Source organism: Mycobacterium sp. ABE4_509 (assembly GCF_056160785.1).
This window is the reverse complement of the sequence record NZ_JBSWXU010000007.1, coordinates 1-57,671: the sequence shown is the minus strand read 5'-3', so window position 1 is coordinate 57,671 and position 57,671 is coordinate 1. Positions and strand designations below refer to the sequence as shown.

52 protein-coding genes and 1 pseudogene (1 of these 53 running past the window's edge) are annotated in these 57,671 nt (G+C 63.5%); 31 read left to right on the top strand and 22 right to left on the bottom strand.

Annotated features, from left to right (window positions below; translation table 11 throughout):
• From ACXAID_RS02940 to ACXAID_RS02930, 3 genes are all read left to right on the top strand, one after another.
• Window positions 1–1,068 carry the 3' portion of a lipase family protein gene (locus ACXAID_RS02940; RefSeq protein ID WP_475020679.1) on the top strand. The gene continues 192 nt to the left of window position 1, outside the view, so the window shows 1,068 of its 1,260 coding nt (coding positions 193–1,260); its start codon lies beyond the left edge, outside the window; its stop codon occupies window positions 1,066–1,068.
• Window positions 1,069–1,112: 44 nt separating this feature from the next.
• Window positions 1,113–2,312: a lipase family protein gene (locus ACXAID_RS02935; protein ID WP_475020678.1), complete on the top strand. Its 1,200-nt coding sequence runs from the start codon at window positions 1,113–1,115 to the stop codon at window positions 2,310–2,312.
• Window positions 2,313–2,498: 186 nt separating this feature from the next.
• Complete coding sequence (locus tag ACXAID_RS02930) at window positions 2,499–3,692, top strand: lipase family protein (RefSeq protein WP_475020677.1); 1,194 nt, start codon at window positions 2,499–2,501, stop codon at window positions 3,690–3,692.
• A gap of 4 nt (window positions 3,693–3,696) precedes the next feature.
• On the opposite strand, the gene ACXAID_RS02925 is transcribed toward ACXAID_RS02930, so the two are convergent.
• Window positions 3,697–4,302 (bottom strand): acyltransferase, encoded by a 606-nt coding sequence (locus tag ACXAID_RS02925; protein ID WP_475020676.1) that lies wholly within the window; start codon window positions 4,300–4,302, stop codon window positions 3,697–3,699.
• Window positions 4,303–4,743: 441 nt separating this feature from the next.
• On the opposite strand from ACXAID_RS02925, the gene ACXAID_RS02920 reads away from it, so the two are divergent.
• A complete protein-coding gene (locus tag ACXAID_RS02920; RefSeq protein WP_475020675.1) occupies window positions 4,744–5,802 on the top strand; it encodes a glycosyltransferase in 1,059 nt (352 codons plus the stop codon).
• Window position 5,803: 1 nt separating this feature from the next.
• On the opposite strand, the gene ACXAID_RS02915 is transcribed toward ACXAID_RS02920, so the two are convergent.
• The 5 genes from ACXAID_RS02915 to ACXAID_RS02895 all read right to left on the bottom strand — a co-directional run bounded on the left by ACXAID_RS02915 (window position 5,804) and on the right by ACXAID_RS02895 (window position 11,037).
• Window positions 5,804–6,433, bottom strand: a complete 630-nt coding sequence (locus ACXAID_RS02915; RefSeq protein WP_475020674.1) for a Maf family protein — start codon at window positions 6,431–6,433, stop codon at window positions 5,804–5,806.
• 16 nt (window positions 6,434–6,449) lie between these two features.
• A complete protein-coding gene (locus ACXAID_RS02910) occupies window positions 6,450–6,728 on the bottom strand; it encodes an acyl-CoA carboxylase subunit epsilon (RefSeq protein ID WP_475020673.1) in 279 nt (92 codons plus the stop codon).
• 49 nt (window positions 6,729–6,777) lie between these two features.
• Window positions 6,778–8,403, bottom strand: coding sequence for an acyl-CoA carboxylase subunit beta (locus ACXAID_RS02905; RefSeq protein ID WP_475020672.1), 1,626 nt, complete (start codon window positions 8,401–8,403; stop codon window positions 6,778–6,780).
• Window positions 8,404–8,502: 99 nt separating this feature from the next.
• On the bottom strand, window positions 8,503–9,714 hold the full coding sequence (locus tag ACXAID_RS02900; RefSeq protein ID WP_475020671.1) for a DUF1501 domain-containing protein: 1,212 nt from the start codon (window positions 9,712–9,714) through the stop codon (window positions 8,503–8,505).
• Window positions 9,715–9,726: 12 nt separating this feature from the next.
• The gene (locus ACXAID_RS02895) at window positions 9,727–11,037 is read right to left on the bottom strand and encodes a DUF1800 domain-containing protein (RefSeq protein WP_475020670.1); all 1,311 of its coding nucleotides are present in this window, start codon (window positions 11,035–11,037) and stop codon (window positions 9,727–9,729) included.
• A 901-nt stretch (window positions 11,038–11,938) separates the two neighbouring features.
• Between ACXAID_RS02895 and ACXAID_RS02890 the strand changes: the two genes are divergently transcribed.
• The 3 genes from ACXAID_RS02890 to ACXAID_RS02880 all read left to right on the top strand — a co-directional run bounded on the left by ACXAID_RS02890 (window position 11,939) and on the right by ACXAID_RS02880 (window position 15,907).
• Window positions 11,939–12,358, top strand: a complete 420-nt coding sequence (locus ACXAID_RS02890) for a hypothetical protein (protein WP_475020669.1) — start codon at window positions 11,939–11,941, stop codon at window positions 12,356–12,358.
• Window positions 12,359–12,513: 155 nt separating this feature from the next.
• On the top strand, window positions 12,514–14,283 hold the full coding sequence (locus tag ACXAID_RS02885) for a DUF4012 domain-containing protein (RefSeq protein WP_475020697.1): 1,770 nt from the start codon (window positions 12,514–12,516) through the stop codon (window positions 14,281–14,283).
• 124 nt (window positions 14,284–14,407) lie between these two features.
• Window positions 14,408–15,907 carry a tyrosine-protein kinase domain-containing protein gene (locus ACXAID_RS02880; RefSeq protein ID WP_475020668.1) on the top strand — a complete coding sequence of 500 codons (1,500 nt, stop codon included), beginning with the start codon at window positions 14,408–14,410 and terminating at the stop codon, window positions 15,905–15,907.
• A gap of 182 nt (window positions 15,908–16,089) precedes the next feature.
• Here the strand turns inward: ACXAID_RS02880 and ACXAID_RS02875 are convergent, their stop codons facing one another.
• On the bottom strand, window positions 16,090–16,851 hold the full coding sequence (locus ACXAID_RS02875) for a class I SAM-dependent methyltransferase (protein ID WP_475020667.1): 762 nt from the start codon (window positions 16,849–16,851) through the stop codon (window positions 16,090–16,092).
• A gap of 861 nt (window positions 16,852–17,712) precedes the next feature.
• Between ACXAID_RS02875 and gmd the strand changes: the two genes are divergently transcribed.
• On the top strand, window positions 17,713–18,768 hold the full coding sequence (gene gmd / locus ACXAID_RS02870) for a GDP-mannose 4,6-dehydratase (RefSeq protein WP_475020666.1): 1,056 nt from the start codon (window positions 17,713–17,715) through the stop codon (window positions 18,766–18,768).
• Window positions 18,765–19,739, top strand: a complete 975-nt coding sequence (locus tag ACXAID_RS02865) for a GDP-L-fucose synthase family protein (protein WP_475020665.1) — start codon at window positions 18,765–18,767, stop codon at window positions 19,737–19,739. Before gmd ends, ACXAID_RS02865 begins: the two co-directional genes overlap by 4 nt.
• Window positions 19,740–19,845: 106 nt before the next feature.
• Here ACXAID_RS02865 and ACXAID_RS02860 read toward each other — a convergent pair whose 3' ends face one another.
• The gene (locus ACXAID_RS02860) at window positions 19,846–20,694 is read right to left on the bottom strand and encodes a sulfotransferase domain-containing protein (RefSeq protein ID WP_475020664.1); all 849 of its coding nucleotides are present in this window, start codon (window positions 20,692–20,694) and stop codon (window positions 19,846–19,848) included.
• A gap of 703 nt (window positions 20,695–21,397) precedes the next feature.
• On the opposite strand from ACXAID_RS02860, the gene ACXAID_RS02855 reads away from it, so the two are divergent.
• From ACXAID_RS02855 to ACXAID_RS02845, 3 genes are all read left to right on the top strand, one after another.
• A complete protein-coding gene (locus tag ACXAID_RS02855) occupies window positions 21,398–22,066 on the top strand; it encodes an FkbM family methyltransferase (protein ID WP_475020663.1) in 669 nt (222 codons plus the stop codon).
• A 238-nt stretch (window positions 22,067–22,304) separates the two neighbouring features.
• Window positions 22,305–23,195, top strand: coding sequence for a glycosyltransferase family 2 protein (locus tag ACXAID_RS02850; RefSeq protein ID WP_475020662.1), 891 nt, complete (start codon window positions 22,305–22,307; stop codon window positions 23,193–23,195).
• 125 nt (window positions 23,196–23,320) lie between these two features.
• On the top strand, window positions 23,321–24,265 hold the full coding sequence (locus ACXAID_RS02845) for a hypothetical protein (RefSeq protein ID WP_475020661.1): 945 nt from the start codon (window positions 23,321–23,323) through the stop codon (window positions 24,263–24,265).
• A 47-nt stretch (window positions 24,266–24,312) separates the two neighbouring features.
• On the opposite strand, the gene ACXAID_RS02840 is transcribed toward ACXAID_RS02845, so the two are convergent.
• Window positions 24,313–24,549: a hypothetical protein gene (locus ACXAID_RS02840; protein ID WP_475020699.1), complete on the bottom strand. Its 237-nt coding sequence runs from the start codon at window positions 24,547–24,549 to the stop codon at window positions 24,313–24,315.
• On the opposite strand from ACXAID_RS02840, the gene ACXAID_RS02835 reads away from it, so the two are divergent.
• A complete protein-coding gene (locus ACXAID_RS02835; RefSeq protein ID WP_475020696.1) occupies window positions 24,490–24,786 on the top strand; it encodes an acyltransferase in 297 nt (98 codons plus the stop codon). The two genes, ACXAID_RS02840 and ACXAID_RS02835, sit on opposite strands and share 60 nt — an antisense overlap.
• Before the next feature lie 62 nt (window positions 24,787–24,848).
• Here ACXAID_RS02835 and ACXAID_RS02830 read toward each other — a convergent pair whose 3' ends face one another.
• Window positions 24,849–25,703: a hypothetical protein gene (locus ACXAID_RS02830; protein ID WP_475020660.1), complete on the bottom strand. Its 855-nt coding sequence runs from the start codon at window positions 25,701–25,703 to the stop codon at window positions 24,849–24,851.
• A 546-nt stretch (window positions 25,704–26,249) separates the two neighbouring features.
• On the opposite strand from ACXAID_RS02830, the gene ACXAID_RS02825 reads away from it, so the two are divergent.
• Window positions 26,250–27,644 carry an O-antigen ligase family protein gene (locus ACXAID_RS02825; RefSeq protein WP_475020659.1) on the top strand — a complete coding sequence of 465 codons (1,395 nt, stop codon included), beginning with the start codon at window positions 26,250–26,252 and terminating at the stop codon, window positions 27,642–27,644.
• A gap of 418 nt (window positions 27,645–28,062) precedes the next feature.
• Here ACXAID_RS02825 and ACXAID_RS02820 read toward each other — a convergent pair whose 3' ends face one another.
• The 4 genes and pseudogenes from ACXAID_RS02820 to ACXAID_RS02805 form a co-directional block, all read right to left on the bottom strand.
• Entirely contained in the window at window positions 28,063–29,016 is a 954-nt protein-coding gene (locus ACXAID_RS02820; RefSeq protein ID WP_475020658.1) for a hypothetical protein, read from the bottom strand.
• Window positions 29,013–29,498 (bottom strand): hypothetical protein, encoded by a 486-nt coding sequence (locus ACXAID_RS02815; protein ID WP_475020657.1) that lies wholly within the window; start codon window positions 29,496–29,498, stop codon window positions 29,013–29,015. Before ACXAID_RS02815 ends, ACXAID_RS02820 begins: the two co-directional genes overlap by 4 nt.
• 461 nt (window positions 29,499–29,959) lie before the next feature.
• Window positions 29,960–31,209: pseudogene (locus ACXAID_RS02810) on the bottom strand (ISNCY family transposase); the annotation flags it as partial.
• 93 nt (window positions 31,210–31,302) lie between these two features.
• Window positions 31,303–32,088 (bottom strand): hypothetical protein, encoded by a 786-nt coding sequence (locus ACXAID_RS02805; protein WP_475020656.1) that lies wholly within the window; start codon window positions 32,086–32,088, stop codon window positions 31,303–31,305.
• Window positions 32,089–32,430: 342 nt separating this feature from the next.
• On the opposite strand from ACXAID_RS02805, the gene ACXAID_RS02800 reads away from it, so the two are divergent.
• The 3 genes from ACXAID_RS02800 (at window position 32,431) to ACXAID_RS02790 (ending at window position 36,283) form a co-directional block, all read left to right on the top strand.
• Window positions 32,431–32,973 carry an arsenate reductase/protein-tyrosine-phosphatase family protein gene (locus ACXAID_RS02800; protein ID WP_475020695.1) on the top strand — a complete coding sequence of 181 codons (543 nt, stop codon included), beginning with the start codon at window positions 32,431–32,433 and terminating at the stop codon, window positions 32,971–32,973.
• 191 nt (window positions 32,974–33,164) lie between these two features.
• Window positions 33,165–34,655: a sugar transferase gene (locus ACXAID_RS02795; RefSeq protein WP_475020655.1), complete on the top strand. Its 1,491-nt coding sequence runs from the start codon at window positions 33,165–33,167 to the stop codon at window positions 34,653–34,655.
• A 206-nt stretch (window positions 34,656–34,861) separates the two neighbouring features.
• Window positions 34,862–36,283, top strand: a complete 1,422-nt coding sequence (locus ACXAID_RS02790; protein ID WP_475020654.1) for an SGNH/GDSL hydrolase family protein — start codon at window positions 34,862–34,864, stop codon at window positions 36,281–36,283.
• Window positions 36,284–36,332: 49 nt separating this feature from the next.
• On the opposite strand, the gene ACXAID_RS02785 is transcribed toward ACXAID_RS02790, so the two are convergent.
• Both ACXAID_RS02785 and ACXAID_RS02780 read right to left on the bottom strand, forming a co-directional pair.
• The gene (locus ACXAID_RS02785; protein WP_475020653.1) at window positions 36,333–37,085 is read right to left on the bottom strand and encodes a hypothetical protein; all 753 of its coding nucleotides are present in this window, start codon (window positions 37,083–37,085) and stop codon (window positions 36,333–36,335) included.
• Between the two features lie 372 nt (window positions 37,086–37,457).
• A complete protein-coding gene (locus tag ACXAID_RS02780) occupies window positions 37,458–38,942 on the bottom strand; it encodes a lipopolysaccharide biosynthesis protein (protein ID WP_475020652.1) in 1,485 nt (494 codons plus the stop codon).
• Window positions 38,943–39,753: 811 nt separating this feature from the next.
• Here ACXAID_RS02780 and ACXAID_RS02775 point away from each other — a divergent pair.
• From ACXAID_RS02775 to ACXAID_RS02750, 6 genes are all read left to right on the top strand, one after another.
• Window positions 39,754–40,272 carry a PH domain-containing protein gene (locus ACXAID_RS02775; protein ID WP_475020651.1) on the top strand — a complete coding sequence of 173 codons (519 nt, stop codon included), beginning with the start codon at window positions 39,754–39,756 and terminating at the stop codon, window positions 40,270–40,272.
• Window positions 40,273–40,428: 156 nt separating this feature from the next.
• Window positions 40,429–41,106 (top strand): GAF domain-containing protein, encoded by a 678-nt coding sequence (locus ACXAID_RS02770; RefSeq protein ID WP_475020650.1) that lies wholly within the window; start codon window positions 40,429–40,431, stop codon window positions 41,104–41,106.
• 136 nt (window positions 41,107–41,242) lie between these two features.
• Window positions 41,243–42,766 (top strand): sugar transferase, encoded by a 1,524-nt coding sequence (locus ACXAID_RS02765; protein WP_475020649.1) that lies wholly within the window; start codon window positions 41,243–41,245, stop codon window positions 42,764–42,766.
• Window positions 42,767–42,785: 19 nt separating this feature from the next.
• Window positions 42,786–43,439 carry an undecaprenyl diphosphate synthase family protein gene (locus tag ACXAID_RS02760; protein WP_475020648.1) on the top strand — a complete coding sequence of 218 codons (654 nt, stop codon included), beginning with the start codon at window positions 42,786–42,788 and terminating at the stop codon, window positions 43,437–43,439.
• 7 nt (window positions 43,440–43,446) lie between these two features.
• Window positions 43,447–44,844, top strand: coding sequence for an FAD-dependent oxidoreductase (locus tag ACXAID_RS02755; RefSeq protein ID WP_475020647.1), 1,398 nt, complete (start codon window positions 43,447–43,449; stop codon window positions 44,842–44,844).
• 45 nt (window positions 44,845–44,889) lie between these two features.
• Complete coding sequence (locus tag ACXAID_RS02750) at window positions 44,890–45,450, top strand: YdcF family protein (RefSeq protein WP_475020646.1); 561 nt, start codon at window positions 44,890–44,892, stop codon at window positions 45,448–45,450.
• Between the two features lie 7 nt (window positions 45,451–45,457).
• Here the strand turns inward: ACXAID_RS02750 and ACXAID_RS02745 are convergent, their stop codons facing one another.
• Window positions 45,458–46,123, bottom strand: coding sequence for a GtrA family protein (locus ACXAID_RS02745; RefSeq protein ID WP_475020645.1), 666 nt, complete (start codon window positions 46,121–46,123; stop codon window positions 45,458–45,460).
• 93 nt (window positions 46,124–46,216) lie between these two features.
• Between ACXAID_RS02745 and ACXAID_RS02740 the strand changes: the two genes are divergently transcribed.
• The 5 genes from ACXAID_RS02740 (at window position 46,217) to ACXAID_RS02720 (ending at window position 49,965) form a co-directional block, all read left to right on the top strand.
• Entirely contained in the window at window positions 46,217–47,422 is a 1,206-nt protein-coding gene (locus tag ACXAID_RS02740; protein ID WP_475020644.1) for a 5-(carboxyamino)imidazole ribonucleotide synthase, read from the top strand.
• A gap of 22 nt (window positions 47,423–47,444) precedes the next feature.
• Window positions 47,445–47,948: a 5-(carboxyamino)imidazole ribonucleotide mutase gene (gene purE, locus ACXAID_RS02735; RefSeq protein WP_475020643.1), complete on the top strand. Its 504-nt coding sequence runs from the start codon at window positions 47,445–47,447 to the stop codon at window positions 47,946–47,948.
• A gap of 178 nt (window positions 47,949–48,126) precedes the next feature.
• Entirely contained in the window at window positions 48,127–48,318 is a 192-nt protein-coding gene (locus ACXAID_RS02730) for a hypothetical protein (protein WP_475020642.1), read from the top strand.
• A gap of 65 nt (window positions 48,319–48,383) precedes the next feature.
• Window positions 48,384–49,553 carry an acyl-CoA dehydrogenase family protein gene (locus ACXAID_RS02725; protein ID WP_475020641.1) on the top strand — a complete coding sequence of 390 codons (1,170 nt, stop codon included), beginning with the start codon at window positions 48,384–48,386 and terminating at the stop codon, window positions 49,551–49,553.
• Window positions 49,554–49,608: 55 nt separating this feature from the next.
• Complete coding sequence (locus ACXAID_RS02720; protein ID WP_475020640.1) at window positions 49,609–49,965, top strand: hypothetical protein; 357 nt, start codon at window positions 49,609–49,611, stop codon at window positions 49,963–49,965.
• Window positions 49,966–49,972: 7 nt separating this feature from the next.
• Here ACXAID_RS02720 and ACXAID_RS02715 read toward each other — a convergent pair whose 3' ends face one another.
• From ACXAID_RS02715 to ACXAID_RS02695, 5 genes are all read right to left on the bottom strand, one after another.
• Window positions 49,973–50,758 (bottom strand): biotin--[acetyl-CoA-carboxylase] ligase, encoded by a 786-nt coding sequence (locus ACXAID_RS02715; protein ID WP_475020639.1) that lies wholly within the window; start codon window positions 50,756–50,758, stop codon window positions 49,973–49,975.
• Window positions 50,759–50,842: 84 nt separating this feature from the next.
• Complete coding sequence (locus ACXAID_RS02710; RefSeq protein WP_475020638.1) at window positions 50,843–52,129, bottom strand: glycosyltransferase; 1,287 nt, start codon at window positions 52,127–52,129, stop codon at window positions 50,843–50,845.
• A gap of 184 nt (window positions 52,130–52,313) precedes the next feature.
• Window positions 52,314–52,646 carry a hypothetical protein gene (locus ACXAID_RS02705; protein ID WP_475020637.1) on the bottom strand — a complete coding sequence of 111 codons (333 nt, stop codon included), beginning with the start codon at window positions 52,644–52,646 and terminating at the stop codon, window positions 52,314–52,316.
• Window positions 52,647–52,745: 99 nt separating this feature from the next.
• The gene (locus ACXAID_RS02700) at window positions 52,746–53,465 is read right to left on the bottom strand and encodes a TIGR03089 family protein (RefSeq protein ID WP_475020636.1); all 720 of its coding nucleotides are present in this window, start codon (window positions 53,463–53,465) and stop codon (window positions 52,746–52,748) included.
• A gap of 1 nt (window position 53,466) precedes the next feature.
• A complete protein-coding gene (locus ACXAID_RS02695) occupies window positions 53,467–54,948 on the bottom strand; it encodes an LCP family protein (RefSeq protein WP_475020635.1) in 1,482 nt (493 codons plus the stop codon).
• A 66-nt stretch (window positions 54,949–55,014) separates the two neighbouring features.
• Between ACXAID_RS02695 and rfbD the strand changes: the two genes are divergently transcribed.
• The 3 genes from rfbD to manB all read left to right on the top strand — a co-directional run.
• Window positions 55,015–55,890 (top strand): dTDP-4-dehydrorhamnose reductase, encoded by an 876-nt coding sequence (gene rfbD, locus ACXAID_RS02690; RefSeq protein WP_475020634.1) that lies wholly within the window; start codon window positions 55,015–55,017, stop codon window positions 55,888–55,890.
• Window positions 55,891–55,956: 66 nt separating this feature from the next.
• Window positions 55,957–56,850: a glycosyltransferase family 2 protein gene (locus ACXAID_RS02685; protein ID WP_475020633.1), complete on the top strand. Its 894-nt coding sequence runs from the start codon at window positions 55,957–55,959 to the stop codon at window positions 56,848–56,850.
• Window positions 56,850–57,671: mannose-1-phosphate guanylyltransferase (gene manB / locus ACXAID_RS02680; RefSeq protein WP_475020632.1), on the top strand; the 822-nt coding region annotated here is incomplete at its 3' end. The genes ACXAID_RS02685 and manB, both read left to right, overlap by 1 nt.

Below are 57,671 nucleotides of genomic sequence, written 5' to 3'. Positions count from 1 at the left end.
GACAGCTTCGACCTGATCGACCCGCGTATCACGGTCAGCGGCGCCGCCGCCTGGCGTATCCGGTACCTGTCGACCTCCGCGATCGATGACAAGCCGGTCGAAGTCACCGGCGTCGTCCTCGTTCCCGGGGGTGACCCGCCCGATCGGGGGTGGGAGGTCATCGCCTTCAACCACGGCAACACCGGAATCGACAAGGACTGCGGACCGTCGTTGTACGACGACCTCCTCAGTCAGTGGCTGCCGATATCGGTGCTGCTGCTGCACGGGTACGTCGTGGTGGCGTCGGACTACGAAGGCCTCGGCGGCGTCGGCCCGCACGCCTTTCTCAATTCGGCGGCGCTGGGGCGCAACGTGATCGACGCCGTCCGCGCGGCCCGCAAGATACGGCCCGACATCGGTAGGCGGTGGGCCGCCTTCGGTGGCTCGCTGGGTGGTTTGGCGACGTGGGCGGCCAACGAACAGGCCTCGACCTACGGAACGGACCTCGAGCTGGTCGGAGCCGCGTCCTGGGTTCCGGTCGTCGACGTCTCAGATCTGCCCGCCAAAGCGTCCGCAGGCACCCTCACCCGCGATCAACAGCATCTGTATTTTCTGGCGATCATGGGGTTGAAGCGCACGACCCATCCTGACCTCGATCTCCAGCGATTCATGCGTGGCCCGTTCTACGCGAACCGCGACGTGCTGATGGTCTGCAACGGCCCAGGTGTGCAGGACGCCATCGACATTCTGGAGTCCGCGGACCCCGCCGACCTGAAGCCGGCGGACGCGGCCGCGGCACGGGAGATGACCGCACTGCTCGAGGGGCTGGCTGTGCCCCGGCAGCGGATGGCCGCGCCGATGCTGGTGCTCTACGGTTCGGTCGACCAGCTGGTGGACCAGCCCTGGGTCGAGCGGGCCATCCGGGAGGGGTGCGCGATGGGCGACACGATCCAGTGGGTGCTGCGGGCCGGTGCCGGCCATGACACCATCGACGCGTCCATGGCCTTCCCCTGGATTCGCGAACGATTCGACGGTCAGGCGCCGATCAATCGGTGCGAGACGCCCCCGGCGCAGCCGGGTGGCTCCTGATGGAGGGTTTCGAGTAGATGCGTCTGTGGGGCAGGGGAAGTCGGGTGTCGACCGTGTTGGCGGCCGGCATGACCATCCTGTCGGTGCTCGCGGGCGCCGGCTGTGCGCAACTTCCCGGAACCCAGATCCATGCCGACGTCGATGACCAGCTCGCAACCCCGAAGCCGGACCCCGAGGGTCCCGGGTCGCTGGTGGAGACCAGGCCGTTCCGGGATGTCGACGAGTCCGTCAAGAGGCTGGGCGCCACCGCGGTGAAGGCGCGCTACCGGTCGACGTCCGGAGTCGACGGAACACCCACGGAGGTGTCCGGATCGCTGTTCGTTCCTGCCGGCAAGCCTCCGGTCGGCGGTTGGCCGGTCATCGCGCTGGCGCACGGCACGACGGGCATCAGTGAGGAGTGCGCGCCGTCTCTGTCTCCGGATCTGCTCGGCTCGATCGGACTGGTCGCCGGCTACCTGCAGTTGGGTTATGCGGTGACGGTGGCCGACTACCAGGGGCTCGGAGCTCCCGGTGCGCATCCCTACCTGGACGCCAAGACCGCGGCGATGAACGTGATCGATTCGGTGCGTGCGCTGCGCAAGGTGTCGAAGAACGTGTCGACGAGGTGGGCGGTGATGGGAGGCTCGCAGGGCGGTGGGGCGTCCTGGGCGGTCAATGAGCAGGCATCGACCTACGGGGACGACCTCGATCTGGTGGGTGCCGTGGTACTCGGCCCGATGGTGGACATGACCGGTATGGCCTATGCCGCGGCCACCCAGACGCTGACCCGGGACCAGATGGGCGTCTATATCTGGATGTTGATGGGCGTCGAGGACACCCGGCCGGGTTTTCCCATCGACGAATACCGGCACGGGGTCGCCGAGCAGAAGTGGGACGTACTGCGTGGCTGTTCGCGCGACGCGTCCCGAGAGCGGGTTCTCACCCTGTTCGAACTGCAGCCGCAGGATCTGGTCCCGTCGTCGCCGGCCAGCACGGAGCGCCTCGCTGAGATCTTCGGGGAGATGGCGTTGCCGCAGCAGCCCGGCGCGGCCCCCATGCTGGTGATCTACGGGGGTTCCGACACCTATGTGAACCCCGAGTGGACCCGAGAGGCCATTGCCCGGGCATGCGCGATGGGAACGAAGGTGGCGACGGTCCTGCAGCCCGAAAAGGGGCACCTGGACCTCGATGTCGACGACTTCGCCGGTTGGCTGATGGCCCGGATGGAGGGGCTGCCGGCACCGGACACCTGCTCGGACACCTAGCGCTGTGGGGGAGTGACCAGTGTGTTCGGCAACGAGGACTCACGTTCATGGGAGGTAAGCAAATCGGATCTCAGCAGTGGCTGTCGGCCGGTGTCCGAAAACCGCCGCTACCCTGGCGTCGTCATGTCTGACCGACTGCCGGAGGCTCGATTCTGCCGGCCTCCCGCCCCCGGCCGGTGGCGGGGGATGACCAGACGCGCTCTGGTCGCCGTCGTCATGGTCGCCCTGTTCGCCGCGGGATGCGCCGACCTGTCGGGTGAGGTCGAACATGTCCCGCCGACCGATGTCGCTTCCGCCGATCTGTCCGGAACAGGGCCCGGTTCGGTCATCGAGGCGAAGAGCATGCCGAACCTCGATCGCAGCATTCGCACGTCGGGAGCCAGGGCAGCTCGTGTCGTGTACCGGTCGACCTCGGGTGTCGACGGCCTTCCCACCGAGGTGAGCGGGGCGGTCTTCGCGCCGGTGGGCAAGCCGCCGGCGGGTGGCTGGCCGGTGATCGCGTTCGCGCACGGCACGAGCGGCATCAATCCCGACTGCGGCCCTTCGCTGTCGCCTGATCTGTTCGGTGCCGCGGAGCTGATCTCCAAGTACCTCGATCTCGGATTCGCCGTGGCTGCGGCCGATTATCAGGGGCTCGGGCATCCGGGGGTGCACCCGTATCTCGACTCCAAGACCGCAGGGCTCAATGTGATCGACTCGGTGCGGGCGTTGCGCGCGGTGTTCGAGGGCATCTCCGATACGTGGGCGGTGTTCGGGGGTTCCCAGGGCGGTGGTGCCGCGTGGGCGGCCAATGAGCAGGCCAGTACCTATGCGACGGACCTGAGGTTGGTCGGATCGGTGAGTCTGGTTCCCGTTGCGGACATCTCGGGGTACGCCGCGGCAGCGGCTGACGGGACGCTGACCAGGGACCAGCAGGCCGCCTACATCTGGGTGTTGATGGGGTTGGAGCGTGCGGATCCCGACTTCGACATCGACGACTACCGGCGCGGCATCGTCAAGGAGAACTGGGAGGTGTTGAGCGCCTGCACCGGGCCGGAGGCCGAGGAACGCGCCGAGATTCTCGCCGAGGTGTCCGCCGACGACCTCAGGCCCGCCACCCGGCAAGCCGAACAGCGGCTGGCCGAAATCCTGCAGCGGATGGCACTTCCGCAGCAACCCGCCGCCGCGCCGATGCAGATCTTCTACGGAGGCCAGGACACCTACATCAACCCCGAGTGGACGGCCGCGGCCATCGACCGGGCGTGCGAACTGGGTGACACCATCGAGGCGATCTTCCAGGAAGACCGGGGCCACGGGGACATCGACGGCAACGCGTACCTGGAGTGGATGGGCGAACGATTTCAGGACATGCCCGCACCGAACACCTGTGGCGCCCGATAGCAGGTCAGTACAGCAGCGGCCGGAAATCCGGCGAATACTGCAGCTTTGACTTGCGCGTGCCGACCCGCCTGGTCGGCACACCGGCGACGACCGCCATGGGTTCGACGTCTTCACGCACCATCGAGCAGGCTCCCACCACGGCGCCCGGGCCGATGTCCACTCCGGCCAGGACCGTCGAACGGCTCGCAACCCAGACGTGGTGGGCGATGTGGACCGGCGACATGATGATTCTGAAGTCGTCCGAGTCGACCACGTGGTGTCCGGTGATGATCTGGACGTCACTGGCCAGCACGACACAGTCGTCGATGCTGAGTTCGCCCCGTGCGTCGAGCAGACAGCGGAAACCGATCGAACAGTTGTCCCCGATGGTCAGCTGCTTGATGCCGTGCACGCGCGTGCGCATCATGATCGACGTTCGCTTGCCGATCTTCGCGCCGAACAGGCGCAACCAGGTCTGCCGAAACCAGTGCGACGGCACGTAGGTGATGAGCAGGTTGTAGATCCGCTCCCCGATCTGTTCCCGGGCGTCGGTGGGAATGTCGTCGGACGTTCGCTTGGGCGGGCGCCGGTATTCGCCGGCGACTGTCTGCGTCCCGTTGCTACGGGTCATCGTCTCTCCTCGATAGCCTTTGCCACCGTCGCGGTGGCCCGGGCATCAGCATTGTCGCAGTGCCCGGCGGCAGGCGCAGCCCGCCCGCCGTCGGTCTGGTTCCTCCAGGAAACACTCGCCCGCCGCGCCGGGTTGACGGGCCTGTCGAACCATGGCGGGCGCGCACGATGCCGTTCCGCTGGTGTGCCGGGCCGGGCTCCCGGTTCGGAGTGGCTGTTACGACGATGTTAGGGCTCCGAGGCGACTGGGGAAAGCGTGGTTGCCCTCGCCTCCGCCCGGGTATGAAGGTTTGCGGCGAATATCCACGCCGACGCCAATTTGTGTGCCAGGACACATGGGAGGCGAAGGTGTGCCTGCTCAATATTCCTGCTACCGTTTGCATGGAATTTGCTACGTCGGGGGGTCCACGCGTACTACTGCTAGGAATCGAGGACCGAACGGATGCGAATCTTGCACATCTCCGAGGCCTTCGGGGGCGGGCTGCGCACTGCGATCGTAAACTTCGTGTCGGCAACGCCGCAGCACGAGCACACCATCTTCGTCCGGGTGCGTCAGGGGCACGAGACGGTCGACATCCCCAGGTCGGCCCGTTTCGAACAGTACGCCGGCGGGCTGTTCGGCTTCTTGGCAAGCGCCAGCCGGCTCGCCGCTGAGGGCGGCTACGACGTGGTGCATCTGCACTCCAGCTACGCCGGCCTGATCCGGGCGGTTTTGCCACGGGGCACCCGGATCGCGTATTCGCCGCATTGCTACGCGATGGAGACCAACCACTCCCGGCTTCGCCGGATCGCGTACCGGTCGGTGGAGTGGGCGTTGGCTCGCCGCGATCAGCTCCTGGTCGGCGTGAGTCCGTACGAGATGGAACTGGGCCGCCGGCTGAACCGCTCGATGCCCGGCGTCGAAGTGCGCAACGCTGCCCCAGCCCGCCCCGGCACCGTCAGTCCTGCGGCCGACACCGAACCGCCCACCATCGTCATGCTGGGCCGGATCTGCGCGCAGAAGGATCCCGAGTTCTTCGCTCGTGTCTGTGCGACGTTGGGACCCGGCCGGTTTCGCTACCAGTGGATCGGTGAGGGAGACTACGGCCGCCGAGCCCTGGAAGAAGCCGGGGTGCAGATAACCGGCTGGGTGTCTCATCAGCGCTCACAGCAGCTACTCGCCGCGGCCAGCCTCTACGTTCACACCGCCGCCTGGGAGGGCGGTCCGCTGGCGACGCTGGAAGCGGCGGCAGCCGGGTGCCCGGTGATGGCCCGCACGATCCCCAGCATGAGCTCGCTCGGCTACTACGTGGCCGGGGACTCTCCTGAGCTGGTGGCCGCGCGAATCGAGAGGTTCTTCGGGGACAACGGCTTTCGTGAATCTGTCCGGGAGCAGACCAGGGTGCTGGCGGCGGAGAACTCCTTCGAGCGGCTGGCGGCGGACCTTCAGGAGGCGTATGCGCAGGCGTACGAACGTTTGGGTACGCCGGGCCAGTCCGTTCCCGCCGTCCGCGCCGCCTAGATCAGCCGCGCCAGAGGTCTGATGGCGGCACCCCTGCGCGGCGCAGCATGTGGCGGACCAGGGGCAGGCTCAATCCGATGACGTTGGACGGGTCGCCGTCGATGCGGTCGATGAACCAGCCGCCCAGCCCGTCGAGGGTGAACGCGCCGGCGACGTGTACGGGCTCGCCGCTGGCGAGGTAGGCCTGTAGTTCCTCGTCGGTCGGTGACCCGAAGTGCACTGTGGTGCTGCGGGTTTCGCTGTCGGTGTGGGTGATGACGTTGTCGGTGATGCGAAGCAGGGCGTGCCCGGTGAGCAGGTGGGCGGTCGACCCGGCCATCGAGGCCCATTGCCGGCGGGCCGCCTCGGTGGAGCCGGGCTTGCCCTGGAGGGTGCCGTGGTGAAACAGCATCGAATCACAGCTGAGCACAACGCAGTCCGCGGCCACCTGGACGGGCAGCTGCGCGGCGACGGCAAGGGCCTTGGCGTTGGCCAGCTTGGCCACAACTGCTTCCGGCGCTGTGTTGTCGTCCAGCGAGGCGATCAGGGCGTCCTCGTCGACTTCGGAGACCACCACCAGGGGTTCGATGCCTGCCTGGCGGAGCACCCGGAGTCGGCCGGTGGAGGCTGAGCCGAGTACGAACTGGGTCACGGGCGGTCGCTGCCGCTCAGCGGCGCATGTGGGTGCGTTCGAGCAGGGTGACGCGTTGCCAGCTGAATACGGAGTAGCGCAGTTTGTCGACGGGGTGGCCCCAGGGGTTGAGTTCCTGGGGGCCGGGTTCGGTGGTGCCGTTGCCTGCGCTGGCCAGGATGGTGGCCAGGGCGGCGATCTCTTCGAGGCTGGGGTGGCCTTTGAGGATCTGGAAGTGCGGCTCCGGTGGGGGTGGGTTGTCGATGGTCATGTCGCGCGGGTCGGAGACCTCGGCGATGTCGGTGTCCTGGCTCATGGCGTCACATCCTTGTCTGGCAGTCAGGTCCTGGGGTGTGGAGGTCGGCTCAGAGCGGGATGTTGCCGTGCTTCTTGGGTGGGGTCTGGGTGATCTTGCGCTCGAGCAGGCGCAGCGCGGTGCCGATGTAGCCGCGGGTGTGCGAGGGCGGGATGACCGCGTCGACGTAGCCGCGCTCGGCGGCCATGTAGGGGTTGACCAAGGTGTCTTCGTATTCCTGCTGTAGTTGCAGGCGTAGCGCGTCGACGTCGTCGCCCTTTTCGGCGGCGTCCTTGAGTTGCTTGCGGTAGACGAAGCCCACCGCGCCGGAGGCGCCCATGACCGCGATCTGGGCCGTCGGCCAGGCGACGTTGACATCGCAGCCCATGTCCTTGGAGCCCATCACGCAGTACGCGCCGCCGTAGGCCTTGCGGGTGATGACGGTGATCTTGGCGACGGTGGCCTCGCCGTAGGCGTAGAGCAGTTTGGCGCCGCGGCGGATGATGCCGTTGAACTCCTGGTCGGTGCCCGGCAGAAAGCCCGGGACGTCGACGAGCATGACGATCGGGATGTTGAAGCAGTCGCAGGTGCGCACGAAGCGGGCGGCCTTCTCGGAGGCGTCGATGTCCAGGCAGCCGGCGAACTGGGTGGGCTGGTTGGCCACGATGCCGACCGGGCGCCCGTCGATGCGCCCGTAGCCGACGACGATGTTGCCCGCGTAGCCGGCCTGGATCTCGAGGAACTCGTCGTCGTCGAGGATGCGGGTGATGACCTCGTGCATGTCGTAGGGCTGGTTCGGCGAGTCCGGGATCAGCGTGTCGAGTTCGAGGTCCTCGTCGGTCAGGTTCTCCTCGATCGGGCCGGGGTGCGGGGCCGGATAGCGCGGCGGCTCGGCGTAGTTGTTGGGCGGCAGGTAGCTCAACAGGTCGCGCACCCATTCCAGGGCGTCCTGCTCGCCGGAGGCCACGTAGTGCACGGTGCCGGATTTTGCCATGTGGGTCTGGGCGCCGCCGAGCTCTTCCATGGTGACGTCCTCGCCGGTGACGGTCTTGATGACGTCGGGACCGGTGATGAACATCTGGCTGGTCTGATCGACCATGACCACGAAGTCGGTCAGCGCGGGGGAGTAGACGTGCCCGCCGGCCGCGGCGCCCATGATCAGCGAGATCTGCGGGATGACCCCGGAAGCCTTGATGTTGTTGTGGAAGATGCGGCTGTAGAGCCCGAGGGAGACCACGCCCTCCTGGATGCGGGCGCCGGCGCCGTCGTTGATGCCGATCAGGGGGCGGCCGGTCTTGATGGCCAGTTCCTGGACCTTGACGATCTTCTCGCCGTAGACCTCGCCCAGTGAGCCGCCGAACACGGTGGCGTCCTGGCTAAACACGCACACGTCGCGGCCGTCGATGGTGCCGTAGCCGGTGACCACCCCGTCGCCGGTGGGGCGGTTCTTCTCCAGGCCGAAGTTGGTGGAGCGGTGCTTGGCCAGCGCGTCGAGTTCGACGAAGGACTCCTCGTCGAGTAGCGCGAGGATGCGTTCGCGGGCGGTCAGCTTGCCCTTGGCATGCACCTTCTCCACCGCGGTCTCACCCACCGGATACAGGGCTTCCTCGGCGCGCTTGCGCAGATCAGCCAGCTTCCCGGCGGTGGTGTGGATGTCGATCTCATGCTCGGCGGCGGGCTCACTGACGCTGGTCATGAAGTGATGGTATCGGCGGGGGTTCAGGTCGCTGCGATCGACCCTTACTAGTCCCTTAATAAGGGCGGAAAAGGGGAGGGACCACCACCGGCGCCGGCATCAGGATTTCAGGAACCCGATCTCTTTGCGCTTCTTGCCGAGCACGGGTTCCGGGTCGGTCCTCAGGCCGCGCGCCAAGATCTCGTTGTAGACGTCACGGAAGTCGGTGGTGACCTTCAAGTCGTCGTCCTTGAGATCGGTGAGGCTGGGATCGTCGCCGTAGAAGCCGCCCTTCACCCGGTCGCCGAGGACGAAGACGGGGCCGGCTGTTCCGTGGTCGGTCCCGTCAGACGCGTTGGCTTCTACGCGTCGGCCGAATTCGGAGTACGCCATGATGACGATGTTCTTCGCGTTCCCGTGCTTCGCCAGTTTCGACCTGAACCGCGTCAGGGCTTTGTCCAGCTCCCTAAGCAGGCTCTGCTGAGTGCCCTGCTCGTCGGCGTGTGTGTCGAATCCACCGAGCGCAACACTATAAACCTGGGTGGACAGTCCTGCTTCAATACACGCCGCCACGACGTCGAGCTGTGACGTGAGATTCGTGTAGTCGAACTCCACCTCGGATGCTCCGCTTTCAGAGGACATCGGCGCGAGCTTGTCGTTCACGTGCACAGCATTGCGGTACGAGTCACGAACCATCGTCATCGCCGGGCTGTCGTCCGAATCGGGTTCGGACAATGCGCCGAGCAGGTCGACGGAACCGTCGGAGAGCACCCGATCGCCGACGAAGGCGGCGGCTGTGCTGCTTTCGCCGACCAGCGCCGGGGGCAGCACCGGACCCATGTGCAGTGCCCGCATCGAGTCTCCGCCTCGCGCGTCCAGCCACCGGCCGATCCAGCCGGAGGTGACGGAGTTGTCGAGTGATGCCGACTGCCAGATATCCATCGACTGAAAATGACTGCGGCTCGAATTTGGATAGCCGACGCCGCGGACGATTGCCAGTGACCCGTCGTCGAACATTTTCGCCATTCCGGCCAGGCCCGGGTTCAAACCGTGGTCGCTGTCGAGGCGGAGAACGTCCTCCGGAGCGTAGGCAAGTTCGGGCCGAGCTGCGAAATAATTCGAGTCTTGGTACGGGACGACGGTGTTGAGTCCGTCGTTGCCGCCGTAGAGGGTGACCAATACCAGAATCTTTTCGTTTGCTCCCAGCGGATGGTCGTCCGCGGCAAGCATGATCTCGTTCCAGCTCACGACCGGCATGGATGCGGCCGTGGCGGCAAGTGCGCTGGCTCCGGCACAGGTGGTGAGGAACTTCCTTCGGCTGAAATCCGGCATCGTGTATGGCCCCTACGTGGTGAGGTACTCGGGCGCGTTGACGGCGGCCGCGACCAGCATTTTCGGGTTACCGGTCAGTGGCTTGAGCGCTTCAGCGGTGCGGTCGGACCAATCGCCGACTCCGATGAGATAGCCGACGGCGTCGAGGCGATCTTCACGGATAGTCTCGGAGACGAGGCTGATGTCGCCGAAGTCGGCCAGCTTATCGGCCAAACGCAGGCGCTTTCCTGCGGCCGCGTTGGACAGCCACGCCCACCCGCTGGGCCAGCCACTGACATTCGGAGGATAGAAGGGTCGTTGGTCCAGCGATTTCAACGAATTGATAACCCTCTCGCTCACCTCGTCGTCCATATCGATATTCAACGACCTGAGCACTCCCACAACCCACTCAATGGGGCCGGACACGATTGAGCCCCGAGCGGCGAGGAATGCCGGATCGGTGAGAATCGCGGTGGTGAGGGCGCGCAAGTCGCGGTCGTGCCCGTACTTGCGTTCCAGGCGGTCGAGCGTCTGGGCGTTTGGGGGACTGTCAGAAGCGAGCTGAAGCCATAGGCGACTGGCGACGAATCGCGGTGAATTCGGATGCGAAAGCACGATGTCGCAGAATTCTTCGCAGCCGAAATTTCCGGTCTGGCCCAGGATGGTCTTTTTTGACGCGTCATGACGGTCAGCATCGAACTTGGCTTGACCGTCACTGATGGTCCAGCCCGTGAGGGCTCTCGACGCTTCCCGGACGTCGGATTCCGTGTACCCGTTTCCGATTCCCAACGCAAAGAGTTCCATGAACTCGCGGGCCAGGTTCTCGTTGGGCGACCCGGCGACGTTCCGTTTGGCATCGAGCCAGATGATCATGGCCGGATCGACCAAGGCTGCGTACGCCAGCGACCTGAAATCGCCGAGACACAAATCGCGGAACAACGTGTTCTGGCTGGCCATCAAGCTCGCGGACCGGACTTTGGAGGCTGATGTTGCGAAATGGTTGTGCCATAACAGTGTGAGTTTCTCCCTGGCAGGGCGTTCGGCCGCGACCATTCGCTGCAACCACCAGGCGACGAGTTGATCCCTCTGATCGGACGATTTCTCCTCATACGCCCGAACGGCCTTCTTCTTTCGCTTGGGCGGCCGCACCGCGTCGGAAAAGGCGGGCATCGGGGTGGCGGCAACGCCAGCATCATTGTCGAAATCGCCGCCCAGCAGTTCGTCCACGTACGACGTGGGCTCGCCGATGGCGAGTAGGGCATCGACCTCATGCCCCCGCGCGCCGAAGCCGCTGCGCCGCAGTACCCTCGCCGCTGCAATCCAGTCGGCTGACTGCGTCGACATCAAGTGCCCCCAAAGACATACCACGATACGAGGGATCGCCCCCGAACAGGGCTCATTGGCGACGACCTCAGCGTCGCGCCATTTCGTGATCTCCAATGTATCGGACGTCGGTACCCGGAGCGAGCGAGTGCAATCGCAAACACATCACAATCGGGCTCGCGTGCAGAGGTTGGCCGTCCACATCGCCCGCCGATACTCGCTCGCGGTGCAATGCATCGCGCGACAGCGCCTGCGAGCGACGTCCAGCAGTAGGCCGATGGCCAGTCTGGAGTTCGCTAAGAGCGTTGATGGCGGCGCGCAGCAAACTATTTGCGGAACCCGCTGCGTGCACCGGACGTCAGTGTGGCGATTCGACTCAGCTCGCTGAGATGGGGCGACGCTGCGGAAAGTCGCCACGCACCCAAGCCTTGCCGCGTCTCCTAGTTGCTTGCCGCGTCCCCTAGTGGAAGAAGAATGCGGATCATCGTCCAGATCGCAGCTAGGTGAATTGCAGGCTAGGCAACCCTGATGAAGGGCCAGGGCCGGCGATCGGAGGCAAGGAAACTCACCTACCGACCCGATGCCTCCTAGCTGAAACGCAGGGGATGTGCGTTTCGTGGCAACTCTGTCACCGGTAGAGAGTTGTTCGATGGAAGTCGTATGTGAACGCTCTTTCGATTCCTCCGCAACGGATTTCGACGAGCCAGACACCGGTGGCGCACCTGCCCGGCCGCCTCAGGCCCCCCGACGCGGCACTCGCGAGCCGCTTCGTCGGCGCCCTTCGGCCCATGGGCTGACCGTCCTGAATCCAAGTGGTATCCGGCCCGCCAGCAACGTGCGCGAAAAATTGCCGATTCTGTTGACAGCATTGCACCTGCGTGCAATGCTTTGACCACTAATCCCAAATCTTTCAGGGGGGGACATGTCAACTGTCAGCGAAAAGATTTCTGGAGTTGGTACCAAGCTCCAAGTGGGTACCGCGGCTGCCGCTCTCGCGACTGCTGCGGCATTGACCCCCGCGGTCATCGCTCAGGCCGATATCGCTGCCCCGGCGCCCACCGCGCCGGCGATGACAGAGATCAACAATCTCGCTGCCGCGCCGGTGATCAGTTCGGTCACCTTCGCTGAGCAGGCGGGTTGGATCTGGTTCGGCCCGCCGCGGCCCGATGCCCCAGCAAAGAGCACCTTCTTCGAGTTCAAGCCCTTGGTGTTGGTGCCCGGATTCCTCCAGCCATTCTTCGGCTGGACCGCCAACCTCAACTTCGAGGCTTGCGTATTCGGTCTCACCGTGGCCATTGGTCCTTACGGAACGCTGTCAGCGTCCGTGAGCCGGGGCTGTTAAGAGGCACGCCAGTCTCGTCTGTGCTCCAGGCCTGTCCCTTAGGCCCGGACAGGTCCGTGGGAAAGTACTGAGTGAGTAGATTTTCGCGACGTCCGTCCAACGATGAACCAAGCGACGATCCGCAGGTAGTCGATGACAGCGATCAAGGTGGATCGCTGTCTCGGCGCCTCTGGAACCGTCCCGTCACCTGGGTTGCGCTGGCTGCGCTGGTCATAGTCCTGTGCTTTGGCGGCTGGCTGTGGATCAACGCGAATTCCGCGCGGTCAAACCTCGAGGAGGCGCGTGCCTTTGCGCAGCAAGCGAAAGACGCGCTGCTGCAGGGCGACACCGACGATGCATCGCGACTAGCCGACAACGCGCAGGTTCATGCGCTCGCCGCCCGCGATGCAACCCATTCCGCGCCGTGGAACATCGTGTCCGCGTTGCCCTGGCTGGGCAAACCATTCTCAACTGGGCAACAAATCACCGACGTGGTGTTAGGTCTGACTAGCGATGTTCTCCAGCCGACCGCTGATGTCGGCATAACGATCTCGCCGGATCAGCTTTACAAAGATGGACGGGTCGACGTGCAACTTCTGCGCGATCAGGAGCCGCAACTCGCTGAGATCTCCGCGGAGGCAGTTCGTCTGAACGCTGACGCGCAGGCGATTTCAGATCCCGGCTATCTCGCGATGATGGAGGATGCGCGTGCACAACTCCAGCGTCAGACTGCGGATATCGCCGGCGTGATCGAGAACACGGCCCTGGCTGCGCGGGTCGCGCCATCGATGATGGGCGCCGACGGCCCGCGGTCCTATTTCATGGGTTTCCAGACGAACGCCGAGGCCCGTGGCACGGGAGGGCTACTCGGTGGCTTCGGGGTGTTGCGCTTCGACGACGGCAGGCCGACGGTGGACAACCTGGGGGCGAACACCGAACTCACGGATGCGGTGGCTACCGTCGATCTGGGCTCCGATTACGAGCAGCTGTACGGGTTCACCAATCCGAAAACTGACGTCCGCAACAGCAATCTGAGCTCGCACTTTCCCTACGCCGCACAAATCTGGAAGTCAATGTGGGAGCACGAGACGGGGATGGTGGTGGATGGCGTCATTGCCATCGACCCGATTGCGCTCAGCTATATTCTCGGTGCCGTTGGCCCGGTCACGATGCCGGATGGTGAGAGGATCACCAAAGACAACGTTGTCGAGCTGACGGAATCCACTGCCTACATCCGCTACCCGACAGACCAGAGGGCTCGCAAGAATTACCTTCAAGATATTGCCAGCGAAGTGGTCAACAAGATCACCGAACCTGTCGAGTCACCCCGAAGGTTGCTTGATGCCTTGGGAAGGGCGGTCAGCGAACGTCGGATCGCAGTCTGGACTTCGTCGCCGGAGGACCAAGCTCTGATCGAGCAGACCCCTCTCGGGCATTCGGTACCGGGTGACGCCGCGCCATACGCAGGCGTGGTGATCAACAACATCGGCGGAAACAAGCTTGATTACTATCTGGAAAGAAGCATCGAATACGCAGCTGACGGCTGCGACGGCGAAACCCGAATGTCGACGGTTACAATTCGCCTCAAGAATTCCCTCGAGAATGTTGAGGGACTACCGAATTATATTGTCGGTACAGAGGGGCTTATCAGCGACGTTCCTTTCAACGCGCCGAAAGGAACAATGGTGACCTCCGTGCGGTTGGTGGCCACTGCAGACTCGACTTTGGTGAGTGCGCTGGCGAACGGTGAACGGGTTCCCGTCATCAGCGGCATGGAACGTGGCCACCCCACCTATGAAGTGCAGGTACTCATCCCGCCTGGACAATCCGGAGAGCTGAGCTTCCGACTGTCGGAACCGACCTCGCCGGGTGCCCCGCGCGTTCCTGTTCAGCCGTTGGTGGACGCGGTTACACCATTAGTATCGGTACCTACATGCTCAGAATGAGCGGAGCAGAGCCAACGTATGGGCGACCCGCGCTGGATCTCCATGCTGATCACGCTATGCCGCAGTGTGACCGCTATATCAATGTCGCAGAGTTGCGCGACGCGACACGACCAGTGGAGGGCTCTTGAACCTGCATGAATTTGTGAAAGTGCTGCGCACCCGCTGGATCACAATAACTGTGACCGTCCTCGCTGTGGTTTTGGCCGCCACCATATTCAGCCTGCTTACGACTCCGCTCTACAAGGCCACCGCGCGACTGTTCGTCTCGACGACATCGGGCACCACTACTTCGGAGATCTATCAAGGTAACCGGTTCTCTCAGGAGCGGGTGATCTCGTACGCTGAGCTCTTCACCGGCAAGACGCTGGCCCAGCGCACCATCGACAAGCTCGGGCTTCCGATGAGCGCAGAAAGCCTTCAGCGCAACGTCACTGCAAGTGCCAAGCCCGAGACGGTGCTCATCGATGTCGGTGTCACCGACGAATCACCTGTCCGAGCGCGTGACATCGCGAACACCCTGTCCGACGAATTCGTCGTCATGGTGCGCGAACTCGAAACCCCGGAGGGCGGCCAGACGCCCGATGCCCGAGTGGTGGTCGAACAGCGAGCCTCGATCCCCCAACATCCGGTGGTGCCGAAAACGACACGAAACATCGTGCTGGGACTCGCCTTGGGCCTGCTGTTGGGATTCGGGATCGCCATTCTCCGAGACCTGCTGGACAACACGGTGAAGGCTCGGGAGACTCTAGAAGAGATTACCGGTGCGGGGGTTGTCGGTACAGTCCCGTTGTCGAAGGAGCGCCGCAAGCAGGCGGCGATTTCGTTCGACAGCGAGAATTCGGTTATTTCGGAAGCGTTTCGCAAACTCCGCACCAATCTGCAATTTGTCGCGGTCGACAACCCGCCACGCGTAATCGTTGTGACCAGCTCGATGCCCAGCGAGGGGAAATCGACTACAGCGATCAATATTGCGCTTGCCCTTGCCGAGGCCGAACACAATGTTGCCCTCGTCGATGGTGACCTTCGGCGGCCCATGTTGCATAAGTACCTCGACCTGGTAGGGGCGGTGGGATTCAGCACTGTGCTCAGCGGGGGCAGTTCCCTCGAAGAGGCGCTGCAGAAGACGCGCTATCCGGGACTGACAGTGCTGACGTCAGGGCCCGTTCCGCCCAACCCGAGTGAGTTGCTCGGGTCCCAGTCGGCCAGGAACTTGCTCAACACACTGCGCAACCAGTTCGACTACGTCATCGTCGACTCGACACCTCTACTGGCGGTCACCGACGCAGCGGTCCTGGCTGCCGGTGCTGACGGAGTGTTGATCATTGCGCGTTACGGCGAAACCAAGCGCGATCAACTTGTGCACGCCGTCAACAGTCTCGAGGGCGTCAGCGCGCCGCTACTTGGTGCTGTCTTCACGATGGTGCCTACCCGAGGAAGCAGTTCCTATAGCTACAGCTACAGCTACTACGGCGATAGTCCGAAGCGTGCCGGCGCCACTAGCGCCCATCCCAGCAGCAACGGAGTGCCCAAGTCGGAATCAGAGTCCTCCGTTGACCCGGAATCCACGGAAGAGGATTCGGGTGTTGCACAGTCGGCCGGTAGGCGTCATAGGCGAGACGTATAGGGTTAGACGGGTTCGGGCTCGAATCGAGTGAGGGCTGGGCCTGCCGCTGGGGCGCGGTGCGGCAGGCACTCGACTCCGCACCATGCATCGTGACTTGGGCGACAATGGATGTCGATAGTATTCATCGAGGGTCAGGCACTGAGCTCAATTGGTGGGCTTACCACCTGGTTGGCTCGGTTGATTCAAATGCCCGGAGCGGGCAACTTCTTTCGGACGAAGATTATTAAGAGCGGCTGTAACCGATCAGGCAAGATCTTGTGGAGCCATTTAGTCAAGCCGTACAGGAGTGAGTTCCGGAAGTGATAGGCGGGTTCGCCAGGTAGGTAAACTACGAAAATCTCCGGGTCAGGGCCAAAAGAGCGCCTGAGTGAGTTCTTTGTATTCAGCCGGTATCTGGTTGGGAAGACGTCAATTGACTTCCGTTTTGGTTGGATACGGCTCAAGGCGCGAACGTGAAGGCGGTTGGGAACCGCCGTGGCGGCCAGGGCAATGTAGCCGAACTTGTTCGGTGTCAACGCTGCGATGAAGCCACCAGGAGCAAGTACCCGCATCAACTCCTTGGCCACGAATTCGGGATCGTCAATGTGCTCGAAGACGAACCGAGCAAAGATAATGTCAAAATGACCGTCGGGATACGGTAACTGATTACCTGGTTCCACGACGGTCGCGTGGTCTAAGAAGGGGTTATCGAGAATCGCGTCATCAACATCGCAACCTTCGAGATGAGCGCAACGGCCCTGCAAGTTGAATAGGTGACGCCTGTAGGGGACGTTGTTGTCAACTATTTGCTCGCCTCTACCAGCGCCAAAATCTAGAACTCTGTCGGTCGGTCTTAGTGCGGCATTTACCTGGTTGAATAGAATGACACCGGGGTCTTCGCGACTGAACCCGCCAATATTCGATTCGGGGAAGAACCGTTGTCGCAGCGATGAACCGCCCGCCAACTTTTTGATGATTCCTCACCCCCAGTCGATGCATTGTTCCCAAGTCTCGGAACAAAATGCACATTAGCACATGCGGCGGATCTTGCATCCGCAAGCCTGTTTGGGGCTGTCTTACGTGCCTTGCTGAATGAGACGAGCTCGGCACCGGTCGGCCCCAGCCGCGGTGGCCCCTCCGAGGCCCACGATTGCGCTATGCCGGAGCCCGCGGCGCGAAATGTCCTCCGCTCCGGAAGGCTGGCCGCCGCCTGCGCTCCGCGCTGGGTTCGCTCCTGCATCCGTCCGCGCGAGGAGGAGTCGAGCACGCAGGTTGGCCAACCCGCTCAAGTGCGAGTTCAACTTGGCAATCGAACTGAATTGTCGCGTGAGATTCACCCCGGGCCGAGGACCGTCACAGTTGGTCGAATCTTTACTGCGCAGTATGCGATCGTCAGGACTATGCAATTGTTGTTCGGGGAAGATGGGTTTGGGCGCCAGCACCTTGAGCACGAGGTACATGTTTGGGAAAAGGCGATAGCGCCCATTAGTTCGCGTATTGGGACGAGTTCGGGCTGGTGTAGGTGAATAGATCGGATCGGAATGGCAAACATCGCGCCCAGAGGCGACCTCGTCTGAAGTGGTTGCTGTCCCAATTTCCACACTTTGTCAGCGCACCCGAGAATGGACCCGCTCATGGGAGGAGTTGAGTGGACCTTGTCGGCGCATGACAATGATCCGACGTCGAGGGTCGCCGAATTCGGTGTGCGGTTCCCGAGCGTGCGGCTCTGACCGTCACCCCGTGCCAGGAACCTGCAGCGGTCGGCCGGTAGGCTGAGCGCTCAACTGCTTCCGGTTAAATAACCGCCTTGGCGGATGGGGGATTGAATGACAAAGCGGGCACTGATCACGGGCATTACCGGGCAGGATGGCTCCTACCTTGCTGAGCTGTTGCTGGCGAAAGGCTATGAGGTACACGGGCTGATACGCCGAGCGTCGACATTCAACACTTCGCGTATAGACCACCTATACGTCGACCCGCACTCCCCGGACGCCCGACTCTTTCTGCACTACGGAGATCTCAGCGATGGCGCCCGACTGGTGACGCTGCTCGCCGGCATCGATCCCGACGAGGTGTACAACCTGGCGGCGCAGTCCCACGTCCGGGTGTCCTTCGAAGAGCCCGAACACACCGCCGACACGACAGGCACCGGAACCATCCGGCTCCTTGAGGCAGTGCGGCTGTCTGGTATCAAGACGCGGTTCTACCAAGCGTCTTCTTCCGAGCTCTACGGGGCGACGCCGCCACCACAGAACGAGGAGACACCGTTCTACCCTCGTTCACCGTATGCGGCGTCGAAGCTCTACAGCTACTGGATCACCAAGAACTATCGTGAGGCCTACGGGCTGTTCGCAGTCAACGGAATACTGTTCAATCACGAATCGCCGCGCCGCGGTGAGACATTCGTCACCCGCAAGATCACCCGCGCGGTCGCCGCGATCAAGGCCGGCACCCAGGACCATCTCTATATGGGCAACCTCGACGCTGTCCGCGACTGGGGATACGCCCCAGAGTATGTGGAGGGAATGTGGCGGATGCTGCAAGCCAACGAACCTCGCGACTATGTTCTGGCGACAGGTTTGGGGATAACTGTTCGAGAGTTCCTCGAGATCGCCTTCGGTCATGCGGATCTTGAGTGGCGCGACCACGTCAAGTTCGACGAGCGCTACCTTCGCCCGACAGAGGTCGATGCATTGATCGGTGACCCAGCGCGGGCCGGTGAAATGCTGGGCTGGGTGCCGACGGTCGACGGTCGTCAACTGGCCCGACTGATGGTTGACGCTGATATCGAGGCGCTCGTTCATGCCGGTCGGCCATGGATCGACACGGTGCGACTAGACTCGTGGGTGACGCCCAGCACGCGCGGAGCGCTCCGGCCGTGACCGCGGACCCGCATTACCAGCCCGGTGAGCTCGGCCGGGCTGCACCGTTCTACGTTGCGGGCCACCGAGGATTGGTCGGCTCGGCCATAGTGCGAAGGCTGGAGGCCGCGGGGTTCGAGAACATCATCGGTAAGGCCTCAGATGAACTGGACCTGAAGAATCGTCACGCGGTGTTGGACTTCTTCCACCAGACAAGGCCGCGGTATGTCGCACTCGCGGCGGCGAAAGTCGGTGGCATCATGGCCAACAACAGCTACCCCGTTGACTTCCTCAGCGATAACCTGCGCATTCAGGTCAATGTCCTGGACGCAGCCCGGGAGGTTGGTGTAGAGCGCCTTCTGTTCCTGGGTTCCTCGTGCATCTACCCGAAGTTCGCTCCGCAGCCGATCCGCGAGGAATCTTTGCTAACCGGTCACCTCGAGCCTACCAACGACGCGTATGCGATCGCGAAGATCGCCGGCATCCTGCACGTACAAGCGGTTCGTCGACAGTACGGGCTGCCCTGGATATCGGCGATGCCAACGAACCTCTACGGACCAAACGATAATTTCTCAGCGACAGGCTCGCACGTGCTGCCGGCATTGATTCGGCGCTACGATGAGGCGGTTGCGTCGGGCGCGCGGTCTGTGAGCAACTGGGGCACCGGCTCTCCTCGGCGGGAGTTTCTGCACGCCGATGATATGGCCGACGCATGTCTGCACTTGCTCGAGCACTACGACGGCCCGGAGCAGGTCAATGTGGGAAGTGGTGCTGATGTCACCATCCGGGAGGTTGCTGAGACTGTCGCGTCGGTCGTGGGATATTCCGGCGAAACCACTTGGGACACCACCAAACCCGATGGAACTCCGCAGAAGCTGCTGGACGTGTCGAAGCTCGCAGGTGCGGGCTGGACATCGAAGATAAGCCTGAGAGAAGGGCTGGAACGAACGGTGGCGTGGTACCGGGAGCATCTCGGTGACTTACGGACCTAGTTGCTGGCCTTGCGGTTGCCACAGTCGAATCAGCGGATCTTGACAGGCCTTCGGGATCGCCCAAATCTCGACCTGCAAAACTGTCGATAGACTTTGGGCTCCGCCGTCAGGCGACTTTGTTGAAACCCCAGGACGTGACATCGACGCCCCACTCACGCGAGAGCCGGTCGACGTCGCCCTGCAGGATCTCCCGTATCTGCCGGATGCGCATCGGGGAGAGTTGCACCCGCTCATGACGATAGGGCATCAATTTCCGTGCACTTCTCTTAACCGGTTGCGCCAGTCCCGCCGGGATCTTGAGGGCGACCTTCCGGAGCAAGCGGCTGTTCCTTATGACTCGGTCGAGCTGGCTTGTCTCTTTGCTCGCAGTTACGTTCAGTACCTGAGGTTGATCGATTTCATGGGGTTCCAGTCCCAGCCAATCGTAAATTTCCCGACAAACCTGGTTGGCATCGCTGAACAGCCGGGCGGAGTCCACCACACGGATAGCCTCGCGGCCGAATGCGTCGACGAACGGGTCAAGCTGTGCGGCGTAGCGAGTTACGTCCACTGGATAAGAGTCGTCAACCGCGATACGTTGACGACTGGTGACGCGTACGAAATTGATGTGGGATTCGATCCTCTCAATGGGATCGCGCACCAGGTAGATGAGCCGTGGCCGTATACCGTATGCGTGCATGCGCTGCGCAACGCCCTGCTCGGCCGGCCACTTCGTGTAACCGGTCGAGCTCTCGAGCGCGTACTTGTGAGCTAAGGGGTCGAAGTCTGGCCAGAAGTCCTCGTAGCGACTGACCTCGACCTGATGTTTTTGGTTTTCGCTGAAGTGCTCAGTTGCTTTCTTGCTGCTGGGGCACAGCGCGGGGTGCTGCCCCAGATAGTCGAACAGCGACGTTGTACCACACTTCATCGATCCGATGATGATCAAGAACTGATCGTGCTTCATCAGCGCGTCCACGTTTTACCCCCTCGCCGGCGCGGACTGTCGGTGGCAAACAGCTTAGCGCTGGTGTGACCGGCATGCGCGGTCTGGGGGAAATCGTCCAAAACTTCGACTTCACAGGGTGTTACCGAGGCTAGAGTGGCGAGGCGTCGAGGCGGTGAACTGCACATCGGTGAACGATCCAGGGGAGCGACTCCGTTCTGACTGATGCAGCAATTGGGCAGGTCGGACATACCCTGGCAGGCCAGGGTTACCGGCCGGTACACAGTCGGTCCGTGCGGTGGCGGCACATCGGGCCTTGAGCCGCTGCCCTGCTGGCACCCTAGCTGGTGCCGTGGCCAAGCCCGCTGGTGCCAAAGACATGCAGACTCGGGGCTCCCGCGCACGGCGCTGACTGTAGGGACGACAAGGGCGGACGATTTGGGGTATCCCTTGTAAGACAGTCGCTTCCGCTTCGTTCTGGCTCACGGCCGGACGATCGTCGCTAGGGTGTGGGTAGATTCGTGCCGGTACGTCGCCGCTCGGGTCGGCGGCTCTCGTTTCGACGAGGAGCCGCTGGTTCGATTTGCGCCGTCAGGTAATCTTACGTGCAGCTTCCCGTCCAGCGAAACACTCCACGACGGTGTCGTCAGGGCCAATTTTCAGGGGGTCGAATTTGCTGTCGCCGTTGCGAGTTCGCAAGTATCTGAGTCTCCTTGTTTGCCCATATTTCCTCAAGGTGGCTGTGCGCGACAGGGTTGCCGCCGCGACCGAACACCTGGAAGCGATAAGGAACTGCAAGAGCAACACACTGATCGATGCTGGCGCCAACAAGGGGCAGTTCAGCCTCGCGTTCCGCAAGGCGCGTCCCAGCGCCCAGATTTTCGCCTTCGAGCCGTTGCCGGAAGCGGCCGACGTGTACGAGCGAATTTTCAGCGGTGACCGGTCGACCAAGCTTTCCCGCGTTGCTCTTGCGAGTGCGGCAGGGACAGCTCAGTTCCACGTCGCAGACAGGGCGGACAGTTCATCCCTTCTGAGGCCTGCCAGAGGCCAAGCGCTCGCCTTCGGCGTTCGTCCGGCCGCGACAATCAACGTGACGGTCAAACGCCTTGATGAATGCATCGAAATCGGTTCACTGACGCCCCCCGTACTGTTGAAGGTCGACGTCCAGGGCGGCGAACTTGCACTATTCGAGGGTTGCGGTCCCCTCGATCAGATCGATTTCATCTATGTGGAGTTGAGCTTCGTTGAACTCTACGAAGGCCAACCGCTCTTTCAAGAAGTGTGCGACTATCTCGTGAACCGCGGGTTCTCCGTGGCCGGCGTGTACAACCAGGTCACGACGGGAGAATTCGGGCCAACTCAAGTTGATGTGCTTTTCCGGCGATCTGCGAGCTCGAGTAGTTGAGGTCGGTCCGAACTTGACACTGTGCGCCGCGGAGGGGATCACGGCGATTCGGCGCGCACGGAATCGAGTCGCTTTGACTGCGGGCATGCTCCGATATGGCGGCCATCCCCTGGTTTCCGGGGGCCGCGGACTCGCGGCGGAGAGCCCGGAATCGGCACGTTGTCAGCGCAGGTCACCAGTTTCAGCAAGGGCGCGTCCCAACTCGGAGCCGCGAGGATTGGTGCGCAATAATCGACGCATGGCTGATTGCTATCTGATCGCGATTGCCTCCTACCGCCGTCCCACGGAACTGAAGCAATTGCTCGACAGCCTCAGAGTTGGAATCGGGGCGGCGAAGGCCGAGATTCTCGTCGTCGACAATGACTCCGAGGGAACCGCCAGGTCTGTCGCGACTGGCCATGAGTTGAACCCAGTGTATGTCGTGGAGGCCAAGCCGGGGATCGCGGAGGCGCGAAACAGAGCCCTCAGGCACTTCAGCGATCGACATCGGGGGATCATCTTCGTCGATGACGACGAGTGGGTGTCGCCGGACTGGCTCAGCACCCTGACGAGCTACGCGGCAGAGACGGGAGCCGACGTCGTGGTGGGGCCGGTGATTAGCATTCTCCCGGACGAAACGCCGGACTGGATTACGCGCGGTGGCTTCATTCAGCGGGCGACTCGCCAAAGTGGTCATCGTCTCCCCACCGCCCCAACGAACAACACGCTGTTGCTCCGTGAAGCGTGGGAGCGTGCGGGGTGCCCTGAATTCGACCCTTCGTTCTCCGAAACTGGCGGTTCGGACACCGACTTCTTCATTCGAATACGGATGTCCGGTGCCTCTCTGCTCTATTGTGCAGAGGCCGTCGTGTACGAAGATGTCCCAGTGGACAGATTGTCCCTGCGCTGGCTTCGCCGCAGGGCAATTCGTAACGGGATCGTCGACACCCGAACGCGGCTGAAGTACGGGGGAGTGGCAAAGGGCCTTGCTAGGGCCGTTCTCGCCGTCGGCTACGGGGCAGTGATGCTCGGCTTCGGCCTGGTCACCGGCCGTGGCCTGCAATCAAAACCCTTCACATACTTGTTCTACGGGTACGGGCGTCTCGCCGCGTTCTTCAATTATCGGGTTCGCGAATACGCACGAAAATAGGTTCCGCGGGTAACGACGGACTAACACGCAACGATGGGGACGGACAACTAGTGTCGGGGTTTGTGGACCACGAACTGTCAGTCCACGAACCAGACCACGCGTGCAAGCAGAGGAGCTACCCGGCAGTGAGTGACTCGACAACGGGCCAAGGTGGCTGGGCCCCGGTAGCCGTGTTCGCGTACAACCGACCGGACAAGCTCGCTGCCTTGATGTCAAACCTGCAGGCCTGCCGCGGGTTTGCCACGACTGAGGTGAGGATCTTCGTCGACGGTCCAAAGGGAGACGCGGACAGAGCGTCCGTGGAAACCGTGCGGGAGTATGTGCGAAGTCTCAAGCTGCCGAACGTGTCACATTCGTTTCAGGAGTCGAATCGTGGACTTCGAAACTCGATCTTCTCCGGGGTCACCGAAGTAGTCCGAGAACACGGCAAGGTCATCGTTTTCGAGGATGACCTCGTGCTGTCACCCGTGTCGCTGGAGTACTTCAACAAGGGTTTGCTTCACTACGAAACCGAACAACGGGTGTGGAGCGTCGCGGGGTATGTCTACGACGCACCTGAACTCAGGCAAAGCAGCAGCGCGGTGTCTCTTCCGTTTACGCACCCGTGGGGCTGGGCCACCTGGAAGCGGGCGTGGGATCGTTTCGACCTGAACAACCAACCCGATCCCGATGAGCTGCGCACCCGCTCGTTCAAGTCTGCCTTCGACATGAACGGCATCTATCCGTTTACCAAGCAGCTGAAGAACTCGTTGTCTGGCCGCGTGAATAGCTGGTCCGTCCACTGGTACTACACGGTCTTCAGGCATGGAGGCGTATCTATTTTCCCGCCTCGTCGAATTGTGGACAACGTGGGTCTCAATGCGGGCACCCACGGCGGAGTCTCCAATCCCTACGATCTGCTGGCGAGGCGGCCGCCGTTGCTCGACGAAGTGCCGGAGTTCGGCGACGCGGAAAACGTGGATTATCGAGCGATGGATGCGCTACGGCGGTGCCGGGAACTTCGAATTCGGCGCTCCATCGCACACGTCGGTACGGCGAAGCGGGCACTCGTGCAGCGAGGCAGGCGATGACACATGCAGACGAGGGCCCCTTCCGCTCGTACCCATGGCCCCTCGAGCTATTGAGAAGCGGGATTCGCTTTGCGCGTTTGCAGCGTGTCAAGGCCGCGGCGCCAGCGGATATCGTGCATGGAAACGCCATTAGCTTCGCGAAAGGTGCCGATATCCGAGCCCCGCACTTCATCGAGCTGGGTCATCACATCTCTTTCGGAAAGAATTTCACCTCTGAAGTCGATATGCGGATCGGCAACTATGTGCTCGTGTCGAGCAACGTTTCGTTTATCGGCCGAGACCATCCATTCGAAGACCCCACCATCTCAGTATATTCTGCGACCCGGGACGATACCTCGCTGATCGAAATCGGCAGCGACGTGCTCATAGGTTTCGGAGCCATAGTCGTCGGTACGGTTAAGATTGGCGACGGCTGTATCGTGGGCGCGGGGTCGGTCGTTGTTCGAGATCTTCCTCCGTACACGGTGTGCGCAGGGGTACCAGCTAAGCCGATCAGGCATAGATATCCCAAAGGCCGATAGACCGACTCAGTACGTACCGGAGCTGCCATCCGAGGCCTCAATTGGCGGGCCTGGGTCGATCACTAGCTCCGAGAGTAGCCGTACTCGGCCAGGTAGTCGCCCGCAAGGTCCGCGACGGCGGCGACTTGTGTGTTCGACAGCGCGTCTCTCCACCCCTCTGTAGCGGCCGTGTTGAAGGTGGCACTCCATCTGTCGCCGATACCCTGTCTTGCTGAATCGATGTCGCAGAATTCTTCCAGTCCCACGGCTTGCAGCAGCCTTCGCAGAGACTGGTCGAGGCTTTCGCGATCTGGCGCCGCGGCGAACTCCTCGAATTTGAACGTTGGCACGGTGGTCGACCAACCCCTGAAAGACCTGAGCCGAGTGCCGATGTCTGCCATTCCCCTGGTCGGCAGGTCGGAGGTGCCGCCAACGGGGCCGCTAGGTTCCCATCCGAAGATCAGTGCGTCCAACCGTTCGGCTCTAGTTGCGTATGCGGAAGTCAAGTACTCGTGAAAATGATGGCCACGGAATTGCTCGATATAGTGAAGTTGCGAGACGATGATGTCACGTGGGTCCCGAACGATGAATAGCGCGGATACCTCGGGCGAGGTCAACAGGTTGCGGGTGTACTCATCGTAATAAAGGTGGCAGTTGGCAAACGTTCCGGGCTGGACCTTCCGAATCTCACGAAGTAGTCGAGGACGGTCATAGTCGGGTATTTCGCCCTCGCGCTCGGCGATCTTCGGCGATACGAAGTCAAGCGCGATGAAAACGCCGGAAAAGTTCACTCGAGGCACTTTACTCAGCACACTTGCGACGAGGTGAGTGCCGGCCTTGGGTATGCTGTTCACGACGATCGGTCGCGCAATACCTGATGCGGTCTTAGCCCGGTAGAACTTGTAGACGGGCCAGCCGACTTTTCTGAGTGCTTTCACCCGGCGAACCGTGCGGACTAGGTCAGGCGCACTTCCCATATTCGGGAAGTTACCACGCCGTAGCACACGCCGTAGCAATGGAGTTGCTGACGAGCGCCCCCGTGCCGACTGGGCGTCGGAGCTACTCGGGCGGCAGTGCGGTCCCTATTGGCCTGAAGGAAAACCCGCTTTGGAGGGGTGACTGACGCGGCGCAGTGCGGGAACGGTGAACTGGGCTGATTCGGGCATGGTGATCGCCATCGCCGCAGTCAGTTGTGGTTGCTGAGCGACCATCGCTTCCGCTACCGGACTTGAGGCATTGTCCGCGTCGCCAATGTGAATTGGGTGTCTTTGGTGTCATGCCGGTGGCACCGCCCGAACCCGCCTGGTGCCGGTTCCCAGGGTCCCACGACGGTCCATCTGCCAAGGCGAATGCGTCGAATAACGTCGACAGTTGGCGTGTGTCGGACGCTGGTTGCTGATTGTATTCGTGGGATCGGTGGCGATAGATGTTCGCTTGCGGGACGCCGCTGGGCGCGGACATATATGCTCCGTCGATGGTGTGGAATGACCGATCCGCGTCGCCGAAGACCGTGGGATCTCCGCAATCAGCCGTATGGGGCGGTGGCTGATTTGCAGGCTGCTGCGCTGAAGTCGCCCGCCGCGCTGGCTCGGCGTGGCCCGTCTGGCCAACATCCACCAGCCGCCGGCAACGTCTCGTACTTCTGGATTGCATATGGATCGCTCGTTGCCGCGTGGCTTCCTGTCATGGAGGCAAACAAGACCGCCGGAATCTGGAGGTTGCCGCTCTACCGGATCGGGGACATTCTGCTTCTCGCCCTGGTCGTTTCAGCCATTTCCGGTCGATTGGCACGCCCCGTAGGGCTTCCGATTTGGCTTGCCGGGGCGGTGCTGATTCCTGCCGCCGGCTTCGTATCGGGAAACGGGGGCTTGGCGTCCGAAAGCGTCGTCGTTGCAATAAAGTTCGGAATTCTATGCGTTCTTGCTCCCGCGGTTTTCCGCTACCAGGTGGAGAAAAATCGTCGATTCATGCCATGGGTCATCGGATCTTTTGTCGCTTCTCAGACCATTTCTGCAGCGGCTGGTATAGCTCAGCAGGGCGGCGCCCGAGTGCTAGGCCAGGCGGAAATGTTCGGGCGCTCGACTGGGTTGTCCGGTCATCCCAATACGCTCGCGATCATGTGCGTGATTGCGATGCTAACGATTCTAGCGGTGGTGTTCAATGTTTCGCCGCATGTGAAGTTCATGCTCTGGTGTGCGTTTGCCATCAACCTCGTTGCATTGGTTACTACAGGCAGCCTTAGCGCAATTCTCGCGGGTGGCGTCGGGCTCGTCGTGTTGCTGGCAACCATGCGTCGGGTCCTCGCGGCCCTGGTTATTGCTGTGGCGACAGGTCTCGCAAGTGTCTTGATCGACTTCAGCGACGCTTGGTTTGTGTCATTTCTAGAGCTTCGATTCGCCAAAGTCACAGGAACGACTGGCGAAGGGGCTTCATCCTGGGAAGCGCGGATGCTAACGTATCAATGGGCTCTCGACTACATTGCCCGGGATCCCATTTATGGAGTCGGAATGGACGGCGCGAACTCCGGTACGTTCAATGGCACCACCTCGGTACACAACCTTCTTTTGCATTCTTGGTACCAGGGCGGAATTCTACTATTTATCTGGTTCGCCGGAGTGACCACCGTCGTGCTGTTGTGTATTGCTCGGTCGGTCATTCGGGGTGAGAATTATGGTTCCGCGGGTGTCGCCGCAACTGTTATCACTTTCGCGATGGTCTCGGCATTCTTTGTGCAGCAGCAGCATTGGCTTCCGTTGTTGTTTGTTCTGGCGACATTCCCGCCTGGACCGGTGCTTGAGTTGTCGAGGCAAATTTCATCCTCTAGAGCTGCCGAAACCGGAGAGCGTTCAGCCAAGATTCCTGCGGCGCAAAGCTTGTGAGCGTGGGCTGATCAATTGGGTCCCAGTGTCGTGCAATTGATCGTGGCAAGGTGTTCGGCGAGGTCCTGCTGTAGGTAGGCGGCGTTCATGGGTGTCGTTTGCAGCCCGCGGATCTCTAGTCTCTAGGGTTTGCGCAATCGGGTAGCGGTGGATTCGCATGAATTCCGGTACCGGCCGCCGAATCCGCGCAGTTTGAACCGAGAGGAGCTCGTCAATCGCCTTGCGCTAGGGAATCCGGCCGAGTGCCCAAGATCCATAACCGTCACCTCAAACTGCAGGCCGGCCACCCTGTTGCGTGCGAGTTGGCAACTGTCTTGGCTAGTCGACGTCGTCGCCACGCCCGTGCTGGCCTGACCACAATGGTGTCAATGGCCAAGTTGGGCGAGTACGGGGACTGCTGTTGTCGACTCAATCGGCCTCAGTGGTCACGATCTACCGCAGCAGTGCTTGACGTCGATTCCTGCCTGACAGGCGGTGTTGGGTGGCCAACCCTGGTGGCAATCCACACGAACACGGGCGAGAAGAACACAATGTAGACGAATGCATAAGGTACAAAATTGATGCCCAGTACCAGATATACGCCTACGTGGAAGGCTGTGAGGAACAGTAGCCACAGCCTGAACGCGAGAGGTATGAATACGACGAATATGAGGCCAGCCTCGATGATCACAGTGCTGAAATCGAGAAACTTCCAGAACACTCCGTTGTCAATGCCAAAAGCCTGTGACCAGAGCGGCCCGATTTTCTGGTCTTCCAACAGCACGTGTCGCGCCACAACGGCTCGAGTTGCGTAGCGGGACGGATCGAGCCAGCCACCCGCCGCCTTCGGCGCCGCCGCTGTGAGCATGCCCCATCCGATAGTCATCGCGAAGAGCAATATCGGCATGCCGCGCCCTGTTGACAGCTCTGAAAGTGGGCTTCGCTTTCGGTGAAGCAGAGCATCGGCCGACCATTTCCAACCCCAGCCGGCAACAGCGAGGAAAACAGGCGTGATTTCAAAGAGAATTAAATGGTCGAGCTTGGAATAGGAGTAGGAGATACCCGAACTCGTCATTAGAGCCGCGGACAGGAGCACGGACACGGGAAGCGTCCAGATTCCTACGATCAGCAATATACCGAGCGTGATCTTCGCCGCCATCAACATGATCAGGAACGAGTTGTCGGGTGGACCCGTCAGGAAGTAGAACAACCCGGGCCTAGCATGGAAGAAGGCCGCCGGTACCTCTCCCACCCACGTTACATCCTGGCGTGTCACGCCAGTCAGAAAGATAGTAGCCAGCCCGAATGAAATTCTAATGATTGCCAGAAACCGCAGGTCGGGTGCATATGCTGCCGCTATCCGGCTCAGCGTCGATTCAAACCAGCGAATCATAAGTCGATGACCGTCCAATCGCACGGCTTTTCGCTGACGACACTTGAATCCGTGACACGGGCGCGGACGTCCTGAAAGCAGATTCTTAATTCGGCGGGTACGGCCCCCTGCTCGATTTCTACGATCCTCTTCTTCAGCCATTCTCTTACGGCGGGAGTTATTCGTTCCGATCTGCCCGGGGTAAATATATAGTCAAAGGACGGGCCTGCTGAGGAATCGCGGAATCCCGCCATCAATTCATTTGGAGAGATTTGCTGCACCGAGCCGTCTTGGTTGATAACGTCGGCAATTACGCGGGTAATTTGAAAAGTTCCGTCCGGGGCGGCTGCACGGGCAAACTGCGGCATGCGAATGGCGGGGTATGGCTCCGGCGAGATTACAAATGAGAGAAATCCTTGCAAGACCAGCAACAGCCCGAAGACCGCAACCGTTGTGGTCCGCCACGGCAGCGTCTTCGATCTCGGAGTCTCGTCGTCTGACATGCCAGTTCCTCCCCGATGCTCAAACGATCGTTGTCGTCGTCAGTTGCGCATCCACGCGTCGACTTGACTTACGCGATCGGTGTCTGGCGGGCCCTGCTGCCGCAGCGTGGTCCGCGACACATTGAGCAGCGCGCCTTTCGTTACCGAGCCAGGCTCCCCGTGACCTCCTCTTGTCGGCTGAGTCTAAATGGTGGCGGGCGACTGTCAATCCTGGTGTCCAGGACGAATGGGAAGTGGTTCGACGAGGCGTCGAAGTGCTTGCAGGTCAAGCGGCCCCGGTTGTGGCGAGCGTAGTATTCGAGCGCACCCCTTCGTCGGCGAGTTCCTGGCGGGGCATTCGGTACAGTTCGAGAAGGCGGTCGCCTTCGGAGCCCGAAAACAGCCCTTAGCTACTTCGACCTGAAAAAGGATTGATGGTCGGTGCGGCTTGATGATGGTCTTGGCGTCGAGGGGACTTTCCTCTAGATCGGTTGTCGTCCGGCCAGTGCGCTGATCTTGACCAGGTTGTGGGCGAAGACTCCGTGTCCGCACCAGGTGCGGGCTCCGGTCAGGGTGGTCAGTTCGGTGCGGTTCCATCCGTAGCTGCGTTTGAGGTGGTTGATCCGGCCTTCGCATCCGGTCCGCCATTTGATCTTGGCTCGGAATGCCTTTCGATGTTCGAACTCCCGCCGGGCAGCGCCGGGTCTACTGGCTCGGGGGATGGCCACTCGGCGGACTCCGAGCTCATGTAGTTCGTTGTCGACGGAGGCGTAGCCGTAGCCGCGGTCGGCGGTCACCGCGGTCGGGGCACGCCCGGTCCGGTCGGTGATGCGGGCGATCGCCGGCGCCAGCTGTGGCGCGTCGGGCGGGTTACCGATCTGCACGCTGTGGTCGAGGATGACTCCGTCCGCGTTGTCGACGACCTGGGCCTTGTAGCCGAATTCGACCGGCTTGCCCAGTCGGTCCTTGCGGATCGGCGGGCGTCGACGTCGGGGAAGCTCACGATCCGGCTCGCCGAATCCGGCATCACCCCGGCCAGTCGACTCCGAGTCTGGTCGATCACCTGTCCGGTGCGTGCCAGCAGGGTGGCCAGGTCGTTGACCGCCCGCTGCAGTCGTCCGCGGCGACGACCCGTCGCAGTGCGTAAACCTCTGCGTGCGTTGCGCAAGACCGCGTCCGCGTCGGCGATGGCCGCAGCGGCGACGTCGGCCAACTGGCCGGTGATCCGCAGCACCGCGGCCTGACCCTCCTCACGGGCGGCCGCACCGCGCAGCCGCAGCTTGGCCGCGATCGCCCGGGCCCGCTGACTTGCCGAACGACTGCGATCACGCACCCGAGTGCGGGTAGCTCCGCCGGCGGCCTGAATCCGTCTGACCGTCGTGGCGATCCCGCCGACGGCCTTGGCCAGCAACCCAGAATCGGTCGGATGGGCCACCGCAGCTTCCACCACCGTGGTGTCGGCACGGACCTTGTCAGTGCGGATCAGCTTCACCGTAGCCGCCTTGGCCAGCAAGGCGTCGTTAAGCCCGGCGACCGTTGCCTCACCGCAACGGCTGGTTAGCTTCAGCAGGGTGGTCGGATGCGGCAACCGCGAACCGAACGGGATCCGGCAAAACCGAGGCATCAGGTCGCGAAAGTCGACCGCCATCACTTTGGACGAAAAATCGAGGCTAGAGCCCGCCGCTAAGCGCCCATTGCGGGATCGCAGAGCGACGAAAAACACAGGTAGATAGCCATTTCGGTGAGATCAGGATAAAAGCGATGGGCAGACGCAGCGTGATTCCGCAGGCTTCTCTGGTGGCTGGCGACCGCGATCTCCCCTTTGCTAAGGCTGATTCGCTCGCCACCGGCGCGCTGCCTCGTACACTGCGCGGTTCGGGCGACAGACTTCGTCGATAGCTGCCAAGACCTCTGCGTCGATCTCGGCGTTTCTCATGGCGATCGGAGTCGGGCTGATCCGTTCGTTCCCGATCTTTATCTGCCGACCGATGAGCTGGCCGATATCAGAGGCCCATTCGTCGAGATGGTCGAGTGTGCCGACGGCATTGACCGTCATGAGGTTGCGACATGCGGCTTCGATCGCTTCGGGGTCAGTGGGGGCGCTTCGCAGGTGCGGGTCGGTCAGGTAGCGGACGAACATTCCACCGATGGCGCGGGCCCGCTCCGATTCCACGAAGTCCTTCAGCGTGGCGCTAGGGTCGATGGTCAAATGTTCGCGACTGCTCTTGTCCCGGTTGTAGAAGAATGTTGAGAGAAAATGCGCACGAGGTTCGCGCAACATGGTCACAACTCGATAGTTGCCGGCCAGTGCCCCCAGGGCTGGAGACCATGGGAAGTGGCCGTCTATATAGGCGACGCGCGCCCTGGCGACCTGGTAGAGCATCCAGCGTTCGCGTAGGACGAGGGGATCCTCGCCGAGCGCTTCGGCGGCGCGTGTCGAGGCCTTCTCGTCGAGGGACACTGCGTTGAGCCCGTGGAAGCCAATCGCCCGACGGAACGCCGTTCTGATGCTTGTGCCGCCGCATTTCGGCACATGAATGAAGACGATCCAGTTGCCTTCGGATGAAGATTCCCGCAACCGGGTGAGGCCGCCTCTGGCGTAGCCCGCCATCCATCGAAAAGGTGCCACGCGCCACATGTTAGGGCATCGTGAGGGTCCGCGCTGTTGCCGGCGGTGTGCGCTCAGCCCGGCGGCCAGGCCTTTCGAGGCGTCAGGCCGATAGTGCAAAGCGAGCGCACTTTTGTGGATTGGGTCTGGTCAGGAGAGGAGCTGTCCGACCGGCGTCGTGCTTTCGTTTGTGCCCGCGCGGATCTGTTCGGCTGGTCCTGCGGGGAGTGGACTTCACACCCGACTGTCGATCCGAGTCGCGACGGCCCATTCTGCGAGCGGGTTGTCTCGCCTGTCGTCCGCCAAAACGCCTATGGTGGTCAGGAGCCCAACCGAGGAGCGCTTCTGCACGTCTTGTTCGTTTGTACCGGCAATATCTGTCGCTCTCCCACAGCTGAGAGGTTGGCGCTGGAATACGGGGTGGGGCTACAGATCCCCAACTTCCGCGTGTCGAGCGCTGGGACCCGCGCGGTGATTGGTAGCCCCATGCATGAGAGTTCGGCGTTGGTTCTACGCGGGCTTGGTGGCGATCCGGCCGACTTCATTGCTCGTCAATTGACCGGGCGGATCTTGGCCGAAGCGGACATCGTGCTCACCATGACCAAGTCGCACCGCGACGGTGTCCTGGGACTAGCTCCCAACAAGCTCCATCGGACATTCACGCTCGCCGAGGCAGCGAAGCTTGCGACCGAGTTCGACGTGCAGACCGTCGCCGACCTATCACCCTTGCGGTCGCAGCTCACGGCGACGATCGACATCGACATTCCGGATCCCATCGGAAGAGACCTCAATGCCTTCGAGGCGGTCGGCGCATTGATTGCAGGTCACCTGCCACCCGTTCTGGGGCTGTGCGCACGCTCCTGCCAGCCCCACGCGCGGCCAGACTGACGCTGGCCTTGCTCGTCGCGTTCCGTTGCCGGCAACGCTGTGGTGGGAATACGTCGTTACGTCGCTGTGAATATTACCTAGTGCTCTCGAGCCGGCTAGGCAGAATGGCGAGCGAACTCTCCGTTCGTCTTGAGAACTTGGTCGAGCGTGGGTTAAAGTTGCTGACCAAGGGGTGAACGCAAGGGGGTGCGATGACGGCGGTGAATGATCGGCCAGTGGCCATAGCAAATGCCGTTTCGGCACTCGGAAAGATCCCGACCTGGCAGCAGGCGTACGCGTTGCGGCTCGTTGCGGTTGACCTGGCTGGCGTTGTTCTGGCAGTCGGTTTGGCGCAGTGGTTGCGATTCGGATCCTTCCCAGGTCTTTCACAGTCGCGCGTCAATTGGACCTACACCATCGTGTCGGTGGTGTTGGTCGTGGTTTGGACGCTGGCGCTGTCGATCAATCGATCGCGGTCCCCACGGATTATCGGTTCGGGTGCCGAAGAGTACCGGCGCGTGTGGCTTGCCACGTTTTCCGTGTTCGGCGGCGTGGCGATCGTGTCGATGCTATTCAAGCTGGAGATCGCGCGCGGATACCTGATGATCGCGCTTCCGGCGGGCCTGGTCATTCTCTCGGTCTTCAGGTGGATTGCTCGAAGAGTCGTCGTGGCGGCCCGGCAGAAGCACGGGCGCTGTATCACCCGAGTGCTCGTGGTCGGCAACAGCGCCGCCGTCCGAGACCTCACCAAGTCGCTGGCTCGGGAATCCGGTTCGGAGTACCAGATCGTGGGAGCCTGCATTCCTGGCCCCATTCAGCGGCGCTCGGTCGACGTGCCAGGTTTCGGGTCCGTGCCTACCTACGGCGACGAATCGAGCGTCGTCGATGCGGTGCTCGCCACCGGCAGCCAGGCAGTCGCCGTCACCGCTACTGAGCGACTCGACGGACGTGGCATTCGTGACTTGTCGTGGGAACTTGAGAAACTCGATATCGATCTGCTCGTCTCGCCCGGCGTCGTCGACATCGCCGGACCTCGCTTGCAGATGCGGCCGGTCGCCGGCCTACCGCTGATCCACGTAGAGAAGCCGCAGTACAGCGGAGCTAAGCGCTTTCAGAAGCGATTCTTCGACGTCGCCTTCTCCGGCAGCGTCTTGCTTTGTGGTCTGCCTTTTCTGCTGTTGGTCGCCGCCGCGATCAAGCTGACGAGCAGAGGGCCGGTCTTCTACCGAGCAGAACGGATCGGCCTGGACGGTGAGCCGTTCGAAATGATCAAGTTCCGAACCATGTGCGACGGCGCCGACAAGATGGTCGACAACCTAAAGCACCTCAACGAGTCTGACGGTGGGGTGCTGTTCAAGATCCGTTCCGACCCTCGGGTGACGCCCGTCGGTAAGGTGCTGCGCAAGTTCAGCATTGATGAACTGCCGCAGTTCATAAATGTGTTGAAGCGCGACATGAGCGTCGTCGGGCCGCGCCCGCCCCTGGCAAAAGAGGTCAAGTCATATGACGACCACGCCATGAAGCGACTGTTAGTACGCCCTGGAATCACTGGTCTATGGCAGGTCAGCGGACGATCCGACCTCTCCTGGGAAGATGCAGTACGCCTCGACCTGTTCTACGTCGAGAACTGGTCAATGGTCTCCGACCTACTGATCTCGTTGAAGACAATCAAGGCAGTCTTCAGCCACGCCGGCGCCTACTGAACGCTCTGAGCCAAGACGGGCGGGAAAAGCACATAAGTTCACCACCACCGCATATCTCGGTACATCAGTGGGCCCCTGACGGAGCCGCCGAGAGATAGAACGCCCGGTTGGAGTTGAGTAGACCAGACAATCCGCGTCAAAGCGCGGGTCTGGTGGCGGTCGGAGGGTCCGTGAAGCGTTCTGTTGTGTGTCAATCGCCACGCGCAGTGACCAGCAGAATCGTCCGGGTCGCCTCTGTTCTTGTCTTAGCTGTTTCGACGCTCTCGGGTTGCGGATGGGTAGACTTCGACGGTCCTCTTTGTACGGATCCGTTACCGCCGTCCAATGTGGGTCGAATCGGCCTTAGTGGCTTTCCATCACAGGTTCCGGCAATTCCACCATCAGAAGATGCGCTAATTCAGATAGAGCTGCCGTCCACCCTCTATTTTCTTGCCGGTGTCAAATACAGTCTGAATTTTTCTGACATCATCAGAGATCTTGGCGAGAACAGCGAGGTGGATGTATCGGGTGTCCCGCTCTCCGAGTCGAATGCCGATGGAAATCACTGGGAATACACCCCATTGACGGCCGGTACCTTTTTGCTCACGCTGGTGGTTCGTGACCAGTCGGGCAATATTGTTGCTTCAGAAACACGGCCGAGTGTGGTCGTTTCTCGCCCGAGTCTGAGCGATGTAGCGCATCTGAGCATCGGCGACTCCATCACCAGGGCGGGCGGCTATCCAGCTTTCGCGGCAGAGTGCATGCTAGATGGCCGCACTGTTGGTATCCGTACATACGACAACGGGTTGGTGAACGTCGAGGGGCGCGGCGGGTGGACCCCAGATCGCTATCTGACCAGTATCGCCCAATCTGAGGGCGGCGATTCGCCCTTTCTGTTCCCTGCCAATGTGGATGGCGGCCGGTATCTCGGTAACGCATCCTTCTGGAAGGACGTCACTACCGCGGATCCCGGCGGGTACCACTACGACGGATTTCAGATGATTGCCCGTGGGTGGGCCCTTGAGGAACCCTATAACTTCAACTCAAATGGATATCCGGTCGACTCTCGCATCGGGGATGTGATCGTCGACCCCGCCTACGCTGCAGGAGGGCAATGGCGAGAGTTCGACGGCGATGGTTGGGAAGCCATGGATCCACAGCCTGAGGCCGAATTTTCATTCTCGCAATATATTGCGCGATTCGGTGCGGCATTCCAACACGCTCGACCAACTTCAATCAGCATCATGTTGGGCACAGTCGAATTTCTGTCGTCGCTCAGCGAGGAAGGGTGGGAAGACTACAAGTCAAATCTCGATACAATGATAGCGTCAATTCGCGACTGGAACCAAGGGATCCCAATAGTACTGATTGGCCCGCCGAGTGGAGGTCCGTCGAGGTTCTGGAGCGATGAAAAAGTATCCAGGACTGAATTCAATTTCAATATGATTGAGCTGTCGAGACGAATATTCGCATATTACGACCTGCCTGAATGGCGGGCTGAGAACGTCTATGTGATTTCGCTTCTCGGTGTCGTATCCCAGTCCAACATGAGGGACTATGTGCACCCCAATATGCCGGAAGGTCACCGGCAAATGGCAGCATGGCTTGCTGGCATCTTAGGCTATCTCGAATCAATTGGGAAAATATAGGCTGACCAAATTCTCGCAGAAATATTGGGAACCCTGATGCGGAAGGACGTCAGTTCTCGAAAGGGATCCCAAATTCCAAATCCTGTGCATACCGCGTGCGCATCAATTCGACGGAAGCGGTGCTCATGGGATCGTCGGGAGTTGTCGATCCGACGTTGCGCCGCCTCGGCGCTGGTAAGCTGCTCAAGAGCGGATGTGATGCGAACTGGTTCTGCATGTCTCTCAAGTCCAGTCTTATCAGTTCGCAGCTCTCTGGGATCGCATCCCAAAAGGCGGTCTGTGACCGATAGTGCCGGTCCGCGAGACTGTCGCCGATCCCGCTGATGACCTCACAAAACTGATCCAGAGTCCAATCCAGTTCGTCACGTTTAGTCAGTGAGTATCGTGGGAATACCGGAAAGATCATCTTGTTTTTGCCGGTCTTGTAATCCTTATACACAGAGTGGACTCGAGAGAGCACCGACCGTTCGAATACCAGAAGCGTCTTGCCGGCAAGAAAGCTACTTATATCTGGAGTTTCGGAGAAAAAATATCGAGTCAATCCTCGTGACTCCAACTCCTGCCGGTTGTGTTTGAAGAAGTGGTGCACCTTTTCAAAGGGTAGGTCTACATCACCGAGAACTGATGAGATCAGAGATTCTTTGACTGCCGAGCAGCCGTTTTTTGAAATGATGAGAAAAGCAAGGTTCTCACGTTCGAGGTAGAAAAATTGAGCTGGCTGGACAGGTCGCGTTCCCGCTACCCCCAATGCCCTCGTAACGGACCGATCCAGATGCCACTTGGCTCTCTTGACGTATGTCACCGCTTCCCCGCCTTCGTTCTGGGCAATTAGACCTCAATTTGCGCCGAGTGAATTCTAGCCGACGGCGAAATAGCCGCAACTTCGAGCCCCGGGATCGAGACCGACTCTCAGGTACTGCTCAAGCCTCTGCCGAATTGTGATTGCCTTACTGCAGCGGAGTTTGCGGGCCGCGTAGTCAGCGTGACTCAAACGCGGCATCGTCGACTTTTGCCTCGTTCGTCGGCAAACCGGACTCCGGCGGCCTATGAGTGCTAACTCGGACCATCCTCTACAGCGCCACCCTATACCTCTACAGCGCCACCCATGTATTGGAGAGTCTCCGTCGAGCGTCCAGAGGCTGGGTGAAGCTCCCGCAGCGCAACGGCGTGGTGTTCAGGTCTCGAGTCCCGAAGCCTGCCTAGGATCCGCAGGCCCCTTTCGGTCACGCGCAAGCCGCGCGAACCGTACGAACTCGGCACGATACCGTGGGACAAAGTAGATCGCGGCCGCAACCAGCATGAGTGTCGGAAGGCCGCCGATCACCAAGGTGGTCCATTGATGGCCGAAGACATGCACCGCCGTCAGCCCGACCGCGGCCACCGGCAGTGCAAAAACCCCCACCAGAGCTATTCCTGATATCGCTAGCTGGCCAATGGGAAGTCTTGTGATGCGACCCGCCATCCACATGTTGAGGATCCAGAAGATCGCGTACCCGACCGAAGACCCTGCGGCCACGCCGACCGCACCCCCGGTCACTGCGCCCACCGCAATTGCGACGACGATGATGGGTCGGCCTATCAAGGCGACTCCGAGTTGCTCACGTGTGCGTCCCAGGGCAACGTAAGTCCAGAAGGAAACCTGAGTCAGGGCTCGGAACAGGCCAGAAAACGCGAGGATCTGCAGGACCAGAACTGCTTCCAACCACTGATCGCCCAGCATGATTCGGACGAGGGGATCTCCGAAACCGATCATCACGCCGTACAAGATGGACGCGACTGTGATGGTTGCGAACTGCGCGGTTCTGAGAAACCGCATGAACACCTCCGGCGCGTCCTGCAACCTCGACAGCACTGGTAGAGCGACGCGGGTCAACGGTGACGTGACCTGGTTCAGCGGCAACACGACGATCTGATAGGCGCGGTTATAGATACCGAGAACCGCGGGCCCACTGAGAACGCCGAGTAGGACACTGTCGATGTTCCTCGCGACATAGGCAAGGAGCTGTGTTCCCACCAGAGGTGATGCGAAGCGCACGAAGCGACTGATCGGCACACTCCGGCGGTAGAGTCCCGGCCACCATCGCGCGAGCCCGACGCACAGCAGCGCGCCGACGATCGCGATGACCAGAGCGTGAGCGACCAGCGCCCAGTAACTGTGCGTGGTTACGGCAATCACAATCGCCACTACGAGTGCGAGTGCTTGGGGCGCCGCTTCCGTGACGCCGAGTGCGATGAACCTGAGTTCCCTGTTTATCTGCGCCTTGAACTGTGTGGCGAATCCGTTTAATAGGAACGTCAGCGCGAGTACCTGCGTAATCCCGACAAGCCGGTCATCACCGTAGAAACTCGCGATCGGCCAGGATGCAAAAAATGTAAGTACTGTCAGTAATCCGCCGATCAAGGTGTTCAGCCAGAAGAGGTTCGATTTCTCGTCGGCGGTGAGGGTCTTGGATTGGAGGGCTGCCATCGAGAGACCGAAGTCGCGCAGTAGTTCCCCGATTCCGATCACAGCTGTCACCATTGCGATGAGGCCGTAGTCAGCCGGCGAGAGCAGCCTCGCGAGAACGACAATCGACAGGGTCATGAGGACAACCCGTGCCGCCTGCCAAGAGAGGGTGGCGCTGGCGCCGCTGAATGCCCGTTTTGCCAGGTTACTCATTTGAGCGAGCCCCTCCTGAGCGTCATGCCGATCTGAGAGCCGCAGCGTTCAGCAAGCTTCGCCGGACCTACAGGATGCTGCGATAGCCGGCAAGTTGCGCCGACATGCGCTGAACCACACCGGTCACACACAGAGGTATCTGGCGCTTCGCCCCGCTGAATGATACAGAGCAACATCAGGCGAGGCTCTTCTCCCGTAGGAATCGCGGAGAGTGAGGCCAGGTGTCGAATGCCGTTAGCCGACCGGGGTTCGGCCCCGGGCTTGTCACGTGGCCGCTGGCATCCGGTCCAACCTGCACCACTTCTGTTTGGCGCCGCTGTTCTTGGCCCACCCACCCCCGGTCCACCGGAGCACCCTGAGTCGACCGCTGAGGAAGCGATGAGGCAAATCCACGATTGCCGAACAGTCAAAGACGATGTCGCTGCCAGGAGTCCGTCGGCGGTTCTGTCGATCGACAAGGAATCTGCTCCTGCGGCTGTCTCGTGCAGTCAATCCGGAAAGGGGATGTCCGTCTACTATGACTCGACCATCTCCCGGCATGAGCGCCCCCCGGTTCCGTAGCCGAGCTCGTTTCTCAGAGGAAGCGGACGGGCCCACGGCCAAGGGCATCGCCGCGCTAACCGCCCTTGTCCCGCCGATGCATGGGCGGGAAGTCGGCTCTGCGCGACACCGCTTCGCCTCGGCGTGCGCATACGGCTGGCAGGTCCGGGCCACCTGCGTCCAGGGTGCGCCAACGGGGTCTGATTCTCGCCCGCGCCCAATCGACGAGTAGGCCCCGCCTGCGTGATCCCCGCCTGAGTACAGTTCTCCCGTGGGCTACCCGGACAATGTGCTGGCCAAAGACGAACACGTCGTGCTGCACCGCCACCCGCACTGGGGGCGGCTGACCGTCCCAGGGCTGATCCTCATCGTCGCCAGCGCCGCGGCGTCGTTCCTCGCCGGCTACGTGACCACGCTGAACTGGGAATCCAACGCCAAGAACATCGTGCACCTCGTCATCGCCGCGCTGTGGCTGCTCCTGGTGCTCTGGCTGTCGGTATGGCCGTTCCTGAACTGGTGGACCACCCACTTCGTCATCACCGACCGCCGGGTGATGTACCGCCACGGGCTGGTCACCCGCCAGGGCATCGACATCCCGCTGGCCCGGATCAACAGTGTGGAATTCCGGCACAGCCTCGTCGACCGCATGTTGCGCACCGGCACGCTGATCATCGAATCGGCCGCGCAGGACCCGCTGGAGTTCGAGGACATCCCGAACGTCGAGCGGGTGCACTCGTTGCTGTACCACGAGGTCTTCGACACATTGGGCTCCGAAGAAGCACCCAGCTGACCTTCTCACCCTGTGGCGGCCACCCGGGCGACATAGCTGCGCGAAAACGTCGCTGACCAGGCGACCAACCGCGACCACTTCGATGCATCCAGGTGCGTTAGGTGAGCTAGCGTATCCATCGTGACGGGGAGGCTTCGGGGGTATGACGATTGGCTCATGCGTGAGCTCGCCGAGTGCGCGCGCGAGGCCGGCGAGGACGCCGACACCTACGTGGCCCGGGCCGTGGCCACCCGCATGCTGGCCGACCTGACCCGGTCGGCGACCCGCTCGCCCGAGGAGATGGTCTCCCACCTCGCCCGGGCCGGCGTGTTCGCAAACCCCGCCCTGCCGGACGTGTCCGCGGCGATCGCCGATCCGGAACGGCTCCGGACCCTGCATGCCACCGGGCTGCTGGACTCGCCGGTCGAGGAGGTCTACGACCGCATCACCCGTGCGGCCGCCGCGGCGCTCGATGCGCCCCATGCGTTGGTGTCCCTGGTCGACGCCGATCGGCAGTTCTTCAAGAGCGCCACCGGACTGGGCGAACTGACCGAGCCGGAACGCCAGACACCGTTGGACCGGTCGGTGTGTCAGTACGCGGTGGCAAACGGGGCGCCGCTGCTGCTCGAGGATGCGCGCACCGATCCGCTGTTCAAGAACCACCCCGCGGTCCTCGACGGCACCGTCGCGTCCTACCTGGGCATACCGCTGACCGACGGTGAGGGCAACGCGATCGGTACGCTGTGCGTTTTCGACGAGCAGCCGCGCCTGTGGACCACCGGCCACGTGCAGATCCTCAGCGATCTGGCCGAACTCGCCAACGAACGCATCTTCGGTACCGGGCCCGCAGGCTGACGCGCGATATGCACCGCGCAGCTACCCAGGCTGCCACCGGCCGGGCAAAGCGTCTCACCGCCCCGTCATTCGACTGCACCTTCGACTCAAAGCGCCTTAAGGTATCCGCAGAGAGTGTTCGTCAAGAGGATGGCGCATGCATCAAGAGGTGAGGGCGACGGCTCCCGCGCCGGGTGGTCGGGTCGCCGCGCCGCGGCTGAAATCGGTGCCGCCGCTCGCCGAACCGCCCATGCCGCGCTGGCTGGCGGCGCTGCGCGGCGAACGCGGCTTCGCCGCGGTCACCCTGACACTCGACGTCACCGCCGCGGTACTGGCCGTCGCCGCGGCTCAATGGTGGTCGGCCGTCGAGGACAACCGCAGCATCTACCTGTACGCATGGCTGTTCGTGCCGTTCGTGGTGATCATGCTGGCCACCCGATCGATGTACAAGAAGAAGCTCAACAATCGCTTCCTCGACGACTTCGAGCCGGTGGAGACGGCGGTCGCGGTAGCGGCGCTGGGGGCGTTGACCGTCATGGCGGTGGCGGTTCCGCACCTGCAGGGCGACGTGAGCGGATCTTACGTCCGGCCCAGCGACATGATGGTCCGGATCTGGGTGTGCGGCGCGATCCTGCTGCCCGCGTTCCGGCTCACCCGCTCGCTGGTCCAGCGTTACGCAGTACGCAAACTTCACCTCGGCGCGCCGGCGCTGGTGATCGGCTCCGGGTCGATCGCCCACCAACTCATCGCGCGGATGCAGCAGGTGCCCGACTACGGGCTGCGACCGGTCGGCGTCCTCGACGACGTGCGGCCCACCCAGACCGAGGTGGTCGACGTTCCCTACCTGGGAACCACCGACGACCTCGAGACCGCGGTCCGCACCACCCGGGCCACCGAACTGATCGTCGCGCCCTCGACGGTGTCGGACCAGCAGCTGGCGCGCGTCGCGCATCAGGCGCACAATCTCGGCCTGCGCGTCCGCGTGGTGCCCAGGCTGATGGACGCCGTCGGAGGGGGAGCCTGGGTCGAGCACCTCGGCGGGGTTCCGCTGGTGGTTCTCGACCACATCGACCCCAGAGGCTGGCAGTTCACCGTCAAGCACATCGGTGACCGGGTCGCCGCCGGGCTGGGGCTCGTGTTGATCTCACCGTTATTCCTGACGCTCATGGTCTTGGTCCGGTTCAGCTCCCCGGGGCCGATCTTCTTCAAGCAGCCCCGCATCGGCCGCGACGGAAAAGTGTTCGACTGCTTGAAGTTCCGCAGCATGCGCCCGCTGGACCCGGACGCGGCGGCGTTCGAGCTGAAGGAGGGTTCGGCACCGGGTGGGGTCGAGGGTGTCGACCGGCGCACCTGGATCGGCAAGATCATGCGAAAGACTTCGATGGACGAACTGCCGCAGCTGCTCAACGTGGTACGCGGCGAGATGAGCATGGTGGGCCCGCGCCCGGAGCGCCCGGAGTTCGTCGAACTGTTCGAAATCCAGATCAGGCGTTACGGCGAACGCCATCGGGTCAAGGCGGGCGTCACCGGGTGGTCGCAGGTGCACGGACTGCGCGGGCAGACATCGATCGCCGACCGGGCCGAGTTCGACAACTACTACATCGAGAACTGGTCGTTGCTGCTCGACGTCAAGATCCTGCTGCTCACCGTCGTCGCGGTCATGCGCAGTGCCGAAGACTGATTCAGCGGAGAGGGATGGGGTGGCCAATCAACCGGCGCATGTCGGCCTGATACCCGACGGGCTGCGCCGCTGGGCCAAGGCCAACGGCACCACCCTCGCCGAGGCGTACCTGCGCGGCGCCGAGAAGGTCGTCGAGATCCTGCTGGCGTTGCAGCGCAACGGCGTTCAAACCGTGTCGGTGTACAACCTCAGCCGCGCGAACCTCTCGCGCACCGGCGCAGAACTCGACGCGGTGTACGCCTCATCGGTCCATTTCTTCACCACACTGATTCCCGCCGCCTTCGATCCCGCCGTCTGCTCGGTGCGGGTGCACGGCGACCGCACGGTGCTGCCGCAGAACTACCGGGCGGCCGCCGACCGGGTGGAAGCCGCGATGACCGGCAGCGGCTTTCGCGTCAACATCCTGGCGGCCTACGACGCCTACGACGAGGTGCGCGCCGCCGCCCGGCGGGCACTCGACGACGGGTGCGACATCGTCTCGGCTCTCGACATCGGTGAGGTCGACCTGGTCATCCGGACCACCCCCGAGCCGCTGCTCAGCGGCTTCCTGCCGTTGCAGTGCCAATATGCGCAGCTGCATTTCCTTGCGACACCCCTCAACGAGCTGACCACCGAGCAGGTCGACGAACTGATCGCCGAGCATCGTCGGTTTCCCCAACTGCGGGGGCGGTAATACCCCCATGATGGCAAACAGCATGCCCCTGATCATCGGCGCCGGTCCGGCTGGTCTCACCGCTGGGCTTGCTCTGGTCGATCGCGGGGTCACGCCCACCATCCTCGAGGCCTCGGCAAACGTCGGCGGGCTGGCCCGCACCCCGACCCACGGTCAGTGGCGCCTGGACCCGGGTGGGCACCGGTTCTTCACCAAGGTCGAGGAGATCGCCGACCTGTGGCGATCGCTGCTCCCCGAGGACCAGTGGATCGCGGTACCCCGTAGCTCGGCGATGCTCGTCAACGGTCACTACGTGCGGTACCCGCTGCGCGGGCGCGACCTGGTGGGCAAGCTGGGCTGGCGCAGCGGAGCGCAGGGCCTGGGCAGCCTGCTGTGGTCGCGGATGAGTACCGGGCGCCTCGTCGTCGACGGGTCGCCCAACTTCGAGGAATGGGGCACCTACGAGTTCGGCCGGCACTGGTACGAGACGTTCTTCGACGGCTACGTCCGCAAGACGTGGCTCACCGAGCCCAGCGAGATCGCCAGCGACTGGGCCAACCAGCGGATCAAGCCCATCGACTGGCGGTTGCGCGACAACCTCGACCCCGCACAGCAGGACGTCTTCCGGTACCCGCGCCACGGCCCCGGCCAGGTCTGGGAAGCGGCCGCGGCGAACCTCAAGGCCGCCGGGGTCACGCTGGCGATGAACGCCCGGGTGGTCAGTGCGCGTCACGACCACGATGGTTGGACTGTGCACCTGGACAATGGGCAGACCGTGTCGGGCCCCGTGGTGTTCTCCAGCATGCCGCTGTCCGCGCTGATCGAAGCGCTCGACCCGCAGCCGCCGCGCCACATCCGGGCAGTGGCCGCACGCCTGCGCCACCGCGGGCTGATCACCGTGGCCGTCGCGCTGCGCAAACGCTACGACATCCCCTACAACTGGGTGTACACCCCGGGGGCGGACTGCCGGGTGGGCCGAATCCAGAACTACACGCGGTGGTCGCCCGACCTGGCCCCGGCGAACTTCGACGGAACCTACCTGGGCTTCGAGTACTACTACGACGCCGACAGCGACCTGCGCGGCGTCAGTGACCAGAAGCTGCTGAAGCTGGTCAAACGTGACCTCGAGGTGCTCGGCTGCGCGGACAGCCCCGTCGAGCACGTCATGATCTCCCGGTCCCCGTACGCCTATCCGGTGCACAACGCCACCCGCGACCGAAGCGTCGGACAGATCCGCGAATATCTGCGCCGGCACTATCCGCTGCTGTATCCGGTCGGCCGCAACGGCATGCACCGCTACGACAACCAGGACCACGCCATGGCGAGCGCCCTGCAGAGCGTCGCACTCTATTTCGGCGCGAACGTCGACCCGTGGCAGGTCAACACCGACACGCTCTACCACGAGTCCGACCTGACCAAGGGCTGAGGCCGCCCGCCTGCGCGGCGTCGGCCCGTGCTCTACCGTCAGAGCGTGTTCCGGTGGGGGAAGGTCTTTGCCGGGGTGGCCGCTCTCGCGGCGCTGTTGGTGGTCAACGGTGTCAGCGGCACGATCCTGTTCGCCCACGCGGAGTCCGACCCGTTGCGGCGGGCTGACGCGATCGTGGTGCTGGGTGGCGAACACGACGGCCGCGAAGCCTACGGCCTGGACCTCGCCGAGCAGGGTTACGCCGACACCGTCCTGCTGTCGGACCCCTACGAGCCCACCGACGAGGTGATGCAGCAGGCCTGCCGGCCCAGGCCCGATATCGAGGTGCTCTGCCGCGCACCGGAGCCGTTGACCACGCGAGGCGAGGCGATCGTGGCGCGTGACCTCGCCGAGCAGCGCGGCTGGCGCGACATCATCGTGGTCAGCTGGCGCTACCACCTGCCGCGCGCCCGCAAGATCTTCGATCAATGCTTCACCTCGCCGAGCAGGACCGCGATCATGCGTGAGGTGCCCCGCGACTACTCGATGTCGGTGCTGCAGTGGCAGTACACGTACCTCTACCAGTACGCCGCGTGGGTCAAGGCAGAGATTCAGGGACCGTGCTGATGCCGGCTCAGGAGGACTTCGAGATCCGGGAATCAGAGGTGTCGCGCAGCTGACGCTGCCGGCGGGAACGCCGCGGCCGCATCGGCGTGACATTGCCACCCCGGTGACGGTGCTCGAACTCGTCCTCGGCCGCCTCGGCGAATCCGCCGCCCGTCAGCGTCGACTCCAGCGCCTTCTCCGGGTTGCGGGCGAACTCGTCGGGGAACACGAACCGCCGGAACGCCCAGAACCGGAAGGCCATCTGCAGCAGATTGCCGATGATGTAGGCCGAGATGAAGTCGGCGACGTTCTCCGTCGCCAGCGACACCATCGGCACCCGCAGCATGAACACGTAGCTCGAGATCCACAGCGGCACCATCGCCAGCACCACGCCGACTCCGCTGACCATGAAGAACAGCAAAGCCTCGTGATGACGTTCGCGGCCGCCGCGATCCCGGAAACTCCACTCCCGATTCAGAATGTAGGAGGCGATCACCGCGACGATGCCGGCGATGATCTTGGCCGTCACCGGCTTGGGCTCGAGGATCGTCAGCTTGAGCGTGAAGAAAATCGCCGAGTCGATGACGAACGTCGTCGCACCGACGATGGCAAACTTGATCAGCTCGTGGTGCCGCTCGGCGAAAGGACGGATCGGCCCCGGAAGGCGCTTGATCGTCGCATCGGCAAAGGACACAAGCAGCGAGTGTACGGAACCAAAGCAAGAACTACCGCATCGCTGCTGCGCCGCAGGTCAATCGGGTGACCCGGGTCATGACACCATAGGCGCGTGGCAGATGACCCCACCCGTGCCCCCGCAGCCCCGCCCGTCGTCGCCATGGTCGGCGGCGGGCAACTCGCCCGGATGACCCACCAGGCGGCCATCGCGCTCGGTCAGACCCTGCGCGTGCTGGCCACCGGCAGCGACGAACCCGCAGCTCAGGTGTCACCCGACATCGTCCTGGGCTCCCACACCGACCTGGACGCGCTGCGCCGCGCCGCGGCCGGCGCCACCGTGCTGACCTTCGACCACGAGCACGTGCCGACCGAGCTGCTGAAGAAACTCGTCGCCGACGGCGTCGCTGTCGCCCCGCCCCCCGAGGCGCTGGTGCATGCCCAGGACAAGCTGGTGATGCGGCAACGCCTCGATGCCCTCGCAGCCCCGGTTCCGCGGTACTCGGCGGTGTCGTCTGTCGAGGACGTCGTCGCGTTCAGTGAATCGGTCGGCGGCCCCGTAGTCATCAAGACGGTGCGCGGGGGCTACGACGGCCGGGGCGTCGTCATGGCCTCCTCGACCGCCGAGGCGGCCGAGGTGGTCGAGCGCTACCTGGCCGACGGTGTGCCGGTGATGGTCGAGGAGAAGGTCGCCATGCGCCGTGAGCTGGCCGCGCTGGTGGCGCGCTCACCGTTCGGGCAGGGCGCGGCGTGGCCGGTGGTCGAGACCGTGCAGCGCGACGGCATCTGCGTCACCGTGATCGCCCCCGCGCCGGGGCTGGCGGAGTCGCTGGGCAGCGAGGCGTCATCGCTGGCGCTGCGACTGGCCGCCGAACTCGGCGTGGTCGGGGTGCTCGCGGTCGAGCTGTTCGAGACGCAGGACGGGCAATTGCTGGTCAACGAGCTGGCGATGCGCCCGCACAACTCCGGGCACTGGACCATGGACGGCTGCCGCACCAGCCAGTTCGAACAGCATCTCCGCGCCGTTCTGGACTACCCGCTCGGCGACACCTCGGCGCTGGCGCCGGTCACGGTGATGGGCAATGTTCTCGGGGCGCCCGAGACCCCGGGAATGTCGATGGACGAACGCGTGCACCACCTGTTCGCCCGGATGCCTGACGCCAAGGTGCATCTGTACGGCAAACAGGAGCGCCCCGGGCGCAAGATCGGGCACGTCAACCTGGTGGGCTCGGACTGGCAGCTGCTGCGGGAGCGCGCGGAGCTGGCGGCACACTGGTTGTCGCACGCGCAATGGACCGACGGATGGGATCCGCACGCATGAGCCGCGGACGCGAGGAGCAGAAATGAATAGCGCCAGGGTGGGCCTGATCATGGGCAGCGACAGCGACTGGCCGGTGATGGGCGAGGCCGCTGAGGCGCTCGCCGAATTCGAGGTGCCCTTCGAGGTCGGGGTCATCTCCGCGCACCGCACCCCGGGCCGGATGCTGGCCTACGCGCAGGAGGCGGCCGGGCGCGGCATCGAGGTGATCATCGCCGGGGCCGGGGGAGCGGCGCACCTGCCGGGCATGGTGGCCTCGGCGACCCCGCTGCCGGTGATCGGGGTGCCGGTGCCGCTGGCACGCCTCGACGGCCTGGATTCGCTGCTGTCGATCGTGCAGATGCCCGCCGGCGTGCCGGTGGCGACGGTGTCCATCGGAGGCGCCCGCAACGCAGGCCTGCTGGCGGTGCGCATCCTGGGCGCCACCGATGCCCGGCTGCGCGAGAAGATGACCAACTTTCAGGCCGGGCTCGAACAGATGGTGCTGGAAAAGGATTCGGCGCTGCGTCAGAAGCTGCTCGGCGACTGACCTTCCCCGAGTATTCGGCCCGCCACGGCGAGCGACAAAGTCGCTTGTTGCCTAGGGATACAACCGTTTTGGCGACTTTGCCGCTCGCGATGGGCAGGTCGTGCGGGAGCCGTCAGGACGCCTGAAGCTCGAGAACCGGAGCCTCTTCGCGGGTCACGAACGGCACGGACACCGGGAGGTGGCCGGTCAGGGCCGCGTGCTCTCCGACGTCGACAACCGCCGACCCGCGCATCAGGCGAGTGTGACCGCTCCAGCCGCACTGACACTGCGCGACGTGGCGGAAGCTCCGGCCTGCGACGAATACCTGCATAGTCCGAAAATTACCCATGACGTCTTTGAAACAACCACGATGGACCTGAAGCTTCCCTGAGAAGGCCCACGTGCTCCGGTGTAGCGATAACACTGTGGTCACGGGCCTATAGCGAGGAGATGACGATGGGTGGTTCGGCCGGGAATCCTGATTTCGATTTGTTCCAGTTGCCCGCCGAGCATCGGGAGTTGCGGGCGGCGATCCGTGCTCTGTGTGAGAAGGAGATCGCGCCGTTTGCCGCGCAGGTCGATGAGCAGTCGCGGTTCCCGGTCGAGGCGTTGGAGGCGTTGAACGCTTCGGGGTTCAACGCGGTGCATGTGCCCGAGGAATATGGCGGGCAGGGTGCCGATTCGGTGGCGGCGTGCATTGTGATCGAGGAAGTGGCGCGCGTCGATGCCTCGGCGTCGTTGATTCCGGCGGTCAACAAGTTGGGCACGATGGGGTTGATCCTGCGCGGTTCTGAGCAGCTCAAGGCTCAGGTGTTGCCGGCGATCGCGGCCGGGGAGGCGATGGCCTCCTATGCGCTCTCCGAGCGCGAGGCCGGTTCGGATGCCGCGGCGATGCGCACCCGGGCGGCCGCTGACGGGGACGGCTGGGTGCTCAACGGGGCCAAGTGCTGGATCACCAACGGCGGCCGCTCGTCGTGGTACACGGTGATGGCGGTCACCGATGCGGACAAGGGTGCCAACGGGATCTCGGCGTTCATGGTCCACGACACCGATGAGGGCTTCAGCGTCGGACCCAAGGAGAAAAAGCTGGGCATCAAGGGGTCGCCGACCACCGAACTGTATTTCGAGAACTGCCGCATCCCCGGTGACCGGATCATCGGCGAGCCCGGTACCGGGTTCAAGACCGCGTTGGCCACCCTGGATCACACCCGCCCCACCATCGGCGCCCAGGCCGTCGGGATCGCCCAGGGCGCGGTGGATGCCGCGATCGCCTACACCAAAGACCGTAAACAGTTCGGCCGCCCGATCGCCGAGAACCAGGCAGTGGCGTTCATGCTCGCCGACATGGCGATGAAGGTCGAAGCCTCCCGGCTGATGGTGTACTCGGCCGCCGCGCGCGCCGAACGCGGCGAAGCAGAGCTGGGCTTCATCTCCGCGGCGTCGAAGTGCCTGGCCTCCGATGTGGCCATGGAGGTCACCACCGACGCCGTGCAACTGTTCGGCGGGGCCGGCTACACCAGCGACTTCCCCGTCGAACGCATGATGCGCGACGCCAAGATCACCCAGATCTACGAAGGCACCAACCAAATCCAACGCGTCGTCATGAGCCGCGCCCTCCTCAAATAACCACCCCTGCGAATTGGCGTTCCCGGGCGCCCGTCGCGCTGGGTAATCTGGGCAGGTGGAATCCGGTGACCTCGAACCGCGCGTCGAAGCCCTGGAAAACCAGGTGCGCGAGCTGACGGACACGGTGCAGAGAAGTCAGCAGGACGCGGCGGCGGCACGGGTACTGGCCGGGGCGGCCGACCGCGACGTCGGAGAGATCCGCGGGGAGCTTCGTGACTTCCGCAACGCCACGGCCGCGAGCTTCAACGCGATGCGGCAGGACTTCACCGACCTGCGCGCCGAGTTCGCCGACCTGCGCAGCCACGTCGACAGCGGCTTCGCCGAGATGCGCGGCAAGTTCGACGCCACCGCGGCGGGTCAACAGCAGATTGTCGACCTGCTCAATTCGATCATCGACAAGCCCGCCGAATAGGCCACGATCAGGCCTGACGCAGGTGGGTGATGTCGCCGGCCGACACGGTCACCGTCGCGCCCGCCTTGTCGATGAGCAGCCGGCCGGCGTCATCGATACCTGTTGCCATGCCGATGATTTCGGTGTCCCCGGGTAGCACCGCGCGGACCTTTGTGCCGATCGTGGCGCTGCTGCTGCGGTAGTCGGCGGCCAGCTCGGCGTCCGCGCCGCCGCAGGCCCGCCAGTGCGCCAACCGGGTGTCCAACTCCTGCAGCAGCGCGATGGCCAGCTCGTTGCGGTCGGCGTCGTGGCCCAGCATCGACAGCGAGACGGCGTTCGGGTCGGGCAGCTCGGCCTCGGTGAACGACACATTGAGCCCGAGCCCGATCACCACCGTCGGTCCGGTGACTTCGGCCAGGATGCCGGCCAGCTTGCCGGAGCCCACCAGCACGTCGTTGGGCCACTTGAGGCCCGCATCGATCCCGAAATCGCGCACGGTCTGTACCACGACAAGCCCGGTGAGCAGCGGCAGCCATCCCCAGCCCGCCGCGGCCACCCCGCTGGTGTCGACCGCCACCGACATCGAGATCTGCGACCGCGGCGGCGCCGACCAACTGCGGCCGTGCCGTCCCCGCCCGGCGCTCTGGAATTCGGCCAGCAGCACCGCCCCGGCGATGTCCTCGCCGCCGGCCGCCCGGGAGATGAGGTCGGCGTTCGTCGAACCGGTCTGCTCGACCACATCGACGCGACGCCACCGGGTACCCGAGGCGGCGGCGCGAAGCAGGTCAACGTCGAGGGCGGTGCGCTCGGTCACACGACGAGAATAGTCGGCGTGTAGCCGTCGCTGAGCGCACGGTGCCGGGCTTCGACCCGGGCCATCCCGGCGGGGCAAGGATAATTACAGCATTCGACGTTCACCGGAACTGTCATCTCGTCCCACCTGTTCGGGGCGGATACCGGGCACCAAGCACTCGATCAGGCTGGCCCAATGCTCGATCGCAGCGTCCTCGTCGAGGACGGATTCGCGGTACCGGCGTCCATTGAGGCCGAATTGATTTGCCGCCTCCGGGTCTGCAGTGACGGCCAGAATGGCGTCCACGAGCGCCTCGGGTGCGCCTGAGCGGACCACCACTCCCGCGCCCGCCGCTAGTACTTCCGAGGCGGTGATCCCATCGAGGTCGGTAGCGGCCACCACTGGCCGCCCAGCATCGAAGTAAGACGTGAGCTTGCTCGGCACAGCCATCGCCGACACTCCAGGCTTCTCATTGACCAGGAGAACATCGGCGGCATTGAGCGCCAATCGGTACTCGGCGTCGCCCAGCGGGTCGACGAATGAAATTCGGGAAATGCCGCGAGCGCGCTCTTCCAGCATGGCTCGCTCGCCGCCGTCTCCGACGAGCAGGAAATGGACTGATGCTTCACGCTGATCTGCCAAGCGTGCCGCGTCAACGATGGTTTCCAGACCCTGCTTTGCGCCCATGTTCCCGGTGTGCACCGCGAGCGCGATGTCTTCCGGCCAGCCTAGCGCTGCCTTCGCCGAAGCCGGGTCAATCGGTTCTGACTTCGGTAGGTGCGTCCAGTTTCGCACCACCGTCACCCGCGATTTCTCGACACCGAGCTGTTGGGAGAGGAAGTCCGCGAAGCGCTGATGGATGACGACAACACGGTCTGTACTGCGCAGAGTGCGCGATTCCACCCACTGCATGATCCGACGTGCGGTCTGGCCGCCTTCGTTCGTCTCCGTCATCCCGAGTGAGTAGATGTCCTGCACCCACACAATCAGCGGTGGCCGGTGCGGGCTCAACCGCATTCGGAGCACGGCGAGCGTCGTAGAAAATAGTGAAGGCGCGACGGCAATCGTCAATTGCGGTTTGTCCCATCGTGCGAATGCCAGCCTCAGCCCAAAGCTCAGTTCTGAGAACAGCCGGCGCACGCCCCGGGGTGAATGTGGCACGTAATGGAGCCGGCGGTGCACCTCCACGCCGTCGATGTTCTCGGTTCGAGACCATGCACCATAACCCGCGTGGATCTTCCACTGGGGGTAGTGCGGATGCGCCACATGTGCCGTCACCCGAAACCCGCGGCGCCGCAGACCGACGGCGAGCCCGCCTGTGTACGGCGCAATGCCAGTGTGTTCAGGCGGATAATTCAGCCCGAGTATCGAAATATCAGGACGCGACGGCATACCCAGGGAGCCTAAAGCGTCCTCACAACATTAAGGACTCTTGGTGTGGGTGCGCGGACAGGTCACTTTCCTGCGTACGAAAGGACATTGGGCGACTCCGGCGTCAGCCACCTGCTCGCGCTAGGTTTCCAACCGGTTCAGGACTGTGGCCCGGTGTCGCCGGCGGTTCCTGACGGATCCAGGCCTAGCTGCTCGGTGGGCCCACCGGAGCCGGTTCCAGCGTCTCCAGCAACTGAGCCGTCTGCTCGTGCCGGGCCGCGGCACGTCGCAGCGCGCCGAAGCCGGAGACGAACGCGACCATCGCAGCCAGCGCCCACGCGTTGCCCAGAACCCATTCCCACGTCGTCGCGGTCGGGGCCGTCACCAGCCAATAGGAGGCGATGATCACTAGGAGGTAGCCGCCGTAGATGTCGAGCCGGCCCTCGGCGCTGGCATGCCAGCCGGGCTGGCGACGGTTGAAGACGTGCCACATCGTCAGTGCCACACTGACCGCTATCGCAGTGATGGTCGACGACATCGGCGGACCTCCCCGTATTTGCCAACACTGTCACGCTCCGACCAGTTTCAGTGTGACGCACGCAACTGAGAACAGTGTGAGGCTACGGAAACGATATGGTCACGGTAGCGCCCGTGTCAATTTCTCGTTAACTCTTCGGCGCTCCAGCAAAGCCGGGTCCAAATTCGCCATCTGCACCAGTGAAGCGCCGGCCACGTAGACCGCCAACAACTTCGTCACCAGGTCATCGCCGGTTTCCCAACCCGCCGTCGAGGCCACCCGGTCCTCGGCCGCCAACCCCTGCGCCTCGGCCGAAGCCCGCGCGGCGGCCAGCACCTCGTCCACCGGCCTGCCGTCCAACGCCGGCCCCGGCGCCTGCTCGGGGACCACCTGATCGCCGTGCACCCGCACCGCCGTCGCGTAATCGGTCACCCCGACCGGCAGATCCGGCACCGACTTGCCGAACGGATCCAGCGACAACACCGCCACCTCACCCATCCCGACCGCGTCGTCGGCCTCGGTCAACCGGTCGGCGGTGCACAGGGCGACCTCGCAGTCACCGTCACCGCCGGACAGCACCACCTCGGCCCCGATCCACCAGATACCGAACAGCACCGCCGCGGTCTGCCAGTGGGCCGGCAGCAGCACCGCCACCCGGCTGCCCGCCCCGGCCCCGAGCTCGTCACGCAGCAGATTGCCGGTCTTGGCGGCCCAGTTCGCCAACGTCACCGTCGACAACTCGATGCGCTCACCGGTGGCGTCGTCGTAATAGGTGATCCGCGGACCGGCCGGGTTCTCGGCCAGCAGCGGATCCAGGATCGCCGAACTGAGGTTCGTCACGTCAGTTCACGCACTGAGGATCATCCGAGCCGGCCGTGATGATCTCCGGCGGCGCCGGCAACACCTCACCGGTGTCGGTCACCGTCCCGGTCTCCATCGTGTCCCCGCCCATCAGCGTGACGTCGGTGCCGTCCAGCCCCGCACCCGGGCCGGTGTAGTCGGCGGCCAGCACCACCTGCACCGTGCCCGCAGGCACCGACGCATCCTCGACCACCGGCAGCCCACCCAGATCGGCCGCCACCGCCTGAGCGCCCAGGTCCTCCAGCGACGCTGCCCGCACCTGGCTGGTGTCGACCCGCTCACCTTCGTTGTTGCCGACATTGCCGGGGGTGAAGCCCTTGGTCGCCAGCACATGCGACACCGCGGCGGCCAGCCCGTTGATGTCGGTGTCGTTGAGCACCTCGGCGATGGTCTTGTCCGGGCTGTAGGCCAACTCCTCGGTGTTGCCCTCATCCTGCTCGCTGAGCAGGCTGGTCACCCATTCCTTGACCTCGGTCGGGTTGAGCCGCACCACGCTCTGCATGCCGTCGTCGCTCCAGCCCGCCTCCTCGACGATCGGGATGGTGGCGAACGCGACGTTGCCGCCGGCCAACTCCTGCAGCTGAGAGACGAAATCCATGATGTCCCAGTCGTCGGAGAGCACCACCGACCGCTGCACCGCGTCCTCCAGCCGGTTCAGCGTGGCCGGACTCGACAGCGTCTGACTCGAGATGACGTCGTGGGCCAGCGAAGCCATCACCGCCTGCTGGCGGGTCACCCGGTCCAGGTCGCCGCGCGGCAGATCGTGGCGCTGCCGCACGAAGCTCAGCGCCTGCGGCCCGTTGAGCTTCTGCCAGCCCGCCGGGAAATCGGCACCCGAAAGCGGCTCGTAGACAGGGGCGTTGAGACACACATCGACCCCGCCCAGAGCGTCGGTGATCAATGCGAACCCGAGCAGGCCGATCTCGGCGTAGTGGTCGACCGTCACCCCGGTCAGGTTCGCCACCGTCTTGATCAGCTCCTCGCGGCCGGCGGCCTTGGCTTCGGGCTCGGCCACCGCGGCGTCCACGCCCTGCTGCTCGACGAGCTCCTTCATCTCCTCCAGATGCACCGACCCGTACACCCCGTTGATCTTCATCTTGCCCAGCCCGGGCGCCTCGACGTAGGAGTCCCGCGGGATCGAGATCGCCGTCGCCGACTTCCCGTTGTTCGGGATGCGCACCAGGATGATCGTGTCGGTGTTGGTGGCGACGTCGTCGCCGGCCCGCAACACCGCCAGCTCCTCGGCGCTGAGCGGATTGCCGTGCGCGTCGGTACGACTGTCCATCCCGACCAGCAGGATGTCGATGGCGCCGTCCTCGCCGCCGCCGCCGAGAGCAACCGGGTTGATGTGGTTGATGCCGGATTCGAAGGCGCGGATCTTGCCCCACGCGACCCCGGTGGCCACGACGATCGCCATCGCCATCGCCACCGAAATGGCGCGCATCAACTGAGCTGCAGGCATTTGCCCAGGCTACTGGCGACAAGGCCGGGAACCGGGGAGGTGACACGGGCGTGCCAAACTCGTGACATGACCGGACGAATCGTTATTTCAGGAGCCGGCGGCATGGTGGGACGGGCGTTGGCTGGTCAGGCCCGCGCCCGCGGACGCGATGTGTCGGCGCTCACCTCAGCGGACTGGGACATCACCGACGCCACCGCCGCCGAGCGGTTCATCGCCGCCGGCGACGTGGTCGTCAACTGCGCGGCCTACACCAAGGTCGACGCCGCCGAAACCGACCCCGAGCGGGCCTTCGCCGTCAACGTCACCGGCGCTGAGAACGTCGCACACGCCTGCGCCCGCGCCGGCGCCGAACTCATCCACATCTCCACCGACTACGTGTTCAGCGGCGACTTCAGCGACGTCCCCGGCGGCGGGCCCCGGCCCTACGACATCGACGACGCCACCGGGCCGCTGTCGGTGTACGGGCGAACCAAACTGCGCGGCGAAGGCGCGGTGCTGGCCGCGATGCCCGATGCGCACATCGTCCGCACCTCCTGGATCTACCAGGGCGGCGACACCGGCACCGACTTCGTCGCCGCGATGCGCCGGGCCGCCGCGGGCGCCGATCCCGTCGACGCCGTCGCCGACCAGACCGGCTCACCGACCTCCGTGGCCGACCTGTGCGGGGCGCTGCTGCAGATCGCCGACGGCGCCATCCGCGAACCCCTGCTGCACGCCGCCAACGCCGGCGCCGTCAGCCGCTACGAACAGGCCCAGGCCGTCTTCGCCGAGCTCGGCGCCGACCCGGCCCGGGTCCGGCCGGTGAGCAGCGACAAGGCCCCCAGGCCCGCCCCGCGCCCGCCGTACTCGGCACTGTCGGCGACCAAATCGGCGCAGGCCGGGCTCGCGCCGCTGCGCTCCTGGCGCGACGCCCTAACCGAGGCGCTGCTCGCCCCGGCCTGACACCGCGGCAGCGTTTCACGCCGCCGCGCCAGCTACTCTCGACGCCGTGAGATGGGCAGCACCCGAGTGAGCGACGAACTCCACGTCGTGACGGTGACGTACTCACCCGGTGCCCACCTGGACCGATTCCTGGCCACGCTGGCGCACGCTACCGACCGGCCGGTGACCGTCATCATGGCCGACAACGGCTCCACCGACGGCGCACCCGAAGAGGCCGTGCAGCGCTACCCCAACGCGCACCTGCTGCACACCGGCGGCAACCTCGGCTACGGCACCGCCATCAACCGCGCCGTCGCCGAATACGGGCTGACGGACTGCTGTGATTTTTTTGTGGTCGCCAACCCCGACGTGCAGTGGGGCCCGCGCAGCATCGACCTGCTGCTCGAGGCGGCGACCCGCTGGCCGTCCGCCGGATCGTTCGGGCCACTGATCCACGACCCGGACGGCTCGGTGTACCCGTCGGCCCGTCACCAGCCCAGCATCATCCGCGGCGGCATGCATGCCGTGGTCGGGCCGCTGTGGCCGTCCAACCCGTGGACCGCGGCCTACCGCCAGGACCGCGCCGACCCGAGCGAACGCCCGGTGGGCTGGCTGTCCGGATCGTGCCTGTTGCTGCGCAGCGCTGCCTACGCTCAGGTGACCGGCTTCGACGAGCGCTACTTCATGTACATGGAAGACGTCGACCTGGGCGACCGGCTCGGCCGGGCCGGCTGGCAGAGCATCTACGTGCCCAGCGCCGAGGTGTTGCACGCCAAGGGGCACTCCACCGGCCGGGACCCGGCCCGCAACCTGGCCGCCCACCACGTCAGCACCTACACTTTTCTCGCAGATCGCTACCCCAGCTGGTACCAGGCCCCGTTACGGTGGGCGTTCAGGGGGGCGTTGGGGGCGCGGGCCGGCCTGGTGGTCCGCAATTCACGTCGAAAGTCGCGTAGGGCGCAGGCGAAAGGGCTTCGCTGATGGTCAACCCGGCACAGGTCGATGCAGTCGTACTGGTCGGTGGGATGGGCACCCGATTGCGTCCGCTGACGCTGTCGGCTCCCAAACCCATGCTGCCGACGGCGGGGCTGGCCTTCCTGACCCACCTGCTGTCCCGCATCGCCGACGCCGGCATCGAGCACGTCGTGCTCGGCACCTCGTACAAGGCGCGGGTTTTCGAGCAGGAGTTCGGTGACGGATCCAAGCTCGGCCTGCAGATCGACTACGTCGTCGAGAACGAACCGATGGGCACCGGCGGCGGCATCGCCAACGTCGCGTCCAAACTGCGCCACGACACCGCGATCGTGTTCAACGGCGACGTGCTGTCCGGTTGCGACCTGCGCGCACTGCTCGATTCGCACTCCGAGCGCGACGCCGACCTCACCCTGCACCTCGTGCGCGTCGGAGATCCGCGCGCCTTCGGTTGTGTGCCAACCGATTCCGACGGTGTGGTGACGGCCTTCCTGGAGAAGACCCAGGATCCGCCGACCGACCAGATCAACGCCGGCTGCTACGTGTTCAACCGTGACGTCATCTCGCGCATCCCCACCGACCGTGCGGTGTCGGTGGAGCGTGAAGTCTTCCCGCAACTGCTGACCGACGGCCTCAAGGTGTGCGGCTACGTCGACTCCACCTACTGGCGCGACATGGGTACCCCCGAGGACTTCGTGCGCGGCTCGGCCGATCTGGTGCGCGGCATCGCGCCCTCGCCCGCGCTGAAGGGCCACCGCGGCGAATCGCTGGTGCACGACGGCGCCGGCGTGGCGCCCGGGGCCCTGCTGATCGGCGGCACCGTGGTGGGC

Bases quoted from the DNA above. Each gene is read 5' to 3' on its own strand.
- ACXAID_RS02930 (WP_475020677.1), top strand. From the start codon at position 2,499: ATGACCAGACGCGCTCTGGTCGCCGTCGTCATGGTCGCCCTGTTCGCC.
- ACXAID_RS02925 (WP_475020676.1), bottom strand. From the start codon at position 4,302: ATGACCCGTAGCAACGGGACGCAGACAGTCGCCGGCGAATACCGGCGC.
- ACXAID_RS02920 (WP_475020675.1), top strand. From the start codon at position 4,744: ATGCGAATCTTGCACATCTCCGAGGCCTTCGGGGGCGGGCTGCGCACT.
- ACXAID_RS02910 (WP_475020673.1), bottom strand. From the start codon at position 6,728: ATGAGCCAGGACACCGACATCGCCGAGGTCTCCGACCCGCGCGACATG.
- ACXAID_RS02905 (WP_475020672.1), bottom strand. From the start codon at position 8,403: ATGACCAGCGTCAGTGAGCCCGCCGCCGAGCATGAGATCGACATCCAC.
- ACXAID_RS02900 (WP_475020671.1), bottom strand. From the start codon at position 9,714: ATGCCGGATTTCAGCCGAAGGAAGTTCCTCACCACCTGTGCCGGAGCC.
- ACXAID_RS02895 (WP_475020670.1), bottom strand. From the start codon at position 11,037: ATGTCGACGCAGTCAGCCGACTGGATTGCAGCGGCGAGGGTACTGCGG.
- ACXAID_RS02890 (WP_475020669.1), top strand. From the start codon at position 11,939: ATGTCAACTGTCAGCGAAAAGATTTCTGGAGTTGGTACCAAGCTCCAA.
- gmd (WP_475020666.1), top strand. From the start codon at position 17,713: ATGACAAAGCGGGCACTGATCACGGGCATTACCGGGCAGGATGGCTCC.
- ACXAID_RS02850 (WP_475020662.1), top strand. From the start codon at position 22,305: ATGGCTGATTGCTATCTGATCGCGATTGCCTCCTACCGCCGTCCCACG.
- ACXAID_RS02835 (WP_475020696.1), top strand. From the start codon at position 24,490: ATGCGGATCGGCAACTATGTGCTCGTGTCGAGCAACGTTTCGTTTATC.
- ACXAID_RS02840 (WP_475020699.1), bottom strand. From the start codon at position 24,549: ATGGTCTCGGCCGATAAACGAAACGTTGCTCGACACGAGCACATAGTT.
- ACXAID_RS02825 (WP_475020659.1), top strand. From the start codon at position 26,250: ATGACCGATCCGCGTCGCCGAAGACCGTGGGATCTCCGCAATCAGCCG.
- ACXAID_RS02820 (WP_475020658.1), bottom strand. From the start codon at position 29,016: ATGATTCGCTGGTTTGAATCGACGCTGAGCCGGATAGCGGCAGCATAT.
- ACXAID_RS02815 (WP_475020657.1), bottom strand. From the start codon at position 29,498: ATGTCAGACGACGAGACTCCGAGATCGAAGACGCTGCCGTGGCGGACC.
- ACXAID_RS02805 (WP_475020656.1), bottom strand. From the start codon at position 32,088: ATGGCGGGCTACGCCAGAGGCGGCCTCACCCGGTTGCGGGAATCTTCA.
- ACXAID_RS02795 (WP_475020655.1), top strand. From the start codon at position 33,165: ATGACGGCGGTGAATGATCGGCCAGTGGCCATAGCAAATGCCGTTTCG.
- ACXAID_RS02780 (WP_475020652.1), bottom strand. From the start codon at position 38,942: ATGAGTAACCTGGCAAAACGGGCATTCAGCGGCGCCAGCGCCACCCTC.
- ACXAID_RS02770 (WP_475020650.1), top strand. From the start codon at position 40,429: ATGCGTGAGCTCGCCGAGTGCGCGCGCGAGGCCGGCGAGGACGCCGAC.
- ACXAID_RS02765 (WP_475020649.1), top strand. From the start codon at position 41,243: ATGCATCAAGAGGTGAGGGCGACGGCTCCCGCGCCGGGTGGTCGGGTC.
- ACXAID_RS02755 (WP_475020647.1), top strand. From the start codon at position 43,447: ATGATGGCAAACAGCATGCCCCTGATCATCGGCGCCGGTCCGGCTGGT.
- purE (WP_475020643.1), top strand. From the start codon at position 47,445: ATGAATAGCGCCAGGGTGGGCCTGATCATGGGCAGCGACAGCGACTGG.
- ACXAID_RS02725 (WP_475020641.1), top strand. From the start codon at position 48,384: ATGGGTGGTTCGGCCGGGAATCCTGATTTCGATTTGTTCCAGTTGCCC.
- ACXAID_RS02710 (WP_475020638.1), bottom strand. From the start codon at position 52,129: ATGCCGTCGCGTCCTGATATTTCGATACTCGGGCTGAATTATCCGCCT.
- ACXAID_RS02705 (WP_475020637.1), bottom strand. From the start codon at position 52,646: ATGTCGTCGACCATCACTGCGATAGCGGTCAGTGTGGCACTGACGATG.
- ACXAID_RS02695 (WP_475020635.1), bottom strand. From the start codon at position 54,948: ATGCCTGCAGCTCAGTTGATGCGCGCCATTTCGGTGGCGATGGCGATG.
- rfbD (WP_475020634.1), top strand. From the start codon at position 55,015: ATGACCGGACGAATCGTTATTTCAGGAGCCGGCGGCATGGTGGGACGG.